The organism is Paenibacillus popilliae ATCC 14706, assembly GCF_000315235.1.
GTDB classification, from domain to species: Bacteria; Bacillota; Bacilli; order Paenibacillales; family Paenibacillaceae; genus Paenibacillus_B; species Paenibacillus_B popilliae.
Genome location: NZ_BALG01000186.1, coordinates 1 through 57,671, shown reverse-complemented (window position 1 = coordinate 57,671; position 57,671 = coordinate 1). Strand labels below are relative to the sequence as shown.

Sequence of the window (57,671 nt, the reverse complement as noted above, 5' to 3'; positions counted from 1 at the left end):
CTGAAGCGCAATGAGAAATAATGCCTACCGGGTGCTGATGGTGTTGGATAGCTTGGCCGTCGGCGGCACGGAAACCCATGTGCTAAGTCTGGTCAAGGGACTGCAAGCATTGGGAGGTAAGCCGGTATTCTGCGGAGCAGGCGGCTTAATGTACAATTCCTTCGCGCAAGCGGCATGCCCGATTCATACCGTCGATCTAACAGCGGGCGCCTTTTTGCTGGATAGCTCGCTGCAGCAGGCGATCCGCACTTTGAAGCAGATTATGCGCTACCGCAAAATCGATGTCGTCCATGTGCATCAAACGCCGTCGGGGATGTATGCGGCCATGGCCGCCCAAGAATTGGGCATACCTGTCGTCTTTACGGTACACGGGGCTTATTATCCCGAGGAACAGCTTATCCGCACGGCCCAAAATAGCGACGCGGTCATCAGTGTAAGCAAGCCTGTGCAGCGCGATTTGCATACGAGGGGCATCACTTCCCTGCTGGTGCCGAACGGGGTTGACCCGGAGGCGTTCTACCCGTTGCCTTCTCATGAACTGCGGAAGTCGCTCCAGATTCCGGATGATGCGAACATTATCGTATATGCAAGCCGGCTGGCCTGGGACAAGGCCATCGTCTGCACCCTGCTGATTCTGGCGGCAGAGCGGCTACGCAGCACGGAACTGCCTAATTTGCATCTGGTCGTGGTCGGCGATGGCATCCAATTTTCCGAAATTAACGAGATGGTCCATACCATCCATCATCATACTGGACAAACCTTTATTCATATGGCCGGGACGCAGACGAAGATTCGTGAATATTACGCCCTTGGGGATATCGTGGTCGGCACCGGCCGGGTTGCCCTCGAAGCGATGGCTTGCGGGAAGCCCGTGCTGGCCATCGGCAACCACGGCTTCTTCGGTCTCGTCGAGCCGTCGGTATACGGACAAGCATGGGACTATTATTTCGGCGACCACGATTCCGAATGCAAGGCGACAGAAGAGGCAGTGACCGAAGCATTGAAAAAAGCATTAGCCGATCGGGACGCGCTCAAGGCAATCGGAGCACAAGGCCGAAGCTGGACATTGAAGCATTTTGATATCCATAAAATCGTTAGACGGATGGGTGAAATCTATACGTCTGTCCAAGCCCGAACCCAATGATGGGAGTGTGAAATTTTCGTGAAAAAAATATTGTATCTAGGATGGGTTGGATTCAATAATCTGGGCGACGAATGGATGCGAGCCATGTTCGAGCAATTGGCGAAGCTTCATTTGAGTCCGGAGGAGTACCAGATCATTCCCTCGGTTCCCGGAGTCGACATCAAGGATATGAGAAAGTATGACACGATCGTCATGGGGGGCGGTTCCCTGTTGGTACCCGGCTATCTCGATATCCTGCATGAAGCCGTGCGGCAAGAAAAGCGTGTACTCATCTGGGGCAGCGGCCATGATCGCTTGAATCCGTTCAGCTTCGGCTCCAATGCTGCTCCTGAAAGCAAAGGGTTTTGCCTGAAAATGAGAGAAGTTGTCGAACATGCAGCCTACTGCGGTGTACGGGGTCCGTGGACCTTCGAGTATATGCGACAAATAGGTGTCGCGATGAATCGGGTGACGCTTAGCGGCGATCCCGCCATGTTATCGTCCCCGCCAACGTCTGATGCGGATGACGAGCAGACTGGGGAACGATGGATCGGCATCAACTGGGGCACATCCTATAACCGGATTTACGGCAAGGATGAAGCGTACGTCGAGAATCAGATCGCTTCCGCAGCCGGCTTCCTCATTCGGGAAGGTTACAAGATCGTTGTGTACCCGGTATGGGGGCCGGACCGGGAGGCATGTAAGCGGCTGTGCAATAAGATCGCCGTTTCCGATCAAGTCGTATATGATCCAGGAGTGCATTCGTATGAAAAATATTTGCAGCGGATAAAACGGTTTGACCTGACCATCAATTTCAAGCTTCACGCCAATATTCTGTCCGCAGCGGCGGATGTTCCTTTTGTCTGCTTGGGGTACCGTTTCAAATCGTTTGATTTCGCCCATTCCATCCGTCTTCCGCGATTGGCCATCTCCACGGACGCGGAGCAGCTCGCCGAACGGATACGCGACACGGCCGCTTATGCGCTGGCCAACAAGATGTCGATTGTCGAGCAGATCGGCAGCCACCGCCAAGCGGTAAAAGCAGCCTTGGAAAGGCCTTTTCTGAAACGTTTATTTTAATAGTCGTTATCTACTACTACTCATCGCGATATTAGGTATCCCTGGGCAAATGCCGTGAGCGAAATAGGGAGGAGCGGATAGACTAATGGTGTGATGAAACATGCGAACAGGAGGTCACCAATGAGTCCAGATGATTTTCACCAGCTCAGCTGGTGCTGTATGAACAAGTATGTCGGAATCCGCACGAAGGATGGTCACGTTCACGACGGCTTCATTGCTCATGTCGATCCGGAAGGCGTCACCCTGGCGATTCCAACTGAACAGATGATGACCGAAATGAGCGGTATGCCGGCGCAGCCTTCCTACTACAGACAATTCGGCTTCTTCCCGGGCTTCTTCCCGAGACGGCGCTTCTTTCAACACCGAATTCCTTTTTTCAGCTTCCAGGATATTTTTCTTCTCCCCTTCTTCATCTAAAACCCGCTTGCAAAGCCGTCCCCATGCAACCAAAGCCGTTAGATGATATCTACGGCTTTTTCCATGCGTTCCCCGAAAAACCAAAATGTTGACAACGAACCTTGGCCTAACTCGTTGATTGCATAAGCCGCTGCAGCCGGAAAGGATTCCTTGTATGGGACCGCCAATGCCGGCGCACAATAAAAACGGTGTACGAATGCCATTATTCGAGTTCCGTTAAGGGGGTGAATCGGCATGAACGGGATGTTTGGATTTCTAAAAAATTGGAATCATCGGAAAACGATTTGGTCTTTATTAGCGATTGGCGTCGGCGCGGCAGCCGTCGGATTGACACAGCAGCGCATGCGTATGGGCAGAAGAAGAAACCTCCCCTTTCATCAGCTTCACAAAAAACTTCGCAGCGGATAATAAAAATAAATAACAGCCAGTTGTTTGCAAGTCTGGCTGTTATTCCATGTAACCGCCGCTCTGCGCCGCATCGGTGCGAAGCGGGTCAAAAGCCTTCGCAATCTACGCTGGCCGAGGAACGGGTCCGCACAACGCATAAGCCCTGCCAAAGTCAAAGACTCGGATACTTGACGACTGGCCATTTCGTCTTGCGGAGAGCCCTCATCAGCTCCGGCGAACCATAGACATTGTCTCTCACCAGATCATGCGGAGTCAGTGCCATCCATTGGTTGAGAGACACGTCGGCGAAGCGGTTGCTCTTGAACATTTCCAGGAACCATAAGCTGTCCGTGCCCGTGTTCTGGATGTAGTGGCCGAATGCGAACGGAACGTATCCGACGTCGCCCGCCCTGTAATTGAACGTCCGTGCGGTGCCGTTGCCGGCGAAGACCGTCATTCGCCCTTGACCGCTAAGATAGTACTGCCATTCATCATTATTCGGATGCCAGTGGAGTTCCCTTATCGCATCGGGCTTAATCTCCACCAGGGCGGCGGCCACCGTCACAGATACGGGAAAATTGGAAGAATCGACGATTCGGACGGAGCCTCCCGGCGTCGTCAGCGGAGGCTGGGCGAGCAGATGGTACACGAAGCTCTGTTCGACGGTACCGTTCGGGTCCGGCACCTGCGACTTCGCGATCGGAACCGGAACCTCATCCTGGAAAATATATAGTTGCTCAGTCGGCACCTGCTGAAATGCGCTGACCGGCACGCCGAAATTGGCCGACAGCACTTCCTTCGGGGTATGCGCGAACCAATCGGAGATCGACAGGGTGTTCATATCGGAGAAATTGCCGTCATCGAAGACAAGCAGGAACTCGCAGCCTTCCTCTAGCCCCTGAATCGAATGAGGAATGCCCGGGGGGAAATACCACAAATCGCCCGGACCGACATCGGCAATAAAATGGCAGCCATTCTGATCGACCGCCGTAATCCTCGCCCGGCCCAATATCATGAAGGCCCATTCGGCCTGCTGATGCCAATGGAGCTCTCTTACCCCTCCCGGCGTAAGACGCATGTTCACGCCGGCCAGCGTCTTCGCGACTGGCAGCTCCCGTACCGTAATCTCGCGGGACCATCCTCCCTGACTCAGTTGCATATGCGCGTCGGAGAACGAGAACTTCAAGTTCGGCACCAGCCCCTCATCCGTAACCGGCGGCACGAACATATCCGGGTTCTCCCGATCACGCATCACGTCGCGCGGGCCATAATCGGTTGCACCGGCGCCGTCGCTTTTCCGAATCGGATGCGGGATGCACTCCGGCTGCGCTTGCTTCGGATTGTGTTGCACCCGTTAACCACCTCCGCCTCACTAGAACCATATGTGGCCGACGTGATGATTATTCCCGACAGACACAGGATAATATACCTGTATTCTCCCAATCTTTTCTCACTTGCCTCATAATCGAGCCAGGTGATCGTAAGCGGCAGCTCGATATGTCCGGCAAGACAATCCCAGAGCGCGTCCCGTTTGCCTGCGAATGTCCCTCCCCTTCCACACTAATAAATAGGTGACTGTATGCGGAAAGAATGTCCAATCAAGGTCAAATAACCTTGCATATGATGCCAATAGATTCGACAGTAATAGGAGAGGAGCTGGAATTCATGACTCATGAATACAAAAAATATGCCGGTGAAGAGTTTTGCTGCCCGAGTAAAGCGATTTTCGATCCGCCGCAATATGTCTTCAACAAAACGTATCATCCGCAAAAAGTCGATGTCATACACCCTATCGAAATCATTAATCAACATTTCTGCGTGCCGGTATTAAAGCATGTATGTACGGTGAAAGAGAAGGATGTATTTTGCTCCGGCACAAGAAAGCGCAGAAGAGCAAGAAAATAATAATGATTTCCATTTCACTCCTTATCATTGACAAACGGATAAAGCAAGTCATATGATAACAAAGTAAATTTTATAAAATCCTCGTTAGGTGAGGCTCCTATACGAACATAGGCCACTGCCCAGAAATATCGAAAGATGCCAATGGGTAGAACAGGAACTGCCGGATTAAGGCTTTTCTTAAGGTGGCTAAGAGCGGACGCTCTTTACGTTGTATAGTGCTAAAACTAGACTAGGGGGAACCAAGACGCTGCAATCTGTATTTCTGCGCGTATTTAACCCTCTAGCTTTTCTGGAGGGTTTTTTATTATCTGTAAAAAAAGGAGGGGATTTGTCCATGGACCGTGGGTCGAGTAGCCATCAGCCGCATAGGCGCCAACATTCTGTACGGAGGAAGAGCCGTCTGCTTGTTTGAGGTTGAGCACAGGACGGTACTTGTCTCAAAGCCAAAACTTTGCTTACGCTGTAAACATCGAACGGCCCCGAACATACGATGTGGATAAACATCGATGGAAGGAGATTGCAACCATGGAGATTCCGATTACCGGCTTTGTACATCATAGCGAAGAAGGGAACGTACATTCCCATAAGTTATATATCACTTCATGGAATGGGAGACCCGTGCATGTTCATGAATTTTCCGGCGTCACGTCCGTGGATGTCGGTCATCGGCATGAATACGCCGGAACGACGGAGCCAGCCCCGAGCGGTGTTCAACATACGCATCAATATCATGCGGCGACCTCATTCGAAGCCGGACATTCGCATCGACTCAGGGGCACGACGGGTCCGGCCATTCCCCTGCCTGGCGGCGGGCATATTCATATGTTCGAAGGGGTCACGACAATGAATGGAAGCACACCTCACGTACATCACTATCAGGGCCGAACGGGGAATGAATTCTCCCGCTAACGCACGACCCGCAGTTCTGCGCATAGAAGTCTTACTGCATCGTTTTAATCCGGATGAACGCTGTACCCGGGATAGAAGGTATAGACACATTCGGGCTCCAATTCCGCCAATAAGGCTTCAATCCGGTCCGCGAGCTTCACGTCGTCTTCGAATTCTATCGTTTTGTCATGGTATCCCCACATCCGCAGGTCGCGAATGCCGATGCGGCGGCATGCTTCCTCCAGCTCTCCCTTGCGAATGCCATATTTGTTGCGAAAGATTTTGTCAAAGCAGCTGAGTCTAGCATACCCAATCCGGTGCCAAGCAATTCAAGGACTGGAAAATCGGCGTCCCGATAATATAGCAGCCCGCGGAAGACACGATATCGATGACGGTCTTGGTCTCCCCTGTATAAGCCGACGGATCTCTCCCATCGCAGAACTGAACCTGATAATCCTTCATATGAAAATACATTATAAGCTTCTATGTTGACTAAGTATGTATCGTTCGTTAGAATAAGCCTATTGCTGTTGACAAGCATTGGCAAGCTGCATCATGCAATGGAATTACGCGATTCCCGACGCGGAAGCCTGTGCGGCGGCACCTGAATACGCTGGAGCGCGATCAAGGGGGGATACAATGAATAATCTGGGCTTCGTCATCGTGGAAATCTGCACTAATAACGGCATCAATTCCGCCGCTCTAGAGGAGTTCGAGGCGGAGATTCCGGATATCGCTGTCCTGCGCATGGAATGTCTGTCGCTGTGCGGCCTGTGTGCCCGCCAGCCTTATGCGCTCGTCAATGGGAAGCGCGTCACGGCCCGCTCCCTCAACGAATGCGTTAACCGTGTGAAGGAGAAAGTAACGGCAGAGCTGGATGAATATGCGGAGGAAGCGATGTACGATGAATAATGAAAAACGGGCAGCATCACTTCGTTACTGCCGATGATGATCGTAAGCCCCAATTCGCGATTCAACGTCCTGGCGATATGTGGCACGAGTCCGATGAAATCGATCAGACCGACAGTCGAAACCGTAAAGCCCGGATCAGCTAGCGGGTTCGTTCAGCATGACGGACTGAAGTAGTGCTCAGTGCTACGATGCTCATCATATGAATAAAATAAGGGCTGACAAAATATATAGAAGCAACTACAGCCAAGTCATGAAATAGCCCTGCTTCATCGGGATGCCATGCTGTTCGGCCCAACGGGCCAGTTCAACCATGCCGCCGTTCTCCTCTCCCTGGAACCGGAAGCAGCAATAGCCCGGTATGGAGGTCTTCCCCTTCAGCCGGATGCCTACAGCGGCTTGGCGATACCCCTTCACCACGATCTCTTCCACTTCATCCGCCGCGATGGACTTCCCCTGCATTGTGATGAAATCCGATTCCGCTCGGATGTCTGCCGTTCGCTTCTTCATTCGCACGCATACTTCCACACATAGCGATCCAATGAGCACCGCCAAGACAGCCATTTGCAGGAAGAACAGCATAGGAACGGTCTGTTTGGACATCAGCGCGACATGCAGCATAGCGGTACTGAACAGGAAGGTTGCCACAAGCACTTCCTTCGTCCTTGTCGGATACATAATTCGATAATGCATAATGATCCGCTCCATTCTGTAAAGTGGTGATATGGATGGCCTCACATTAGTAGCTTTTTCCTTTATAATACCACCAACGTTTCTATTTTTGTCAAATCGTTGTACGGGATGAAGACCCTCATACGGCTCGCAGCAAGATCGTGCAACAGATGGACAATTTCGGACGCTTCCGGTATGGCTGGATCAGCCGGATACCGATTCGGATCAGGCAACGGCGCCGATGTTGATCTCTAATTACTGCGAGCATAAAGAGGCCGCCTTCAGCGTGGTGAAGAACGATGTATCGAAGGAAAACCATCTGAAAGGGACCATTATGCTGGAGGGAAACGACCGATGAGGAAGACGCGGCAAGTGACGATAAGGATGCCGTAACTTGCGCGGAAGCATGGGCGGAGCTGCTGGGCTTCAAGGGATAATCATTGCAAGCGGATAGAAGATCAGGAGGAGATTAAAATCGAGTGAAGAAATCGGCATCATGAGAGAGGCTGGGCGCATTGTGGCCGAATGCCATGCCAAGCTGGCCGAGGCGATTAAGCCAGGCATCCCAACCACTGCGCTTGATCGACTGGTCGAGCAGCACATTCACCGGGCACGGCATCGGCCAGGATTTGTGGGAAGAGCCGGCCATTCCCCATATTGGACGCCCAGGTACGGGTCCGAGATTGAAGTAGGGCATGGTCATCGCGATCGAACCGATGCTGACCTTTGGCGACTATCACGCCTATGTCGAGAGTGACGGATGGACCGCCCGGACGGCGGATCACTCGATCTGCGTCCAGTATGAACACACCGTGGCGATTACCGACAACGGTCCAGAAATATTGACGAAGCTGTAGCCCAAGAGCAGGACGAATCAAGTAGAGCATGAAGTCAAGATCGCTGAAATCGGAAATGCCTGTCCTGTTCTGCCGCTCACCATCGGGAAGGCGCGCCAAGAACAATCGTTCCCCTACTGCCTCCTCGATATATCCTTGCGACAATCGTTCAGGTACCGCAAAAGGTTCGGTACGGACACGCTGATGGCTCAGGCAAGGTGGCGTACTCATCTTGTTCCCGGGAGTACGTGTAAGGGTTCGCAAGCACAGCCAGAAGCCGCTCCATCACGCTGTCGCCTCCCTGCTCCACCGCTGCTTCGATCGCTTCTTCCACCCGGTGGTTGCGCGGAATGACCGCCGGATTGCTGGCCCGCATCAGCTGTTGCGAGGAGGCTTGCGGCTCCACCTGCCTGCCCTGTCTCGCCTGCCACCGCTTATGCCACTGCGCATATTCACCGGTGCCGAACGGGCCCGTCTCCTCCGTGCCACCCAGAGTTAAGGCCCGGAACGTATTCGTATAGTCGGCAGAATGCTTCTGCATCAGCTCAAGAAGCTCTTCAATCAGGGTCTCATCTTCAGCCTCTTCGTTAAAGAGTCCCAGCTTCGCCCGCATTCCCGCAAGCCAATGGCGCTGATACAACCTGGTGAACGCCGCAATCTCATACTCGGCCAGTTCGACAGCTTGCTCCTGATTGTCATGCAGCAGCGGCAATAAGGCCTCAGCCAGTCTCGTGAGATTCCATGCGGCCATATACGGCTGATTGCCATAGGCATAGCGGCCCTGAACGTCAATGGAACTGAACACCATCGCTGGGTCATAGGTGTCCATGAAAGCGCAAGGCCCGTAATCAATGGTCTCGCCGCTAATGGTCATATTATCGGTGTTCATCACCCCGTGAATGAAGCCCACGAGCATCCATTGGGCAATCAGCTTAGCCTGCCGCTTGCCCACTTCCCGCAGCAGGGCCAGATACCGGTTTTCGTTCGCGTCAACTTCCGGGAAATGTCTTTTCCAGGCATAATCAGCCAGTGCTCTCAAATCTTCCACTGTGCCCCATTGGGAAGCATACTCAAACGTGCCAACGCGAAGATGACTGGCAGCTACGCGGGTCAACACCGCGCCAGGCAGCTTGGTCTCGCGGTATACCGGCTCGCCGGTCATCACTACCGCCAAACTCCGGGTGGTCCCAATGCCAAGTCCATGCATGGCTTCGCTGATAATATATTCGCGCAGCATCGGCCCCAGCGCCGCGCGGCCATCACCCCGGCGAGAGTATGGCGTTCTCCCCGAGCCCTTCAATTGAATGTCCAACCTTTCCTCCATGGGCGTAATCTGCTCGCCAAGCAGCAGCGCCCGTCCGTCTCCCAACATCGTAAAATGTCCGAATTGATGCCCCGCATATGCCTGGGCAAGCGGTGTGGCACTCGCGGGAATTCGGTTGCCGGCGAACACCGCCGCCCCTTCATCGCTTTTCAGCGCCTGAACGTTCAGGCCAAGCGATGCCGCGAACTTTTCATTACATAGGATCAGCTTCGGCGACAGCACCGGAGTGGGGTTTTGTCTCGTAAAAAATAACTGTGGAAGTCGGGCATAACTATTATCGAAGTTCCATCCTGCCGTGATTGCTCTACTTTCTGTCATCGTATCTCCTTTTTCCTGTGTCCTCATGAATGTAGCATTTGCTCCTGTTCATTTCTTATGCTTTACTGCACAGGCGGTCCTGACGATAAACTTAACATGGCCAGCAATTGCTGGATAGTATGCATCAGCTTGCCGGGTCGTTCCACAACGCTTACATTGAGCGAAAAAGGGAAGAGCCAATGAACACTATCGATCGACTTTATGTAGAATGGAATCAGATGTGGTTCTGGCGAATCAATAGTTCAACCTATATTGTCACAATTCCTTCTTTGAAATTCCAATAGGTACGTGTCCAACTTTTGACTCAATCTTACAACAGTCTCGTCTGTAAGACACCTTTTTTGGATCGCCGTTTCAATAAGTTCCCGTCGGGTACTTTCAATAATTTCAATTAAACAGCTAGGTTTTTCATTATGATAATTTATAGGTATTAAAGCACCTTTGCATACGTATTTACGATTCATCCTAACACCTCATCCAAAAAATATATGATTTAACTTTATTATAGATGGAGTTGGTAAAAATGAGTGGATTCCCGATTATTATGCAACAACATTATACATAAAACACAAAAAAACGTCATGCTGTGTATAAATTGTATATCTATTTAGTTTCCAGAAGAAACGAACGACCGTTCCCCGGTAGAATACCGTGAAACGGTCGCAGCTTCAGCATATCTTATGATTCATGGCTACTTGACAGGGACGACCAATAATGCTGTCCCCAAACCCATCAGTCAACCTTGCCGTCTTCTTTCATCTCATGATTGGTTTTATATTACCCAAGGGGCTCCACCACCCAAAGTCATAACTACACCAACCGAGAAACATGCTGCAACAGTGTAAAGCGTTTTCCCAGACAACCATTTTTTCACGTTCATCCCTCCCTTCATAAATTTATTAACTCAAACAGATGAAAGCATCATTCCATTTTTGAATGGCTTTTTGAGAGAAACGAGAACTTTGCTTCACTGTTTTCGTTACGAAAGAAAATGTTTCAAAAGCTTTGCTCTGCAAGGAGAGATTCATATACTCCATCGCACTCTTAATGTAGCAGTGGGACGACCAATAATGCTGTCCCCAAACCCATCAGTCAACCTTACCGTCTTCTTTCATCTTACATTAAGTTCTTTATTATCCAAGGGGCCCCACCACCAAGAGGCATAACTACACCAACCGAGAAGCATGCTGCGACAATGTAAAGCGTTTTCCCAGACAACCATTTTTTCATGTTCATCCATCCCTTCATAAATTTATTAACTCAAACAGATGAAAGCATCATTCAATTTTTGAATGGCTTTTTGAGAGAAATGAGAACTTTGCTTCACTGTTTTCGTTACGAAAGAAAATGTTTCAAAAGCTTTGCTCTGCAAGGAGAGATTCATATACTCCATCGCACTCTTAATGTAGCAGTCGAGTGCCTCCTCAATATTTTCCTGAGCCAGTAAGTCACCCTTCAACTTGTAATAAAGTGCTAGTTTCGATCGTTTGTCGGGAGTTGTTCGATGATCTTGAAGGAATGCCTCCATCTCTGGTTCAAATTTCATTAGCAATTTTGCTGAACTATAATTTCGCTTGATAAGATAGAGGTCCATTAGCATTGTGATAGCATAAATGAGATTGTAATTAGATGGATTTGTTAAATACTTCTCTAATTGTTCAATCCCCAAATCAATATTTCCTGTTCTTCCACTTAAACAACCACTCATTAATTTGACGTTATCTTCGATGTATGTAAAAGGAAATTTTCTGTACTCAGCTAGATAAAGATTACTGGATTCGTAGTCATCTAAATAGTAATGTGAATTGCATGCATTGAATATGGCATTCGCTCGATGCTCTCCATGTGGAATATCATGCTCAATAACATATTTACTAAAGCGTATTGATTCATCATACTTCAATAAACTAAATGCATGAACGCCTAGCAAGTAGTAAAGGATTACTCGCTCTTCCCCGTTTAAAAAGTCAACATAGTCAAGCACATTTTTCCCTAGCTGATACGTTTCCTGCAACCTGCTGAAATCATTTCGTACAATCATGTATTTCTGAAATAATCCCTTTGCAATATAAGGTATAATTCCATGAGCGCGAGAGTAGTCTACGATGAGTGTGTATAAAGATAACTGTGTGGAAAGATTATTTACGGAGTCTATCGTTCGATACAACTTCTCAACTGCATCCAAGCTATCTTCATTTGGCGATTCAAGAAACTTGGCGGCTATTTTTCGTATTAGCGATGGATGCTCAAGTGTTGTCAATTCGTTCTGTAAAATAGCGTAAATAACTTCCGATTTATGTCCAATTTCGATGTACTGTTCTACGATGTCATTATGGGGAACGTCTAATACAGCAGCGATGGACAAGATGGATTGAAAATCAGGGCGTTTGATTTCGCTATTTTCAATTCTCGACAGGCTGCCTTTATCAAGGCCAACCGCTTCTTGCAGCTTCGATAGACTCATTTCCTTCTTCTGCCGATAGTACTGTATTAGCTCCCCCAAGCGCTTTGGCTTCGCAGCAACGGTATTCACAGCCTCACCTCCCTTCGGCAATGCAATAATTAACTATTTATAGATTACCATAAAATTCGAGTCTTGCAAACCCCACCCAAAAAAAATTCCAACTTTCGTCAACTGCGGGAATCCCTGAACGGGAAATACGATAGTGTGTCAAACGGAATAGCCCTGCTTCTTCAGCAGGGCATGCGATGAAAGTCATCCACGGCGCGGCAAGATAATGTAATTAGAAAATTAAAGCCCGAGAAACGATAACAAGCAAAATGAACAGAACCAAAATCACACCCGTCGAAGTCCAGAGACCACCGACTCCGCAAGAAGCAACTTCACCCATCCGAGCATCCCCCTTTCCCTAGGTTCATACTCATAGTATTGAAATTGCATTCGTTGTGACTTGGCTATATCCCAGACAAAAATAAATAGGCTCTTTCCAGCAAGTATGCTACACTGGAAGCTAACAGCATGGATATAGACATCTATCGATTCCCTCCGCATTGAGCAGCCTGGGTATGATCCCGAATTCTGGAGCAAAGTCGATATCTATCAGGACTTCCTGCATTGCGAAGTACAGGACGAGCATGTATATCACAACGTGTTCGATGATCTTCGGCTGCTCCGCTGGCATTCCAAAGCGATGGACGTCTTGATCAAGGACGGCTCCAAGGCCGTCGGAATCAAAGGGAACTGCTGCGAATTATGTTTCATCCTGCTGCAATAAGTTATCCATTACTTTATAAGTCTCTTCTAAATGGTGGGTAATGGAAGCCTCGTCTTCGCCACTGAAAAACTTATCATCCCAGTTCCATTGCCTTCCTTTGATACTGTCCCCATGCTCAATCCAATAATTTTTTAAGCGCTTTTTATCAAGTACCTTTATAAATCCTTCCAGGCGAGGCACGCGATGCTTGGTATGACCGAACGTCGTTTCAAAATTGATAAAAAGATAATATAAAAAATAATCAAAGCCTTTTTCGCTTGCTTTTGGATGAAAACAAGTGTTAAAAAGATAGCTATTGATTGACTTATTGATACCTTGCCCATCTTTATCGCCTTGCTTATTGTAATAACCACAAGGTATGCCGCTGTTATTGATCGTGCTCCCCAATTGATAAATCATAAAGTTCAGCAATCTCGATTTCCATTTTTGAAGTGTATGGTATAAATCCCTGGCCGTCATTTGAGAGGTAACATAACCGTAAGATTGGCCACATATCTGTTCTGCATCCAGCCCCATCACTTCATCAAAAATATTGATTTGCTTATCAATAAATCTTTTTTTAAACACCTGGAAAATGTATTGGGAGATTTCACGCATTTCTCCGATAACGATCTCGCTGATACTGCCTTCCGTGGGATTATGTGGCCCGCCGTGCTTAGACAGTGCCCTTGACAAATTAAACATATTCCCGCCCCTATCCGCGCAGCAGCATAAACGGAATAGTAATAAATCGCGCAGCCCAAGAAGCCCTCTTTCTTTTTGAGCCAGGTTCTCCAAGACTCCACCCTGTCGATGCTGATTTTCACCAAAAATCCATTCCGCAATTTGAGCGACATGGTTGTCACTGTTATTCCAATACTGCCCGTGCTCGTCTGACCACCCGATTTTATCCAACAGTTTCGCAATGAAAAAAATAAGCGTAAAGCTTCGAAACCCAACGTCCATTTCGGGGATGTCAAGACTTGAATATTGCGGCAAACAATCCAGGGCATAGGAAATGACTTCTTTCGCTTTTTCTGGTGTATATTCACTGTGCGGTGAATTAATTAGAATTCGCCACATTTTTTCATGGCTGGCTTCTCCGTTTGAGAAGGAAAACTCTTCACGCTGCAACATCTCGGTAATGCTTGTTCGATGTAACATTTCATTTTTCAAATTGACATAATATTTATACTGCTGTGTGTGGGCTGGACGGGATACTTTAATAATAAGATTTAAGTACTGTTCCAGATTCCTGCCTTCGGGACTCCAAATTGATCCATTAAAACAAGCATAAGAAGTTAATTGCTCCTGAGAAATATTCCTCACCGATCCCAATCTTTGCTGGGCATCAAACACTTTATTTACAATAAATCTTTGATTTTCAGTCAGACCTTCCAGATATGCCGTATATTTTGTGGAGTTTTTATAGACATCTTCTTCACGATGCGTGTCATCGTCTGTCGGATAGTCATCATCATATTTGCGAATAAGCGAAAAAAATCCTCGTTTCCCCTGCGCCTCCGTATTGTATATTTTCCTGAAAATATTCGGATAATGGATGTAGATGATTAATAAATGAATCAGATCATACTTATCAAAATCCGAATTCGAGAAATCCAACTGTTCAACCTCAAGCAAGAGTATCGTATTGATGAGTCTTTTCAGTTTTCTGGCATCGCCGATAAAAGGAATGTATAAATCATATTCTTTGGAATGAAAGATATCCTTGAGTCCCTCGCTGGCTTTGGCGACCAATTCAGGATTGCTTAGCAGGTTCCTGGCTAATGATTTATCTGTGTTTTCCGTAAAATATTTTAATAATAATTTATGATCGATGTACAAGCTCGTTTTTATGTTGATAAATTTTTCCAGAAACTCATTAATTTTTTCCGTATCTAATTTTTGATGCTCGAGTGCCGTAAGATTCTCTGTATCATAACAAAGCACATAAGATAAATTGGGAAGAAGAAAGGATTTTTTTATGACAAACAAGATCTCTTTCATATTAGAAAAGGTTAAACGGTCTAAATCATCGACAACAATTACGATTTTTTTATCAATGCTCCGCAGGAACATTCCTAGTCTTTCAAAGGTTTTGTCAATGGAGGCGTTATCGAAAGGCAACCTAAAACGCAATCCCATCATGGAGAATGTGAGCTTCGAAACATGTAATAGCTTGACATACTTCGCCAGTAGGGATTCCAATTCCGGTGCGAAAAAATTCTCTTTCATCACCTTTAATAGGCCATCCGTAAATTTCTCCAACAGGTTGCCGCTGTTCTCAAATCTGAGCGGATCGAGCGTGTACACGATAATTTTATCATTGTAGTGGTTGTCCCAATGTTCTTTGCACAGGTTGACAAAGGTCGATTTCCCTGTTCCCCAGGGCGCATCGATTCCAAACACCAAGCTTTCCGGAGATCCTTGATTGTATACCCTCTCGGCAAATCTCGCGGCCAGCCCGAAAAATTCAAACGCATCATCCTGCCTGCACTGTCCTTCTTTATCGCTGATAAAATTCGAATCTCTAGAAATCGTTGTCATCCGATGTATCTGCCGCTCTCTCACCATCATCGCCGCAAAGAAAACAAGGGGAAGTGAGAGCAGCACGGCCATATGCGACCAAGCCAGCACAGCAACCCAATTACAGAGATAGCCTATTCCAAGCCCGCCAATGAAGAACATGGAGAGCAGGCCAGCAGCGAAAACGATAAGAAGATCATATCTCCCGCTCCGCATGATGAGACGGGTATTTCTCCAGAGCTCTCTTTTTCGCTTCACCAAGCAGGTCGCCAGGATGATAAGGTACAGCGCGCCAATCATCCAGAACCAAGCTCCCTGTTGGTTATGAATGGATTTGCTGTAAAAACGGAAAACAACTCCGATACAGCCAAGTACAAGTTCCGCCAGTAAAACACCAAGTAAGAAAAATCTACAGAGCAGGTAATCATTTATTTTCTCTAATTTTGGCTTATCGTTTGCGTCTAGCATCTTCGCCTCCTCTGCCATCCCTTGATAAGCACGAACGCTAGTTTAGCTCTCTAACTTATGTCTACTATGCAATCAGGTATATTATTCCAATAAAAAGATGTTTCAGAATTAGCAGGGATATCATGGGGGGAGCCTGCCAGAATATTTTGCAAAATATTGTACATCGACAAGCTCCGTGGTATTATATTGAAAAGATAACAAGCATCTCGGCGTAAACTTCATGAACGAGTAGCGTAATCTATGAATCCCGCTCCCTAGAGAGTTGGTATAGGCTGCAAGCCAACGTTCGGCTCATAACTGAAGGTCTTCTCTGAGAAGCGCGGCTGAACTCGAGTAAGCTGCGACGGACTTCCACCGTTATCCGGAATTCATATGGGATATCAGTCACTGATGAGCTGCAGGGTGCGGTAACATAAGAACTTGCTCCGTGAAAATGGGTGGTAACGCGGATCACAATCCGTCCCTTTGCAGGGCGGATTTTTTGCATTTTGGGTAAAGAAGCGTCGAGACCTAGGGGGAAGAAAAGATGAAATCACTACCGGGAAGCCACGTAATTTTTGTGGGACTAATGCTTTTTTCGCTATTTTTTGGTGCAGGAAACTTAATATTTCCTCCGATATTGGGACAGCAGGCGGGAGACAGCTTCGTCGTCGCCATACTCGGCTTCATTCTGACCGGCGTTGGCTTGCCGCTGCTCGCCGTCATCGCGGTTGCCCTGACGGGCCGTGATGTGCAGCATCTCGCGGGCCGGGTGCATCCGAAGTTCGGCATCCTGTTTGCCATTATCGCCTACTTGTCGATCGGCCCTGCGATGGGGATTCCGCGCGTAGCTAATGTGTCCTTCGAGATGGGAATGCGGGTCTTTCTGCCCGATCCGCTGCAGGCAAACGGCTGGGTGCTGTTGGCTTATTCGTTCGTGTTCTTTGTTCTGGTCTATTGGCTCTGCTTGAATCCATCCAAATTGGTGGCCCGTATCGGGAAGATTCTCACGCCCTTACTGCTCCTCTCCATCGCCGCACTCTTCATCTCCGCGATGATGAGTCCGCATGGAGAAGCGCAGCCAGCGATACAGGAATATGCGACTTCCCCCGGCGGCAAAGGATTTATGGAAGGCTATTTGACGCTGGATACGATCGCGGCGCTCGCGTTCGGCATCATCGTCATCCATGCGATCCGGGAACAAGGCGTTCAGGAGAAGCGCACGATCACGAAAGCCACAGTTCAAGCCGCTATCATCGCAGGCGCGGGCTTGGCGCTTGTATATTCTGCGCTTGGATGGCTCGGGGTAACGAGTGTAACTGAGTTCGGCTATGCTCAAAACGGAGGGCAGTTGCTGACGCTCATCGTCCAAAAACGGTTTGGACTGTCCGGATTAATTCTGTTGGCTGTCATCGTTACACTTGCCTGTCTGACGACCTGCATCGGGCTCGTATCCGCATGCAGTCAGTATTTTTCCACCTTATTCCGTCGGCTCAGTTATCATCAATTCGCGTTCCTGACTTGCGCATTGGGATTATTGGTAGCCAATCTAGGATTGAATACTATTCTCTCGGTTTCTGTGCCGGTGCTGCTGGTCATCTACCCTGTAGCTATTGTGCTAATTTTGATGTCTTTGGGCCACCGCCTGTTCGGCGGGCGCTCGTCCGTCTATGCCGGCGCGCTTATCGGCACCGTGCTCATCAGCTTATTTGACGGATTGAAGGAGGCCAACGTCCCGGTGGAACAGGTTACGGCGTGGCTCAGTCACCTTCCTTTGTATGAGCAGGGAATCGGCTGGGTCGTTCCGGCGATAGCCGGCGGGCTTGCAGGAGGGCTTATTGGATGGGGAATCAGAGCGATATGGAATCCCGGACGATCCGTGGCCCAGTCATCGCAATACAAAGACTAAGACCGCAGTATACCAAATACAACAGGGTCCCACAAAGCCCGCGCCATGCAGGCTTTGTGGGACCCTGAAACCTTTCCAGGTTGGACTTAGAGATTATCGTGAACCCATCGGAGTGGATGAAACTCCAACGGCAGATCAGCATTTGAAATTGCGTTAGAAAATCTCCGATTGCTTCACGCGCTTATTCAACACCGCAAAGTCTTTGTCCTGTAAAGGCTCCACTTTCCCTTTCTGATAACCGCTGCCCTTCGTCGAGAAGAAATCATGAGTGCTTGTCTCGGTGCGAATCCCGTTCAGCACGACCGGATTGACTTCCTCGTCTGGGAAATACGGCTCGAAGCCAAGGTTCATAAACGCTTTATTAGCGTTATAGCGAATATACTTCTTCACTTCATGCGTAAGTCCGATCGCATCATACAGATGCTCCGTATACTCCAGTTCGTTCTCATACAGCTCAAGCAGCAGATTTTGCACAAATCGGGCCAGCCTCTGCTGCATGGCTGTGCTCTGCTTGTTGTAGATTTCTTGCGCCAGCAAACCTACAAATACGCCGTGAACACTTTCGTCCCGGATGATCAGCTTGATGATCTCCCCGCTTGCCACCATTTTGCCTTGTCCCGCCAAATACAACGGGTAGAAGAAGCCGGAGTAGAACAAGAAGCTCTCCAGGAATACGGAGGCGACCATGGCCTTGTACAGGCTGACCGGATCATGGTCTTGAATGCCTTTGTACAGACCATCGATGATCGCGGTCTTCTTCTGCAGATGCTTGTTCTCCTTCACCCAGTCGAACGTCTCATCGATCATGGCCGTGCTGGCCACCGTCGTAAAGATCGTGCTATAGCTCTTCGCGTGAATCTCTTCCATCGCGGCCTGGAAGATAAGTATCGCTTTTTTCTGCTTGCCTTCTACGTACTGCGCAATGACTGGCATGCCGACGTTGCCTTGTTCCGTATCGAGCAGCGTGAGGCCGCCAAGCACATGCATGTAGGCGAGCTTCTCGTCTGCGGTCATTTTGGACCACGACTTCAAGTCCTTCGAGATGGGAATCTCCGTATCCAGCCAGAACTGGGACGTATTTTGCGTCCACAGCATTTCCATATAATCCGATTCGGGTCGGTTCCAGTTCACTGCTTCAAAATTTTTCATTGACGATTTCTCCTTCTACATCTGCAACGAATACGGCTTCGACTTATACGACGCAGCTCACGCACTCGTCGATCGTTTTCTTTTTCGTCCGGGTATAGTAGAGCGTCTTAAGTCCCTTCTTCTGTGCATAGATATAGTACTTCGCCAGATCGCGGGTCGTAAGATCATCCTTCACGAACAAGACGGTCGAAATGGCTTGGTCCACGTGGACCTGCACATCGGCAACCAGGTCGATTAGTTTGAACATATCCATATCGTAAGCTTCTTTGTAATAGAAGTAGTTCTCATCGCTAATGTACGGCATCGGATAGATCGTCTTCGAATCGCCGTATTCGCGCTCTTCGATGCGCTGCGTAATCGGGGCGATGGACGCCGTCGAGGACTGCAGGTATGAAATCGAACCGGTAGGCGCAATCGCCAGACGGTACGCATGGTACAAGCCATGCTTCATCACCTGCTCCTTCAAGCGTACCCAATCTTCGAGGGTCGGAATCATGTGTCCCTCGAATAGCTGCTTCACTTGCTCCGTCTGTGGATGATAGTCCGTATTCAGGTAACGGTCGAAGTACACGCCGCTGGCGTATTCGCTCTGATCGAAATCTTTGAACGTCACGCCGCGCTCCTGCGCGATCAGCACGGAACGCTCCAGGGAATAGAAATTCAACATCATGAAGAACGTGCGAACGAAGTCTCTCGCCTCCTTCGATTCATAGGCAACCTTGTTCTTCGCCAAAAAGCCGTGCAGGTTCATCGCACCCAAGCCGACGGAGTGGAGCTCGCGGTTCGCCTTGGCCACCGAAGGCACAGTGCTGATATTGCTGCGGTCGCTCACTTCGGTCAATGCATCCATCGCGCGGTGAACCGTGTCGCGCATCCGCTTGTTTTTCATCACATTCACAATATTCAACGACCCGAGGTTGCAGGAAATATCGCGACGAATCTCGTCCTCTATGCCGTAGTCGTTAATCGTGGACACTTCGCTAAGCTGAGCAATCTCGCTGCACAGGTTCGAGAACTTGACACGTCCGATCTGCTTGAGCGCGTGGTATTCGTTCGTATTGTCGACGAACATGATATAAGGGTAGCCCGATTCCATCTGAATCTGTGCAATCTTCAAAATCAGGTCGCGCGCGACAATCTTCTTCTTCCGGACATTCGGATTGTCGACAAGCTCGTCGTACATCTCGCTGATGTCCATGTCGTCCAGATGCTTGCCGTACTCCTTGTAAACGGTATACGGGTAGAACAAGTACATATCCTTGTCCTGCTCCACCAGCTCGAAAAATTTATTCGGCGCGACCACGCCAAGCGACAATGTCTTCATCCGGATTTTCTCGTCGCTGTTGATCTTCTTCGTATCGAGAAATTCATGAATGTCGGAATGGAATACATTCAAGTACACGACGCCGCTGCCATCGCGCTGCCCCAATTGGTTCGCGTAGGAGAACGCATCCTCGAACAGCTTCATGACCGGCAGAACGCCGCTTGCTTTGCCGTCCAGCCCTTTGATCTGCTCGCCGGCGCCGCGGATTTTGCTCAGATTCAGGCTGACGCCGCCGCCGATCTTGCTCAGCTGCAGCGCCGAATTGATCGAGAATCCGATCGAGTTCATCGAATCGTCCACTTCGAGCAGGAAGCAGCTGACAAGCTCCCCTCTCCGCTTCTTCCCGGCATTCAGGAAAGTCGGCGTTGCCGGCTGATACTCTTGGGAAATCAACAATTCGGCATACTCGAACGCCTTGTCGATATCCCCGCTCGCCAGGAACAGGGAGAAGACGGCAAGCCGATCTTCGTAACGTTCCAGGAACTTCGTATCGTCATTGGTCTTCATGGCATAATTGTTATAGAACTTGAACGCGCTCATGAACGACGGGAAGCGGAACTTCTTCGCATACAAATATTCGTAGAGCCGCTTGACATCCTTGAACTCATATTTATCGAACAGTTCTTTTTCATAGTAGTCGTTCTCTGTCAGATAATGAATCTTTTCCTCGAGATTATGGAAGAATACGGTATTCTGGTTGACATAGTCGATGAAATAGCTTTTCGCCGCTTCGCGATCTTTGTCAAACTGAAATTTGCCGTCCTTCTGGACCATAATTTCGTTATTAAGCTGTATCCATTTTGGTATCAAAGCAATGGACCTCCCGCGTAAATTGTTCTACTTCCTTCTTCGTGCCACTGAGCTCGAACTTCATCAGCACGGGCACGGAAAATAATCGAGAAATATGATCGGCCGCCAGTCCGTATCGGACACCCCAGTTCATGTTGCCGCTGGAAGCGACGCCTTGCAGCAAGCAGCCATGCTCCTTGAGGAATTGCATCGTAGATTGAGGCACTTGTCCAAACCCTGTCGTATACGTGATCAAAATAAAGGGTTCAGTCAGCTTCGTTTCTGCCGATATGCGAACACATTTCATATCCAGCTTCTCGACAAAACGCTTCACGTTGCCAGTCTTCGAGTCGTAAGCAATAAGCACGCGATCCCTCCGTCACAATGAAATCTTCAAATTAGAGTCGTCTGGAGTCACCAATGAACACATCTCAAAGAAAAGGGACAGTACCGACTGGTGCCATGAACCAACCCCATTACAATATCTAGTGTATGTATTTATTTCGCCATACTATATATAGTCCGTTATTGAATAATAACCAATTTTAAGAAAAATGGCAAGCCCATTTTGTCCTCTACCGGCAACAATGAAATGTGTCGGCCTGTGACAAAAAACATATCTATCGTACCACAACAACGACCATGATTGGTATTCAATTTTTTTGAAATCATGCGCGATATTCTTTATCGCCAACAGACCGCCTTATACCCGTTCATATTTAATCAGATTAATTATATTTCATCGACTCGCTGTGCCATGCCGGCTGTAAGGTACATAATTTGAAATAAAATGACAACACTATCCATTAGGATTGATTGGGTAGACGTAATTGACATGGAGGGCAGACCATGAATCCATTAATGACTCGCATTATCTTATTGTTGCTGATCATTTCTTTCCTTCCCGTTCACAATACAGTCGTATATGCTGCGCGTACGCCGCAATCCACCGTTGTCATTCGTGTACGAGCCACTCCTTCTGCCACGTTCGAACAGAAGATCGTTCTGAATCCGAAGGATGCTGTTCAACTCTTGCAAGCAAGCAAGGAGGAAGAAGCTTCATACCCGGCTGCGCTTACTGATATTTATTTGCTGATCTCACGGAACGCTCAGGTGAGAACCTTCCGCATGGAGAAGCTTGGGGTCTTCTGGAGCGAAACGGAGCTAAAACGGCTTGTCCTGTCTCCCAAAGCATCGACACAATTGCAAAAATATTGTGCAGACCTAAAGGAACGCCACTATGGAATACGTATCCCTTGGAGTGAAGCGAAGCAATTGCTCCCGCGAAAGAGCACATTTTCCATTATCGATTTGGAAAAAGGGCTTTCGTTTCGCGTCCAACGGCGAGCGGGAAGCAAACATGCCGACGTGCAGCCGCTGACACAAGCCGACACCAAGATAATGAAGCAAATTTATAATAACCAATGGAGCTGGAAACGTAAAGCGATTTTAGTCGTTACGGATAAACATAAATTTGCAGCTTCTATGAACGGTATGCCGCATGGAGGAGATGGTATCCCAGGTAATGGATTTTCAGGTCACTTTTGCGTTCATTTCCTGGACAGCAGCACACACCGCTCCGCCAATCCGGATATATTTCACCAGCTGATGGTTTATACGGCCTCTGGACAACGTGAGACCTTTTTCAATTTGGCGTCTCCCGCCATGCTTTCGGAAATTTTCATTGGAGCTTTGTCCGTTCGGGATGATGATCTCTTGAGAAGCGTCTCGATTGGGCTAAATCCTGAAGCTGTAAACTCCTTTTTGAAAGAGCTGGAAAGGGGAACAACTTTTCGTCTAACGAACAAAAACAAACGGAATTATAGCACGCGAAGTACCGAACAGGACATTGTCCAGAGCCTGACGGCAGAAGTGACTCAAACCGTATCATGGCGGCGAAAAAATCAACCCGAAAAGAGTACGGCTTTTCAATTTGAATGTACGCGGGATTCTTTACATTCCCCCTGGAAAATAACCAATGTAAGGAGTGTGCTTTATAAGAATATGGACATGACGACGGGATCCTCAATGTCCGCAGATGATTGACTGCTATAAATTTTCCTATTATAATGAATGACGTTCAGTCATTTTGAGCGGGAGGTACTTTATATGGACAAAAGAGAAAAGATCGTTCATGCGTCCATCGAAGTTTTTAAAGAGAAAGGGATTGAAAAAGCCAAAATATCAGACATTGTCCAAAAGGCCGAGATTGCTCAGGGAACGTTTTATTTGTATTTCCCCTCTAAATTATCGGTAATGCCTGTCATTGCGGAGCAAATTGTTTTACAATTTATGAAGAAAATTGAAGCCACGGTTTCATTGGAAGATCCGTTAACAGAACAACTAAGTCAATTGGTGGATGCTATCTTTCAGGTAACGGGTGAATTTCGTGACGTTTCCGTTCTTGTCTATGCAGGCCTTTCCACAACAGAGCATATGAGTGAATGGGAAAAAATATATACTCCGCTTTACGACTTGGTAGCTTCTCTGTTCGACACGAACAAAAAGCGCCGCCTCGTTCGTGAAAACCTGGATCCGGCTCGCACAGCCAAATTAGTGCTTGGGCTGATTGAATCTGCCGCGGAGCAAGTCTTTTTATATGATGCGTATGATTCACAAAATGAAACCAATCAAAGAGCTGAATTACTGACATTGTTAGAGCATGCTTTGCGCCCGTAAAGGATGTCTTCTTTTCTACAATAATGACTGAATGTCATTCATATGGAGGTGGATAAGATGAACAAATATTGGATGTATGTGGTTGCCACGTGTTTATTAGAGATGGTCTGGGTTTTTGGATTTAGAACGGCAGATTCACTATGGTCTTGGATACTGCTCGTAGGTGTCATTATCGTTGATTTTTATTGTCTGTCCAAAGCCTGTGAGGGGCTGCCTACCGGAACCGTCTATGCCGTCTTTGCCGGAGTAGGTTCAATTGGAACCGTATTGATGGATTACTTCTTTTTTAATGGAGAGTTAAGCGGGTTAAAATTGCTCTTCATTGGAATGCTTGTCGCCGGAGTGGTTGGTTTGAAGCTGGCTGATAATAAAGGGGAAGAAAGGAGTCTTCAATAATGGGGTGGTTATTTGTTATTTTAGCTTCGATAAGTGAAATCACTGGCGTTGTGGGATTAAAGCTGTTTAGCCAGAAAAAGAATATCCGCAATGGCGCATTATTTGTGGGCGGGTTTGCGCTCTCCTTCGCTCTGTTGTATCAGGCATTCGGCTACTTGCAATTGAGTATCGCTTATGCAGTATGGATTGGCATCGGAACAGCAGGTGCCGTGTTGATGAATATGATCTTTTTCGAAGAGTCCACAAGCGCGGCCCGTCTTGTCAGCTTGGCCCTGATTATTGTTGGCGTTATGGGATTAAAGCTGGTGTCATAAATAGGATTTTCCCGTCCGGGAAGCTAAGGCTGGCGAGACGTTCTCGACAGCCTTGTTCGTCTACGCCATCCACGCAGCAGATGAGCTATGCAAACGCTAATTATCGCATTTCGTACTCTTCGTTGATCATAACCACAACTCAGATCAGGTGTCCGACACACTTTCTGCTCTTCCGATAACGTAAAACCACTCATTTTAAAATATAGCGGAATCGTTTCATCCAATCGTTCATCAAGTAGTAGCTTTACAATGGTTATAAACGCTTCCATATCATTCTCTTCAATACGCTTTCTTAATTCTCGTAGATCTCCCTGCTTCTCCTCCATCTGATTATCAACTTGTTTCAAGTATTCATTCATGAGTCCTAACAAGTGGTTGGCAATTGTATTGCCTGCATACCTTTTCGGTTTAAATATTGCATCCAAATAAACCTTTTATTTCATTTCCTTCTCTATCTGTTATCCAAAATGTATTATCGCTCGTTCGAATCTCACGAGAAGCTACGCTTACAATTCGCACTAATTGTAGTGCTTCTATCCACCATATTGATGACCCGCTCCTCGTAAGAAACGGGTATACGGACAAGAAACTTCTAATCAATAATGTGCTCTCTTCGATACTCGTTTTTTTCATTTTCAAAAATGGAGTTAGTTTATCGTTTATTTCTCCCTTTAGGACCGGTTTCCGGAAGCACCGCGGTAGAGATAATCGCAAATACGGTCAAAAAGCTGAAGTATAACAGGGCGTCTCGAAGTCCGATGTACGCTGCCAGCCAACCGATGACAAGCGTCGAGACGGCTCCCCCGAACATGCCCACGCTCAGGATAAGCCCTTGCGCTGCACCCGCGCGCTCTGGAGTCATTCCGCCCAGTTCCATGAGACTCGTAAACATGGCTGGCAACCAGCCATCTAAAGCAAGTCCGATGAGGATTACGGAAACATACAACATCATTCCATCGGATAAAGTAACCGAGCCTATGCATCCAACCAGAAGCAAAGTCAGCAGCGGCCACATAAATATTTTCCGTCTTCCCAGTGCAGCCATCAAGATCCCGACGATCAGACCGGCAACAACCGAGGCCAGTGAGATCAGACTTGTGATTGTTCCCGATTTGGCAGCGCTCATTCCCAGATCCGTCTGGAAGTAGGTAGGCAAAAAAGTCTGCAAACTCTGGGTAGACAACATAAAGGATAAATAAGCAATGACCAGCAAAATAACTTCTTTTCTCTTTATTACCGATTTCAGCAAGCTTTCTGTTTGATATGATCGTTTCTCTTGACCTCTTGGCGCCATGTCCATTCTCGCTTTTACGTTGTTCCTTGCAAATAATATCCAGAGAACCGTGGTAATCAGCATGGCCACTCCAAACCATTCGAGCGTGAGCTTCCAATTTTGCCCGACCAGATTGTAAATTGGAATAGCTACTGCCAGGGCTATGAACGCTCCTGCAAGTGAGAGGACGGAGTTCAAGGAATTGATTAGAGGCCGCTCCTTAGGCGGATACCAATCCATGGTAACCGCGACCGATGTTCCCGCCGCAATTCCCATTCCAATCCCGATTAAAATGCGACTCATTAATAATACAATATAGCTTGACGTAAACAGGGGCACCAGACCACCTAAGGTATAAAAGAGCATGGCAACCGTGCGAGTGTGCTTGATGCCGATTCTACCCATGAGAGGACCTCCTATAGATCCGGTCAAACCAGCTCCAAGCAGAACAATCGTAACCATGACTCCCGCTTCAGCTGTCGTAATATTCAAATCAGTCATCATCATTGGAATAAATACAGTGGGACCTACAAAAACAATGGTTGGAACAAGGGCGGTTAAAGCCGATAGAATCAGCATCACCCAGCGGTATGTTGAATAGTTAATAGAGCAGAACAGCATTGTTCACCTCTTTAACATAAAATTAGTATACTTCATTATTTCTTGGTAAATCGACCTGTTCCGCTGCATAAAGCCCTTCTCCATTCAAGAATGGCAAAATCAGAATTTTAACTTGCTCGATTTTTTGGTCACTACCCGGACGCAGTGCAGCGAATGCTTTCCCCACACCCCCAAATCCGGCGTAGGCGGTAATGATTTCAGCAGGGTCAAACTTGCCTTCCTTCAAATCATTGAAGGTTTCGCTTAAAGCAACATAGGATGTTTCACCATAACCGGGGCCCGTAATAAACTCCAACGTTATATTTTTATTGATGAGAACTGCAGGTCTGATCAGATTGTCCTCCATGGACGCACCTACAACCAGAAATTTGGTGTAATGCGGAACGGAATCAACCATGTTGTAAATCAGATTTTTGACTCCAGACGCCTCAAACACGTACATTCGTTGCTGATCAGATGCTACCTGCTGATATACTTCTACTGGGTTTTCTTCCACGGGATTTACAACCACGTGAGCTCCATATTTAACGGCGGTTTCCCGTCGTTTAGCCGATGGGTCGGACACAACGATGGGATAGATGCCCCGGGATGCCAGCGCAATTACGGCTCCCAAGCCTACCGTACCTGCACCCGTGACAAGCGCTCCCCCCTGTGTCGTGATGTCGGCTCTAATCACGCTGTTGTATCCGGCTGCAAGAGGCTCGGTAACCGCAGCATGGCACGGATTTATTCCATCAGGGATTTTGAAGTGGCCTCCGTTACCGACAAGTACTCGCTCTGCTAGTCCCCCCGGGTAGTCATTGGAATAACCGACGGTATACAAAATTCCATTATCGCCAATCACCCACGGCAGTACGACGATGAGATCTCCAGGTGCATAATCTGTGACATTCTCCCCCACCTCCACAACCTTGGCTGTAAACTCATGCCCTAATACCAGATCCTTGTCGGGATCGAATATTTGGCCGGTACTGCCAGCTTTGCGTACGCTATCCAGGAAATCCTCCGTATGTTCTACAGCAGAAAGATCGCTTCCACATATCCCAACCGCCAATGGTTCGACTACCATTTGATCTTGATTGGGATGCAAATCTGAAATTTCCATTACCTTGAATTCACCATGACGATAGACAACGGCTTTAATCGGGCAACACATCCTTTTACGATATAATATTAGATTTATAGATCATCCTGTGAATCGTACAGCGTCATATGATATACCCGCGCATAAGCTAAATAAGGAAAGAGATTGCTCTCTCTCCAATAAATACTACCATACTTCCGTAATCATGCGGGACGACTTTGAAAAAAGATTTTCCCCCATCGTACATCATGACGTTACGGAACTTCTGATATCTTCTTCGATCCAGGCAAGATACCCATCCAGGAACGTTTCCACTTTGGGAATAAACCCTTGTCCGATATGATAGTCCGGATCCAACGTTGTCATATACATATTTCCTTGGTGGGATTGCCGATCGACGCAAATAATCGCTTCTCCCAGTTCATTCACGAGGACAGGCTCCACTCCTGTCCCCGCTTCCAACCGAAACACACCATGATAGTGCCACTTCGCATCATGGACCGAAATGTTTTGAAATAATGGATGTTGGGCATCAACCGGATACAATGGCAAATCTGCGCCTGGATTCACCCACCAGTAGAAATTCGTCGGGTAAAACTTCCATCTGACGGGAGAGAGCCACGGCTTCTCGATCTCCCCGAAGCTGATGATGTGTCCTCCCTGCTCCAGGTATTGACAGAACTGCTCCGCATGCTCGCACAGTAGTTCTTGATTCAAGCGAGTAGGTACAATGACGTAATCATATTGCCGCAGTTCGGTTCGACGCAAATCCAATATGTATATTTTATCCGTGAACCGCTGACTGTACTTTCCGTCCTTGCTCGTAAAAAAATAATGCTGGTAGCTGATACCGCCGTATAATATGGCTGTCTTCATCGTGTAAACTCCTTTTATTAGGTAGTTAAAAAGTCCGCTTACAATGAGACTCTCTATCGATCCAAGCCAGCAGTTGTAGCCCTAATCTTCGCGCGGTCGTCGTATCGGACAATCCGTATCCCAGCAGATCGGTTCCGGCGCCTGCCAGAATCGTGCCTCTGGTCGTGTGACGATCAATATAGACAACGGTCTGACCCGCATTATCCTTAAGTGCGATCTCCGCATGGGCAGGAGCCTCGAAATAGCCCCGTGAGAAAAAACCTTTGACCCCGCGCCGATAATTCAAATCATACTCTGTGACACCGTGAAAGAGCGGATGCTCATCATGGGCAAGTATGGTCCGCTCATGGATGTCGAGCGAACTACGAATCCACAAGCGATCGCCGGGCAGCCACGGCAAAAAATTTTGGGCAAAAGACACGACAACACGTTCCTGTTCCAGAAACATCGCGATCCAATCTCGACGCTGATATAAAAATTCCTCGTCAATCGTATTGGGCACAATCACCGCGCCGTAGGATGCCAGTTTATCTATCGTCATTTCGTATAAGTACACGCGCTCTAAGCGGTTTTCGTACAATTCATGCCGATACACACGTGAGGGACTGTCCGAATAGGAATCTACATAAGCGATTTTTATCGGCTCCGTCATCTTGCGGTCCATACCTTCCCTAAGCATTGTCATCATAACAAGCCTCTATAAATGATCGCGTATAGGCGTTAGCGGGATGCAGCATGATGTCCTCTGTCGCTCCGCTCTCAAGCAGCATGCCGTTGTTCATGACAGCGACAACATCGGCGAAGCCGTAAATCGTTTCAAGCCGGTGGGTAATAAATAGGATGGACATGTTACGATCCTGCTTCACCTCCGCCAGCAAGCTAATAATGTCCCGTTCCGTCATCGGATCAAGGGCCGATGTGATTTCATCGGCAATGAGCAATTCAGGTTCCAGCGCCAACGCACGCGCGATGGCGATACGCTGCTTCTGTCCGCCTGAGCATTCAGCGGGCCGTCGCTCTAATAGCTCGTGAGGCAGGTGAACTCGTTCCATCAGTTCGTTGGCTTTTCGTTGCGCCGCCAAGCGCGTCCATTGGTTCAACAGAAGCGGCTCGGCAATGATGTCTTTGATCTTCCAGTACGGATTGAGCGAGCGCTCCGGGTTTTGAAATACGATTTGCACGTTCGCCTGCGACTTTAGGGGAACACCCTTCCACAATATACGCCCCTCCGTCGGCTGCTGCAAACCGGCAATGAGCTCGGCCAGCGTTGATTTTCCGGATCCGCTTTCCCCTACGAGCGCAAATACTTCACGCGCGGAGATGGAGAAAGATACATTCTGTACCGCAAAGGGCAGGGACAAACCAAAACGCTTTGAAATATGCTGTAGCTCTAGCAGCATCACATGCACTCCTTCTATTATTAATCTCGCCTGGTCGATGAGATAAGCGCCTGCAGCTCGCGGCTATAGCTCGTTGCAGGCTCAGGCAGCCACTTCTTCACAGGCGCATGCTCCAGCAATCGACCCTCCTTGATCATTATCACGTCATCCGCTACACGCAGTGCTGCCTGCACATCATGGGTGATTAGAAGCAGGGTCATCCCATATTGTCTTACTTTATCGACGAGCAAGTGCAAGATTTCCCGCTTGACGATGGGGTCAAGCGCACCTGTCGGTTCATCCGCAATCAGCAGGGCTGGCTTGTTGATAAGCGCCAACGCAATCATTGCGCGGCCAAGCATGCCTCCGCTTAATTCATGCGGATAGCTGTCCAGCAGCCGCTCTGGAAGCTGAACTTCCCGCAACGCCTGCGCAGCGACAAGCCGTTGCTCGGCGGCAGTAACCTGTGATGCGCCCGTCCTCTGCATCGCCTCCATGAATTGCTGCCCAACGGTCAATAGCGGATGAAAGCCAAGTCGCGGATCCTGCGCAACGAATGCAGCGTCGACCCAACGATTCATCCTCTCACCAACAGTGCCGCCACTGCGAATATACACCGAGCCGCTCATCGCATCATCCGGCAGCAACCCGTATATCGCTCGCGCCAGCGTCGTTTTACCTGAGCCTGATTCGCCAAGAATCGCCGTAATGCTTCCTGCTGCAACGGCAAAAGACATCGGATGCAATATCGCACGTTCCTTGTGAATTACGCTTACATCGTGAACCTCAATCACGTGTTCATCCGTTGCAGAGGCAGCTTCACGGGAAGCAGGGAGCAACTTCACCTTGTTGCTGGGGCTGAGGGAACGAAGCCAACGGCTCCCCTGTTGATCTTCGCCTTCACTTACCAAGGCCAGTCCAATCGCAACCAGCAGGAGCGCCAGCATGGGCGGAACAATCGTCCATTGCCAGGCCGTTGTCATCCATGTCTCGTTGTGATGGAAAGCCTGCTCCAGCATTTTTCCCCACGTCGGTTGGTTCGGATCGCCCAGTCCAAGGAAGGACAAGCTCGCCTCCATCGTCACGGCCTGACGGAACGACACAATGAACTTCGTCCGCAATAACGGAACGAGAAAGGGCAGCAGGTGTTTTCGCAAGATATAGAATGGTCGTCCATGAAACAACTGGGACGCTTTCACGAATTCACGCTCGCGCAGCGACAACACGGAGGATCGGATAAGCCTCATATATCCAGGCCAGCTAAGCAACCCAAGCGTAATCATCAACTGCCAGACACCGCCTGTTGTAAAGGCGGCTACCAGAAGCACCAGCAGCAAAGAAGGCAGCACCAGCAGTACGTTCGCCAATCCGTTAATCAGCGGATCAAGACTTCTGACATACCCTGCCACAAGTCCCAGCACCCCGCTTAGCACGGTACTCAGAATCGCAACACCCACCCCGATAAGCAGGGTCGCACGCGCCCCATAACTTAACTGACTGAATACATCCTGCCCTAGCGCATTCGTGCCAAGCCAAGTCGAGCTTGATGGAGCGAGCAATCTGTCATGATCAAAAGCAAAGGGATCTGCATTCGCAAGCAGAGGCCCTACAAGAGCCAGGACGACAAAACAAATGAGGATCGCGCTGCCTGCTGTTTTTGTTTGATTCATCACGCTCCCCCTTGCTTTCCGGTTTGAATCCGAGGGTCAAGCAGCGGGTATACCCGATCTGCGGTCATGTTCAGCAGCAATACAAATATCGTCATCAGCACAAAAAGTCCATGCAGCAGCGGGTAATCCCGCGTCAAGATCGCTTCCTGCAACAAATGGCCAATGCCTGGGTACGAAAATACCGTCTCGACAAGTACCGAACCTGCCAGCAGCCCGCCAAGGCGGACAACAATCATTGTCATAACCGGAAGAATGGCGTAGCGCAGAACATGTCTAACCAACAGCGCGCTTCTGCTCACGCCTTTGGCTAATGCAAATTCAATAAACGGCCCGCGAAGCACCTGAATCGCTTCATTGCGCATGAGTAAATAAATACCGGCCATATTCGCCACCGTCAAGGTCACGATAGGAAGAACAGCATGCCAAGACACGTCAAGCACATGATCCCACCAACCGGTAGCTGCATAAAAAGGCGTTTTAGCACCGCCAAGCGGAAACAAGTCCCACTCTACGGAAAGCCCGAGAACGAACAACATCCCTGTCAAAAATTCCGGGATCGTACTGACACTAATCATTGCAATAAACCAGCCGCGGTCCTGATCCCCCGTATGCCGCCATGCAGATACCAATCCTGCGGCGATGCCGATGATGATGGATAGTACAGTGGCAGCGCCGACGATAAGCAGTGTCCACGGAAGTCGACTCATAATCACATCATAGACCGGCATTTTATAGGTAAACGAGTGACCAAAATCGAAGGTGATTATCCCCTTCAAATAGTTCACAAGCTGCATCCCTGCCGATTCATCGAGACGGTAATAGGCCATCATCGCTGCTTTTTGCGTATCCGAAATAAAAACGGGGCCGTCTTCTCCACCCTCTAAAAAATCGATAGGCCCCCCCGGCAACAGCCGAGGGAGAACAAAATTCAAAAGCAGTACAAATCCCAGCACAACCCAATAGGTGATCGTATCCTTACTTCTGCTTCGCATTGATAAATGCCGCCTTGTTGTCCCATAGCGGGATTCCGTCTGCTATACCGCCATACGTATTGAACCAACGATCGAACTCCGCCTCCTTATACAAGAAATAAAATGGACGATGATACAAGACAAGCGTCGGCAATTCCTCTGACAAAATCATTTGCATCTCGCCTACAATCTGCTTGCGCTTTGCCGTATCCAGCTCTTGTAGCTGCTCATGGGCTAACTGCTGGAATTGCGGATGCTCAAATGAACTGCCTCTTGCTGCATACGAATTGCTTGCTTTCCCCAAAAACCACAGTCGCAGGAAATCCGGATCGCCGCTTAACCCGATATGCCCTGTCAATGCCATGTCGTACTTGTTCTCCCCCATGGCGGAGGTAAATGTCGCTCCATCCACCTGTTGAAGGTTCAACTCAATCCCAACCTTTTTCAGCATCTCCTTCATCATTTGCGCTTCTTTAGATGTAGAGGAGACGATTAAGCTAAGCTTCAGATCTTGGCGTACACCGTTGCCGTCTTTGCGGTAACCGAGCTCGTCCAGCATTTGTTCTGCTTTAGCCGTTTTATACGCATAGGTCTTCACCTTATCGTTGTACCAAGGCGAATCCGGCGGTATAATCCCGCCGCTGCCCGGAATCGGTGTCCCGCCCACCGCTTTGCTGGCCATTTCTATACGATCAAGCGCATATGCCAATGCTTGGCGCAAGCGTTTATCTTTTAATTGCGGATGACCAAGGTTGAATACGATGCGTACCGCACTGCCTGTCGGTTCGCTCTTCATCATCTGGAAGCCTTCCTTCTGAAGCTGCTCCGCTTCCTGATAGGTTAACGTCGATGCCGCATTGATTTCATTTTTTTGCAGGGACAGCACTTTATTCTTCACATCCATGTAAGCAATATCCTTTACTTGAACGCTTCCCTTGAAATAACGCTCATTGGCGCTGAACCAATATTGCCCCGTCGTCTCATCATACTGCTTCAGCGTGAACGGCCCCGTGCCGACCAAGGCTGACGGGTCGCGATAAGCGATCGGATCGCTTACTTTTTCCCACACATGCTTCGGAATAATCGGCATGATGCCTACCAGATCCGTTAAGAACGGAGCATACTTGTTGTTCAACTGAAACTGAACCGTTCCGTCCTCCGTGCTGGTCACGGATTTGATTTGGCTCATGTCGCCGGTCCAGGGAAACGGGTGTGTCTGGAAGTATTCAAATGTAAACACGACATCGTCTGCGGACAAGGCCGTTCCGTCATGCCATTTCACATCCCGCTCCAACGTGAACGTATAGCGCAATCCATCTTCAGACACCTTCCACGAACTTGCGAGCCATGGAATGACCCCAGTGCCGTCTTTCCAGGTTAGCGTGTCGAACAAGAAGCTATTCCGCAAGTAACCGCCCGGGCCCAACGGCTTGAAAGCAAACGGCGATGGATAACCACTGTCCTGCCAACCGATTCGAATGGCAGGCTGCTGCTCTGCCGAAGAGATGTGTGCTGCCTCTGCGCCTTCTGTTGATGAAGAGGTATTCACTGAATGACATCCACCTAGCAACAGGAATGCTGTTGCCAATAAGACGAAAAATGATGCTGTGCGAAAACGCATGAACATAACACTCCTTTTCTCAATCTAGCTGTAACGTACAAATGTAAGATATATGAATTGATAATGAAAATCAATAACGTATTGGGAGATGTTCGTATGAAATCATCGAGATATAGCTCGGTTGGTTTCGCTTTCATACTATTAATTAATCAATGAATTAAAAAAAAAGATAGGAACTACGCCTTAATTGATATTGATTCTCATTTTCATTTATAGTATACTCATTACGATTCTCATTCCCCTTAGGAGGCTCCACTCGTGAAGGCTCTAGATAAAATGGAAACTTTTCTGGCGTTGGCTGAATACGGGTCTTTTTCCGAAACGGCAAAGCGGCTCTTCTGCTCTCAACCGACGGTGACGAATCATATTCAACAGTTGGAAGAGAAGTTCGAGGCGACCCTGTTCATTCGTGCGGGGAAATCCGTTCGTATGACGGATCAGGGGGAAATTTTGCAGGAATACGCGAAGAAAATGATCGATCTGTTAGAGGAAGCTTCGCTGTGCATCAAAAACGCGGGGCTATCGAATCCCGTCCTCTCGCTGTATGCAAGCAACTACATGGGGACATACATCCTGCCAGATATGTTGGCACAGTATTATCATCGCTTGCCACAACAGCGCTTTGAACTCCATACGCATTGTTATACGGATCTGATCGACCTTCTTATGGAGGAAAAAATCAATATGGCCTTCCTGCCGATTTATGAGGAAGACAAGTATGTTCAGAATCAATTTGACTCCTTTACGCTGTTCCAAGATGAGTTTGTGCTCGTGCTTCCGCCGGATCACGATTGGACGGAGCGCAAAATGCTCTACGCTCGCGACATCGCTCGTACAGCGCTGCTGCTCCCGCAAAATAGCTACCTGCAGGATTGCATATTATCTCCCATTCGTTCTTTGGGGATTAAGCCGGATACGATTCACATGAGCAGCTTTGAAGTGATCAAGGAGTCAATTAAGGCTGGACTTGGTGCAGCCTTTATCCCTTACTATGCCGTGCGTGGATTGCTGGATAAAGGCGAGCTCGTAACAAAACCCGTGTTCGGATTGCGAATCGAACGCCATAACGGATTCGTGCGGCGAAAGTGCACTCCGCTTACTCGCATCGAGACCGATTTTTGGGAGTACGTTCAGGGCATATTCCGTTCTCTTAGAAGATAGCAAGCTGCGCGCAAGCCGAGAGAGATGGCGCGTCCTCCGCCATTCATCTGGCCCTGCTACGGTCTGCTCCGGCACCGCCGTCATGTTAGCGCAATGGATTCGCGCTTGCGGTAGGCGGTGGGAGACATGCCCATCCGGGCCTGGAAGACGCGCACGAAGGTCGGATACGACTTGAAGCCGGCCTCATAAGCGACGTCGGTAATCTTCATATCGGTACCGACCAGCAGATTGCAAGCATGGGCAGTCCGGTTCCGCTCCAGGAAGGAATAATAATTTTCGCCGACAGCCTGCTTGAAGGCCGCGCTGATATACGGCACGCTGTAACGGAAGCGTTCGGCCAGCATTTCCAAGGTGATGTCTTCCTTGAAATTTTGATATACATAGTGAATCACTTCCCACATCCCCCGGCGATGCATGCCCGAATAGCCCTCCAGACGGTGCTCTATCCGCTCCAGACGGTAGCGCTCGAACAGGACGAAGAGCTGGGTCAGCTTCGCCAGGAACATGGTGCGGCTCCACAGCTTCTTCTCCCGGATCTCGTCATACATTTGATGCAGCAGCGGGAGCATCTCGCCCGCAGTGGCGGCGTCCAGCGTGTAGGTCGAATGGTCATCGTCCTCCGCATCCTTCAGCAGACGGTGCAAGGTTAGGAACGAATCTCCCGCCCCGAAAAATGCCTTCAGCCCAATCGCCCCGACATAAAGAACGAGCTCCTCCCCAGGCGGAATGTCTATTTCGTGCACCTGATGGGGAAACAGTAAAGTGAAGGTGCCAGGAGCCAACTCCTTCTTGACGCCATTGATCCGCTCCGTCCCCTTCCCCTGGATCGCATACGTATACTCAATAAAATGATGGACATGGGCCGGCACGGTGCCCTTCAGCCGATGTATTTTCAATGTGAACGGAAATTCGCCATGAATCTCCTCGTCGCCATGCAGATTATCCGGGAACATCCCGATCCCTCTTTTCACCTGAATGTATGCCAAGATCGCATTACGTTCATTTTATCATTAAATATGAGAGATGTAATAAAATATTGAGAGGTGATTGATAACCTTTCGCTCTACAATCATGATGAGAGCCTTATTCAAAACAACATTCATTCCGAAGGAGCGAACATACATGAGCTTACTCAAGCATGTCCATCCGCTGCAAGGCACGGATTCCGTCTACCCGTATTCGAACGGGAATACGCTGCCGCTCATCTCGATGCCTTGGGGCATGAACGCCTGGAGCCCGCAAACCAATGAAAACGCAGGGGGCTGGTACTTCAGCCCGCATCATAACCGGCTGGAAGGGATCCGGCTTACCCACCAGCCCAGTCCTTGGATCGGCGACTATGGCCATATGACGATGATGCCGCAGACCGGTCCGCTTAACGTATGGGCGGCGGAGCGCTCTTCCTCGTTCCGCCGCCAGGACATGGTCGTGAAGCCGGACTATTTCAAGGTTCGCCTGCTCCGCTACGCGACGACATGGGAGCTGGCTCCGACCGCGCGCTGCGCCAGCATCCGCCTGACGTTCGACCGCCGGGACGGCGCGCGCTTTATCCTGTCGACGTTCCCTGGTGAAGCGTCGATGACGATCGATCCGGACAAGCGAACGCTGAGCGGCTATACGACGGCCAAGGCCGGAGGCACGGCGGACAATTACCGGATGCACTTCGTCATGACATTTGATTGTCCCGTTCTGGCCGATGCCAGCGGCTTGTCAGATCAGGAATGCAAGCCGATCGGCAGCCTGTCCGTGACGGGCGAGCGCATCGGCGCGTATGTCGGGCTCGATGTTCCTGAGCACGGAATTGTTCATGTCCGCGTCAGTACCTCGTTCATCAGCAAGGAACAGGCCTGTATCAACTTGGAGCGCGAGATCGGCGGCCGCTCCTTCGACGAAGTCAAAAACCTGGCGACCGAGGCATGGGAGAACCAGCTTCGCGTCATTGAAGTCGAGAGCGAAGACACGGAACGTCTCGACACGTTCTACACCTGCTTGTACCGGACCAGCCTGTATCCGCATGCGATCCATGAATATGACGCGAACGAAAAGCAGATTCATTACAGCCCGTATAACGGCAAGATCGAAGAAGGGCCGCTCTACGCGGATATCGGCTTCTGGGATACGTACCGCACCTCGTTCCCGCTCTACAACCTGCTCTTTCCTTCATTCGTCAACGAGATGATGCAGGGCTGGGTCAATGCCTACAAGGAAGCCGGCTGGATGCCGAAGTGGGCGTCTCCCGGCGAGCGGAGCATGATGCCGGGCACGCTCATCGACGTCTCCTTCGCCGATGCCATCGTCAAGGGCAATACCGGCTTCGACGTTGAGACCGCGTTCGAGGGGTTGCTTAAGCATGCGATGACCGTATCCAGCGACAGCCGCTGCGGACGCAAAGGCATGGGCGAATATTTGAAATACAACTATATGCCTGCCGACATCCATACGCACGAGAGCGTGTGCAATACGCTCGATTACGTCTACGGCGACTTCTGCATCGCCCAGATCGCGAAGCATCTTGGCCGCGAGGAGGAATACGCACAACTTATGGAACGCGCGAAGAACTATGCGCACCTATTCGATCCGTCCGTTGGCTTTATGCGCGGCAAGCTTCAGGACGGCAGCTGGCTGGAGCCGTTCGATCCGACGATGTGGGGCGGACCGTATACCGAGGGCGGCGCCTACCAGAGCAGTTGGGCCGTCCAGCACGATCTGCGCGGTCTGGCCGACCTAATGGGCGGACGCGAAGCGTGCAAGCGCAACCTTGATGCACTGTTCGCGGCGAAGCCGGAGTTCAAGGTCGGCTCGTACGGCTTCGAGATTCACGAGATGTCGGAGCTGGCGGCAATTGATTTCGGCCAATTCGCCATCAGCAATCAGCCTAGCTTCCACTTCCCGTACATCTATGCCGCGCTCGGCTACCCGTCCTTGACGCAGCATTGGGTTCGCAGGACGATGGATGAGCTGTTCAGCGCCCGTCCGGACGGACTTCCGGGCGACGAGGACAACGGCAGCTTATCCGGCTGGTACGTCTTCGGCGCGATCGGCTTCTATCCGCTCAGCCCGGGAGTACCGGAATATGTGCTTGGCACGCCGTTATTCAAGCGGATGACATTGCACCTCGAAGATGGCACGCCGCTCGTCATCGAGGCCGGGAACAACTCGGACGAGAACAACTACGTGGCCGGTGTCCGGCTGAACGGAGCCCCGGTTGAGAAGCTGTATGTGACGCACGACCAGGTCAAGGACGGCGGCACGCTCTCCTTCGACATGACCGATACGCCTGGCGAAGACAATTACGACGAGGCGGAGCTTCCGTATTCCATGTCGAAGCAAGCCTGATCCGAGCGCACAGAAGGGTAACAGAGGAGCCTACCCGCAAAATAGGACCCAGACCAAGACGCAGGCCGGGGCCGGAAGCTCTTCTTCCGCTCCGGCTCCCGGGCCGACGGTTTGCGCTTGCCCCCATTCGATGGCATACTGTAAACGTATAAGAAATTTTCATAGCAAGAGGTAGGAGGAGTAACATGAGACGAAGTAACAGACAGCCCACAGGCTTGATCGTCATGGCCCTGCTCATGATTTCCATGTTGGTCATCGCGGGCTGTGGCAGCAAAGCGGGCGACGCGAGCGGCGCAGACAGCACGAAGCATCCGCTTGTCACGATTGAGATGGAGAGCGGTAAGAAAATGGAAGTGGAGCTGTATCCGGACACCGCTCCGAACACCGTCAACAACTTCATCTCGTTAGTCAACAAAGGCTTTTATGATGGGCTTATCTTCCATCGGGTGATTCCCGGCTTTATGATCCAGGGCGGCGATCCGCAAGGAACCGGAGTAGGTGGACCGGGTTATTGCATCAAGGGCGAATTCTCAGCGAACGGTGTGACCAACGATCTGAAGCATGCGGAAGGGGTTATCTCGATGGCCCGTTCCACGGATCCCGATTCGGCCGGCTCTCAATTCTTTATTATGGATGCGGATGCGCCTCATCTGGACGGACAATATGCCGCATTCGGCAAAGTAACTTCCGGCATCGAGATGGTGCATGAGATTGCCAACGTGAAGCGAGATGCGAACGACCGTCCGGCAGAGGATCAGAAGATTAAGAAAATCACGGTAGATACGTTCGGCGTCGAGTATAAGGAGCCGGAGACGATCAAGGAACCGGACAGTAAATAAGCAGGCTACAGAACCCCCTCTGGAACCATCCACTGGGGGTTCGATCTGTTGCCCGCCCTTCTATCACAGGCAAGGAGCCCCCCTCTCGCAGCAATTGGAAAGTGCATTGTAAATTGTGTTTCACTCTTAAGCCATATGCCCCTTCCTTTTCATAAAATACAGAATAGAATAGGACAAGTTCTCTCTTTCGTTAGAATTGTGGTAACTTCTATTCCATCTGGTTACAGGGCAAAAATGACCGGCTTGACGCAGACCGGCTTCGAGACCTCGACGGTCTTCCCGGTAAATGTCAGCTTGCCGGTCGCCTTGTCTACGCGGAACAGTACCAGATTGTTCGTATCCCGGTTCGCCGCAATAAGATAACGTCCGCCCGGTGTTAGCGCGAAATGACGCGGATGCTGTCCTTCTACAGACACATGCTCCACCGGCGTCAATGTGCCTGCCACCACGTCGATTGCATAGACGGCGATGCTGTCATGGCCGCGGTTCGAGCTGTACAGATAGGCTCCGTCCTCCGATATCGCAATCTCCGCACACGTATTCTCCCCGGTGAAGCTGGGAGGAAGCGTCGGCACTGTCGCAATCGGCTGCAGCGCTCCTTGCTCCGCATGATAATGATAAGACGCAATCGAAGAGTCCAGCTCATTGATGACAAAAGCGAGCTTCCCGTTCGGATGGAACGCCATATGACGCGGACCCGCTCCCGGTTGGGCGGCTGTCTCGCCATGGAACTGCAGCTTGCCGCGCTCCTTGTCGATCGTATAGGCCCGAATCCGATCGATGCCCAGATCCGACACGAACAAATAACGCTCGTCCGGGCTGAAGAAAGCGGAGTGCGGATGCGGCTTCTCCTGCCGCTCGGCATTCGGCCCATGTCCTTCATGCTGCTGAACGTCCAGTTGTGCGCCGATGCGGCCGTCCGCCGTTAGCGCAACGAGCGCTATCCGTCCGCCATGATAGCTTGCCACCACAATATGATTGCTGCCGGAATCGCGCTGAATATGGCAGGTCGGCGCATCGACCGTGAAGGAGCGGTTCAATCGTTCCAACTTGCCTGCCGCCGGATCGATGGCGAAAGCGGCCGCTTCCCCTGTCTTGCCTCCGTCCCCGTTCGTTCCTTCCGCGATCGAATAGAACCGGCGGCCTTCCGCGTCCAGATTCACGAAGGTTGGATTGCGAAGGCCGGATACTTCATCTGTTAATATCAGCGATTCATTATGTTCATCGAACTCATACACATAGACCCCGCTGCCGGAGCCGTCTGCATAGGAACCGACAAATACGAGCATACGTTCTGCCATGTTGTCTTCCTCCTCGTCACAGCCTGAGACTTACCATGGTTCTAATGTACACTTATCCGCAGCGGCAAATCAATAGCGGAAAGCAAGTTCCATCCATATTGCAGGGATCCAAGCTAGCGCGTCGGAGAATCGTATTCGGAGAATGAATGCGTCGATTCCCGCTAAACCAATGGGCTGTTCATGCATATACATATACTACAATTCCCCTCTCCCAAAAAAAGTTTCCTTAATGAAAATAATTGTTGGCAACTCAATACTTTTGTCCTATACTAATAATAACAAGAGAGAGCGGGGGGAGGGGGGCCGTGAGCAATACGGTTGTCGCTCTGCTCGTGAGATTCGGTCATTAGGAGGAGGATTATAGATGTCAACGACAGAGAGAGCTTTGGCAGAAGCGGATACGGGCAGCCGGCTGCGTCTCTCCCGTATCGAAGTGGAGGGAGTGCTGCGCAGGCGGCTTCTCGATCTTGGATTTGTGCCCGGCAATACGGTGGAGGTGCTGCAGCACAGCCCGCTCGGGGATCCGGTCGCGTTCCGCGTGAACAATACGACTATCGCGCTTCGCAGAGAAGAGAGCACGCGCATATACGGGGAAATAATTGGAGGTGAGGATGAATGAGCGAATATCGAATTGCCCTGGCCGGTAACCCGAATACAGGCAAGAGCACTTTGTTCAATACGTTGACAGGGATGCGTCAGCATACCGGGAACTGGGCAGGCAAGACCGTCATGATGGCGGAAGGAGAATTCGAGCATCAGGGCACATCGTTCTGCATCATCGATCTTCCGGGCACCTATTCCCTCTATTCCAATTCGGCAGATGAGGAAGTCGCCCGGGACTATATTGTTTTTGACAACCCGGACGTAACGGTTGTCGTGCTGGACGCGACCTCGCTGGAGCGGAACTTGAATCTGGCCCTGCAGGTGATGGAGATGACGAACCGTGTCGTCCTCTGCATCAACCTGATTGACGAAGCGAAGCGCCTGGGCGTCCGCATCGATATCGATGCGATCTCCCGCAAGCTGAATGTGCCTGTCGTCGCCATCTCGGCGCGCAACCGGATTGGCATTCCCCAACTGCTCGACAAGATCGAGCAGGTCGCCTCGGGCAAGCTTGTACCTCAGCCGCTACAAATTCAATACAACGATCATATCGAACGCAAGATTGCCGAACTGGAGCCAGCGATACGCGATCTGCTTGGCGACCGCTATCCGGCCCGCTGGTTCGCATTGCGGCTGCTTGATCATGACGAAAATCTGCTTCAGACGATGAAGAAACGGATGAAGGAAGACCAGACGATGACAGTGAAGGAGACGGTACAATATGGCTACACCGCTTGCCACTAATTCCCCCGACTCACTCGATTCGCTCTTGGGGATAGCCAAGGACCTGACGAACGGCAGCGAGCTCCGGGACGATATCGTCGGGGATATTTATAAGACGACGCACAGCATTTGCCGCGAAGCGGTCCGCTACGAAGATAAGAAGAAGCTGGAGAGCACGTACCGGCTGGACAAAATCGTCACCTCTCCGATTTGGGGATTCCCGATTATGCTGGCGATACTTGGCACGGTCTTCTGGATTACGATTGCGGGAGCGAACGTGCCTTCCGCCCTGCTCTTTGACTTGTTCAACACGATAGAAGGCTATTTGACCGCAGGCTTCGAAGCGCTTCATGCGCCGGCGTGGCTGCATGGCGTACTCATTCTCGGTTTCTTCCGCGGCACGGCCTGGGTCACCAGCGTCATGCTGCCGCCGATGGCCATCTTTTTTCCGGTATTCGCCCTGCTAGAGAACTTCGGCTATTTGCCGCGCGTCGCCTTCAACATGGATCGCCTGTTCAAGAAATCGGGCGGGCATGGCAAGCAAGCGCTGACGATGTCAATGGGCTTCGGCTGCAATGCGGCTGCCATTCTGTCAACCCGCATTATTGAATCGCCGCGTGAGCGGATGCTTGCCATCTTGACGAACAGCTTCGTGCCCTGCAACGGACGCTGGCCTACCCTGATTCTGCTGTCCTCCCTTTTCATGGTATCGGCGGGACTCGGAGCCGGAATGCAGACGCTCGTTACGGCCTCGGTCGTCATGGGCATGGTCATGATCGGTATCGTCGTTACGTTCTCCGTCTCGTGGGTCTTGTCCAAGACCGCCCTGCGCGGGGTGCCGACCCACTATACGCTGGAGCTTCCTCCGTACCGGAAGCCGCAGTTCGCGAAGACGGTTCTGCTCGCATCGCGAGACAAGTCGCTCAATGTGTTGACACGTGCCATTATCGTGGCCGCGCCTGCCGGAATCATTACCTGGATCTTGGGCAATATTTTTGTCGGCGGGGACAGTGTGCTTCATCATATGGCCGGCTTTTTCGAGCCGTTCGCCCATGCGATCGGACTGGACGGCTTCATCCTGATGGCCTTCATTCTTGGCCTTCCTGCGAATGAGATCGTGCTTCCGATTCTGCTGATGGGATACTTGTCCACCGGCGCGTTGGTCGATGCGGATGGCATGGACAACATCAAGGACATCTTCCTGAACCATGGCTGGACCTGGCTAACGGCACTCAATATGATGCTGTTCTCCTTGCTCCATTATCCATGCGGCACGACATTGTTCAATATTTACAAAGAGACGAAGAGCGTGAAATGGACGGTCCTCTCCGCTCTCATCCCCCTTGCCATCGCGATTGCCGTCACCTTTTCAACGGCTCAACTGGCACGAGCGTTCGGCTGGGTCTAACAAGAGAACATGCCTGTTGGCAGCACGAGCGGGTACTGGCGGCTCGTGCTGTCAACGTGTCCGTAGCCTATCCTTCGCCGTCATGCGGGGAATCGCTGGCCGGAGCGCTGCCGCCGGCATTCCTCTGCACTATCGCCCTGCCGGCTATGCCGCGCAGCCGTTCGAGCGCCATATTGATCGCAATCGCATCATCAAGGTAACCGATCGGAAATATATAATCCGGGATAATATCGACAGTTAGGATGAAATAAAGCAGAGCGCTGCCGAACACCGCTTTTTCTTCCCACGACACCTTCGGGTTGCAAAAGCAAGTATACATGTTGCGCAACTGCTCAATGAACGGGCCTTCTCCGCTCACCTTGCTCACTTTTTCCTCGAAATCCTGATGAATCAGCCGCGTGCCTTCCTCCGTGCGGGCATACCGCTCGCATTTCATCAGTTCCTGCCGCACCCGTTCGGTGCTGAACTCCGGCTCATATAGCTTCGAATGCCCGAGCACTTGCTGAATCTCATCAACGGAGTCATGCATATCCGTCCTCCCGTTCGGCTCTGACCCGACAGAGTAGCCCGCCGCACGGTACAGCCGCTCGGCCGGTATGGCGAGAACGGACGCGATGCGTTGAATGTATTCCGGCTTGACCGCCTGCTTCCCGCTAGCCATCCGGGAGATGGTCGCCGTATCAATTCCCGTCTGCTCGCTTAATTTGCGCATGGACAGGGAGCGCTCCTTGAGCAACGATTTTAACTGCTGGCCGAATTGCAATACGTTATCCGTCTGATTCATCCTGTCCCCTCCTCTCTATGGCAAGAGCATTGGTGCTATAAAAGTACAACACGATTTTGATGATTTCTTAACAATAGATGATCTCTTAACAATATATGTAGGGGACACGCACAATTCCTCAATAAATCCGTAATCTGTACCCGATCAATTTCTGCATTGCAGGCGTGCCTTCTCGAATATTCGGGTTGGGGCTTCCCTTTTCCTTCCAGACAACTCGCGGCAAGCCGGCTTGTGCTCGGATGCATGGGTTTGGGCGGAGGCTGGAATGATGAGCCGATAACGGAACAGCATCTCGCAGCGGCGCACGCTGCGGTCGAAGCTGCCCTGGAGACGGGCATCCATATGTTCGACCATGCTGACATTTATGCGAGAGGCAAGGCGGAACAAGTATTCGGCCAAGTGCTGAAGGAGCGGCCAGAATGGAGAGAGCGCATCGTGCTGCAATCCAAGTGCGGCATCCGCTTCGCGGACAATGGCATTCCGGGACGCTATGATTTTTCGACAGAGCCTATTTTGCGCAGCGTCGACGGAAGCTTGAAGCGGCTCGGCGTCGAATATCTCGACATTTTACTTTTCCACCGTCCCGATCCGTTGATGGAGCCGGAAGAGGTCGCGGAAGCGATATCGGCATTGAAGTCTGCGGGGAAAGTACGGGCCTTCGGCGTCTCGAACATGAGCGCCGGCCAGATTCGGCTGCTCCAGGCATACAGCAAGGAGCCGTTCATCGTCAACGGGAAGCGATTATCCTCGCCTGGCTAATGCGCCACCCGGCCGGAATCCAACCGGTTATCGGCACGGCCAATCCGGAGCGAATCCGCGCATGCGGCGAAGCGGAGAACATCACGCTGACACGGGAAGAATGGTATTCCCTCTACGTTAGCTCAAGAGGCAGAGCGCTGCCGTAATATACGCCACGCATCATCCCAATCGGTCGGAAGTGAAGTAGGCTGGCGGACCATGGATTTCTTTGGCCTGTCCTATCACATGGAGTGCCAATTCCTGCTTGCCGGTAATGGAGGCATCCCCCGAATCAACGCCAGCACATTCGGTTTACCCAATTCTGGTTTTATTCCATCTCCGACATAGATCTAAATACCTAGGATCGATGTCATTTTTTTCTATCTACCAGACATAATTAGCAACTTTTCGACATTATTCAACACGGAATGGAATGAAATATAGGGAATAGTCCCCTTACCCACCCTGCGAAATCCATGTAATCTTATTAATGTATCGACATCATATGACAAACATCATATGATAAACATTATGTATTCCAATACCGCCCGCAAGAAAGGAGGCTGAGCTAGAATTTTCCTGCATCAAGGATAAACCCGACAATAGTAAAGGAGGCTTACGTTTGAGACTATATTCATTCCGCAAGTTCATATTTTTAATCCTTAGCGCCTTGCTGCTTGCCAGCATGGTGTTGCCGGGAGTATCGGACGCAACCGAAAAAATGGACGGTGCCGCATCCAAAACGGCGCATCAACGGCAGAGCCAAGTCAAGGATCAGCTCGCAACCAAGCTGCAACTCCCTCGCATCTCTGAACAGAACCGATCTGGCGCTACACCGCAAAACTTTGTCCCGCCTGCTGATAGCAGCGATACGATGACCGTGATTGTAGAACTGCAACAGGAACCGGTGAACGTCGCAGAAGCTCAGGCCGCGAGTACACAATCCTTGTTCGCCGACGATGTCGACAGCGATATCCGGCAGGAGCATCACCAATTCCGCAGCGCCCTGAAGCCGCTGCAAGCCTCGATCCGTTACGAGTTCAGTCATGTATTCAATGGATTTTCGGTCCGCATTCCTGCCAACAAGGTTGATGATTTGCTAACGATTCCTGGTGTCAAGGCCGTCTATCCGAACACGGAAATCCAAGCGGCTTCGAACGGGACGAGCGCTGATGGCGACAGCGCCTGGGTGCATAAAAGCGCGTACCCTATCGGAGCGAATGACTTATGGGATAGGGGCTATGAAGGAGCAGGCATCAAGGTCGGGGTGCTTGACACTGGTGTCGATTACCATCACCCGAGCCTGAAGGGCGCCTTGAAAGGCGGGTACGATTTCGTCGATAATGACGATGATCCGATGGAGACGCGACCAGACAAGACGAAGCCCATCGTCGACGGAAAAGCGTATCATACCACCCATGGCACGCATGTCGCGGGAACGATTCTCGGCAGAGGAAATGGCGATCGTCCTGGCGACAGCGGCAAGATCCGTGGAATCGCGCCGCAGGCAGACCTGTATGCTTATCGCGTACTCGGGCCATATGGGGAAGGTAATACGGAAAGGACTTTACGCGCCATTGAGCATGCCGTTTATCAAGATCAGGTAGATGTTCTCAATCTGTCGATCATCGATAATGGCAACTTCCAGTACACAGCGGAATCGGTTGCGCTGGACAATGCGACCAAAGCCGGTGTCGTCGTGGTCGTCGCTGCAGGCAATGCCGGACCGGAGCCGCGCACGCTGTCAACTCTGGGAGGGACCCATGCGGCTATTTCCGTTGCTGCCTCTTCTCCTCCAGTCCTGACCCCGGTGTTTCACGCCGAAGGACTGTCTCAGAAGTTTTTTTCCCGTCACGCTACTTCATCTCCGGTCCTGGCCGTAGATAAGCCGCTTAAAGCGGTCTATGCTGGATTCGGAAAGCCGGATGATTATAAAAACAAAGACGTGGAAGGGAAGCTCGTGGTCGTCTCCCGCGGTGAGATCAGCTTCGGGGACAAATCAAGAAACGCCAAACATGCCGGAGCCGCAGCGCTTATCATTTTCGACAACGAAGCTGGCGATCTGACCCCCGAACTTGGCAAGGGAAACGTCGATGAATTCGTTCCTACTTATGGCATTTCGCAAGCCGCCGGTATTGTCTTGAAAAATTATATTACACCCGGTTGGTTGAAAAAGATTACACCCGGTTGGTTGAAAATGATTACATCGGATGGGGAGAAAACGGTTGTCCGCACCGATGTCGAGGAGCAAGGGCAAGGGATTTGGTCCAACAGCGCACGCGGTCCTGCGTTGCCCGACTATACGATGAAACCCGACATTGCCGCACCGGGCGTTGCCATCATGTCATCCGTGCCAGCCTGGGACGGCAATTACGAACACGCGTATGAAAGCTTCAATGGTACGAGCATGGCTTCGGCGCATATCGCTGGCGCTGCAGCATTGCTGGTGGAGTATTCCCGCAAGAACAACCTTGATCTGACGCCAGATGAAATCAAGACGCTGATGATGAGTCATGCCGTAGCTCTAAAAGATCCCACGGGGAAACGGTATCAGCCGACGGAACAAGGTGCAGGCCGGGTTGATTTGAAGCGCTGCGTAGAAGCTCGGGCGATCGCCTTGGTACAAGAGACAGCGAGTATCACGCGAAAAGATAATCCCGACGCACCGTTCGAATATGAGACGGGCAGCCTCTCGTTTGGAGTTATTTCTCCGGCAAATACGTTTAAGAAAACGGTACGGAAGAAAACGGTACGGCTGAAGGGCCTTTCCAATACTTGTCAGCCCTATTCGGTCTCCATCGATTGGCCTAAAAACGGCGGGAAATTAACGTCGAGTGCGGCAACCGTTAGCCCAGGGCAGACGTTCGACGTGAACTTACAAATCCCGGATCGCTTAAGAGGGAAATACGAAGGTTATGTCATTTTGAAAGGCGACAGTGGCCACGAGATCAGGCTTCCTGTTAGCGCGTTTATCGGCGAGGAATTTGAAGTGGATGCACTCAAGATTAATGTCTGCCCCGATATATTTGCGCCGCACGGTCATCCCGATCATCGTAAGACAAAGTTAAGCATCCAGGTCAATAAAAAAATCACCGCTTTCAAACTAATTGTCCTAAATCCCTATGGTGACAAAATCGGGGATGCTTACGTAAATCCAAGGGAACAGAACCCGGGCATCTTGTCTATCGATTGGGATGGAAGTCTGGTTGGAAACCCTTCCTTCCCACTTACAGACGGTACATATTATCTGGTGCCCGTTGTAAATGGCGAACGTTTGGGTTATCTGCGCACTCCTTTCCTAATCAACAATACGCCTCCTATCGTCAGTGTTGATCAGCCGGAGATTCGGGTAGAACGGCCGCAGGAACACAAAGGAAAAATTACAGGGACTGTCTACGACTCTTCTTTTGACTTTCAGAATTTTCTAAATAAGGATTTCCTTGATCAGAAATATTCGATTCAGGATACCGTTAAGATGAAAGCCGTTAACAAAGATACGCAGGAAGAATATAAGGTCCATATTAGCGCAGACGGTGTCTTCACCATCGACATCCCTTATCTGAAGGACGGACGCAATGAAATCGATATTTATGCATGGGATTCCGTCAAGAACGGATATGAAACCCCGTCCCGGACGATTTCATTCGACTTCGATCCAGATGCTGTCTATGCGCATGTGAGGACAGAGAGCAAACAAGCGCATACAGGCGAAGAGTTCAAAATAGATATCGGCTTCTCTGTTACTGAAGCGGTATACTCGGCGTCATACCGATTGGTTTATGATGCTTCCTTACTGGATGTGTGCGTTGAGCCTAGCGTTCCCTTTGCAACCTATACACAGCAGCAGCATCCTGATGTGAAGTTTGATTTTGCTTCCCAAGCCATCGAGCTTGACGACCAGTTGAAGGCCCTCGAGGTAACAATCAGCATGCCGCCAACTGCGGCGTATTCGGGAGATGGCATATTGGGTACCATCGTATTCTCCAGCAAGGATACCGAAGCCAACAATTTCTGGTTCTGGCTGGATGATTTGAAGCTGGAAAGCATGGAACCTGTAAAACTTGCGTACGGATCACCGGATTGGATTAAGATCGTGGACGTACCAATATCACCGTATCTTGAGCCATATCTCGAACCAAATCCGGAACCTGGCCTAAGTTCAGGCAGATCGTCTTCCAGCCGTTCCTACTCCATTCCGTCGCAGCCAGCCGGGAAGCCATTGAAATGGAGTACTACGGTAACCGGGAAGGATGACAAGAAGCAAGGTCTGCTGCTCGTATCGTCAGCCGCGATCAGTTCGCAGTTGAACGACATGGAGCAGCTGAAGTGAAGCTTGAAATTGCGGATATGATTTGGAACGACGTCAATCTGGCGGATATCCGGCTCGCCCGTTGACTTTATCGCTGAAGACCGCTGACGCACCGGCGCTCGGCTTCGCCGACCAGGCGAAGACTTTACTACCTATGAGATGACCGTTAGGTTCAAAAAAAAGGTCGAGTTAGGGGTTCATTTGTTCCCGTACTCGGCCTTTTGACTTCATTCCAGTCCACTCCGCATCTTTTTCTAATGAGGGCCATGCACGAACCTCCGGGCCTTTTCTCAGCAGAATGTCAAATCCCGTCACCCGATGTGCTTAAGGTGTATAGCTTATTCACCAGTGCCCTCATCTTGAAAGCGAATCCAGGACTAAAAAATCTATATATTTTCTCGACTCTGTTTAATTCCATTTCCTATATAGACCTAAAGACCTTGTTACTCTGTCATATTTTTCAGTTTAATAGACATAATTATTAATTTTTCAATATTATATGATAAAAAATGCGTTGGGAATATAGTGATTAATGCCCTTACGCTCCATACGAATTAAATGTAAGCTTGATTCATATTTCGATATAATATGACAAATATCATTTTATTCCATTCCGCTGCAAGAAAGGAGGCTGAGGCCGACATTTGCCACATCAAAGATAAACCTGACAATCATACAAAGGAGGCTTACGTTTGAGACTGCATTCATTCCGCAATTTCATAGCTTTGATCCTTAGCGCCTTGCTGCTTGCCGGCATGGTGTTTCCGGGAGTATCGAGCGCGACCATACATATGGACGGATCCGCATCCGAGACGGCGTATCAACTACAGAGCCAAGTCAAAGATCAGTTCGCGGGTCAGCCCGCAACTAAGCTGCAACTCCCCTGCTACTCTGAGCTGAACCGACCTGACGCCACAGCGCAAAACTTTGTCCCACCTGCTGATAGCAACGAGATGATTACCGTGATCGTAGAACTGCAACAGGAACCGGTGAAAGTCGTAGAAGCTCAGGCCGCGAACACATCCTCTGTGTTCGCCGACGATGTCGACAGCGATATTCGACAAGAACATCAACAATTCCGCAGCGCCCTGAAGCCGTTGCAAGCCTCGATCCGTTACGAGTTCAGCTATGTATTCAATGGATTTTCGATCCGCATCCCTGCCAACAAGGTTGATGATTTGGTAACGCTCCCTGGTGTTAAGGCCGTCTATCCGAACACAGAAATCGAAGTGGCTTCGCACGAGCCGAGCGCTTATATCGACAGCGATTGGTATCAAAGCGCGTACCCTATCGGAGCGAATGAATTATGGGGTAGGGGCTATGAGGGAGCAGGCATCAAGGTCGGGGTGCTGGACTCTGGCGTCGATTACCATCATCCGAGCTTGAAGGGCGCCTTTAAAGGCGGGTACGATTTCGTCGATAACGACGATGATCCGATGGAGACGCGACCAGACAAGACGAAGCCCAAAATCAATGGAAAAGAGTATCATACCACCCATGGCACGCATGTCGCAGGAATCATTGTTGGCAGAGGAAATAACGAACAGCCTGGCAACAGCGGCAAAGTCCGTGGAGTCGCGCCGCAGGCCGACCTGTATGCTTATCGCGTGCTCGGGCCATATGGGAGCGGAAATGAGGAAAAAACTTTACGCGCCATTGAGCATGCCGTCTATAAAGATAAGGTAGATGTTCTTAATCTGTCGCTCGGTGGCCAGGAAAACTTCCAGTACACCGCGCAATCGGTTGCGCTGGACAATGCGACCAAAGCCGGTGTTGTCGTGGTCGTCGCTGCGGGCAATTCTGGGCCAGATTCGGGCACGCTAGAAACTCCGGCAGGTACCCATGCGGCCATTTCCGTTGCCGCCTCTTATCCTCCGGGCCTGACCCGGGTGTTTGACATCGAGGGACTGAATCAGTTGATTTTCCCGCGTCACGCCACTTCATCTCCGGTTCTGGCCGTAGATCATCCGCTTGAAGCGGTCGATGCCGGATTCGGAACGCCAGATGATTATTATAACAAAGACGTGAAAGGGAAACTCGTGGTCGTCTCTCGCGGCAACATCGACTTCGGGAACAAATCAAGAAACGCGAAACAGGCCGGAGCCGCAGCGCTCATCATTTTCAACAATGAAGCTGGCGATCTGGGCATCGACCTTGGCGATGGGAACATCGATGAATTTGTTCCTACTTATGGTATTTCGCGAGCCGACGGCCTTATCTTGAAAAATTATTTTATATACAATTCAGGGAAAAAGGTTGTCCTCACCGATGTCGAGATGCAAGATATGCTTGCTTCCTTCAGTTCTCGCGGGCCTGCGCTGCCGGACTTTACGATCAAGCCGGACATTGCCGCACCGGGCGTGGCCATCATATCATCCGTGCCGGCCTGGGACGGCAATTACGAACACGCATACAAAAGCAAAGAAGGCACGAGCTTTGCTGCACCGCATATCGCCGGCGCTGCGGCATTGCTGTTGGAGTATTCCAGCAAGAACAACCTTGATCTGACTCCGGATGAAATCAAGGCGCTGATAATGAATCATGCCGTAGATCTGAAGGATCGAATGGGGAACCTGTATAAGCTGACGGAACAAGGTGCAGGCCGGGTTGATTTGAAGCGCAGCGTAGAAGCTCCAGCGATCGCCTTGGTGCAAGAGACAGTGAGCGTTACGCTAAAAGATCATCCGGGCGCACCGTTTGAATATGAAACAGGCAGCCTCTCGTTCGGGGCCATTTCTCCGAATAATAATACGTTCCATAAAACGGTGCGGTTAAAAGGGATTTCCGATATTAGTCAGCAATATTCAGTCTCCTTCGATTGGCCTGCTGACGGTGGAATCGTAACGTCGAGTGCGGCAACCATTAGCCCAGGGCAGACGTTCGACGTGTACTTGCACATCCCATCTCACGTAACAGGGAATTTCGAAGGCCATGTCATTTTGCAAGGCGACGGTGGCCACGAGATCAGGCTCCCTGTAAGCGCATATGTCGGCAAGGAATTTGAAGTGCCCGTATTTGAGTGGCTTGGGGTCAGCACCGATATTTTGGCGCCGAACGGGCATCCCAACCATAATAAGACAACGTTAAGCATCAAGCTCAATAAAAAAATCAACGATTTCAAACTAACTGTCCTGAATCTCAATGGTGAAGAAATCGGGGATGCTTACGTAAATCCGAGGGAACAGAACCCGGGCATATTGTCTATCGATTGGAACGGAAGACTAGATGGGAACCCTTCCACCCCACTAGTTGACGGTTTATATTACCTGGTGCCCGTTGTAAATGGCGAACGTTTGGATCATCTGTACACTCATTTCCTGATCGACAATGCGCCTCCTGAAGTCCAAGTTGTTGAGCCAGAGATTCGAGTAGATGATCCACGGGAACGCAAAGGAAAAATTACAGGGACTGTCTACGACTTAGTTTGGGATTACCATAATTCTATGCCAAGGGATTCCATAAATCAGAAATATTCGATTCAGACTTCCATTAATATGAAAGCCGTCAACAAAGATACGAAGGTAAACTATAAGGTTAATATGAACGAAAACGGTACCTTCACCATCGACATCCCTTATCTGAAGGACGGACGCAATGAAATCGATATTTATGCATGGGATTCCGTCAAGAACGGATATGAGACCCCGTCCCGGACGATTTCATTTGACTTTGATCCAGATGCAGTTTATGTGAATGCGAGGACAGAGAGCAAACAAGCGTATACAGGAGAAGAAGTCAAAGTAGATATCGGCTTCTCTGTTACTGAAGCGGTATACTCGGGGACATACGTATTGCTTTATGATTCTTCAATGGTGGATGTACTACGCGTTGAGCCTAGCGTTACCTTTGTAACCTATACACAGCAGCATCCTGAGGTGAAGCTTGATTTTACTTCCGAGACCATCAAGCTCGACGGGATTCCCGAAGGGTGGGAGGCCCTCGTGGCAACAACCAGCATGCCGCCCTCTGCGGCGTATTCGGGAGATGGCATATTGGGTACCGTCGTATTCTCCGGCAAGAATACCGGAATCTACGAATTCAAGTTGGGTGGATTGGAGTTGGAAAGCAAGGAACCTGTAAAATTTGTGCTCGGGTCGGATTGGATAGAGTTCGTGAACGCACCGGAACCGCCGGAGCCGAAACCAGAGCCAGAACCAGAACCAAAACCGGAGCCGGAACCAAGCTTAGGCGGATCGTCTTCCAGCCGTTCCTACTCCACTCCGTTGCAGCCAGCCGGGAAGTCATTGACAGCGGGTACCTATACGGTAACCGAGAAGGACAGCCAGAAGCAAGGTCTGCTGCTCGTATCATCAGCGGCGATCCGTTCGCAGTTGAACGACAAGGAAGCGGCTGAAGTGAAGCTTGATATCGCAGATATCGACTGGAATGACATCCATCTGGCGGATATCCGGCTCGCCCGCTCGTTGGCAGAAGAGCTTGCTGCTTCGGGCAAAGCGCCGCTGCTGTCCGGGACGGACTTCGAAGTGCTCATCCCTGCCGAGTCGCTCGTTGACTTTATCGGGAAAAATGGGGATCTGACGGTGCGCCTGGCGCTGGCGCCGCTGCCAGAAGACAGCCAAGCGTCCCCACGTAGACAGGTCGCCCCGGAACTGACCGTCCAAGGTGAGAAGGAGACCGTCACCAAGCCGATCCGAGTCGGTCTGAAATGGAGCTCCTCCGCCGTGAAGGATGGCCGAAAAGTAGGCGTCTACGCCAAGGATGCGAAGGAAGCATGGACGTACTACGCGCCCGGCGTCCGCTGGGATAAGGATGGCATCCGCTTCACTACAGTGTCGCTCGGATCCTATACGGCCCAGGAATTATCCAGGACGTTCGATGATATTCGCATGCACTGGTCCAAAGATAAGATAGAGTTCCTAGCCGCTCACCAGTTAGTCGAAGGCAAGGGCCGCCAGAATACGTTTAAGCCGAACGATCAGGTAACCCAAGCGGAATTCGCCTCGCAGCTCGATCGTCTTACCGGTTCCGGCAAGACATGGAAGGATCGGATTGCCGAGCCGGGAGCGCGCGAACCGCTGACGCGCGAGAAGATGGTCGTCATGCTCGTGCAGGCGCTGCAACTGAAGGCCGCTGACGCTCCGGCGCTCGGCTTCGCCGACCAGGCGAAGATCGGAGCAGATGCCCGCGCCGCCGTCGCGGTTGCCGTGAGCCGCGGCTATATGAAAGGCATGGGCGGCAATACGTTCTCTCCCAAGGGAACATCAACTCGTGCCCAAGCAGCCACGGTGCTTGCCCGCGCACTGCTCGATCTCCAATCGGAATCGTAATACCGGCCTGATACAACCATGACACAACCGCTGTCCCTTAGGGACAGCGGTTGTTGCTGCTTGGGTCGGACAGACGAGGATGGCATACGAGACAATCCATTACACATAGGATGACAATAGAACGGATTCTAACTCGTCATCCAGCATCTACAAAGGAGGGTGCATATGCACAGTCATCAGGCCCAGGCCGCTCCGCCGGGTTCACTCTTGTTCGAGCACCGCTTCTGGCTGCAAATATTAGGAGACCATTCCCGCTTCATCTTGGACGCCTTGTCGCCGCGGGAAGAGAAGGACATTCGTCAGGCGGATCAATTGATCCGGCGCTTCGATCAACTCCTGGACAGAGCCCGCCAAGCCTCCACCGAGTCCCACGCCCTTACCATCGCTGCGGATGCGCATGCCGCAACGAAGGAATTGAAAAATTTCAAGCTTGATCTGCTGCGCAGATTGCTGCTCGGCCAGGTTACCGTGCTTCTCCCGCCGACCTTTTTCAACCATATGCTCAATGAACTGCAAGAGTATGTCTATATTCTCGATGCCATTCAGGCCGGCATTCCAGTGCCGTTGTTCGATGCGCTTCATTATGACCTGGTGTGGCTATCGGACGCTTCCGGCCATGCATCGGCAATCGCGTCCAATCTGGATGCAATAGAGAGGCGGCTGATCGAGAAGAGTCGCGAGTTCGAGAAGCATTTCGATGATTATTACAAAAAAGCAGTCGAAATGGTCGGCTACTTGCGAACCCAGCTTCGCCGCTTCCCTGCGATGGAACGGTTCCACCGCGATGTGAACCTGGAAATTAAGCTATTCACGAAATTCCTGCTGGAACTGGAGGAAATGGAGCTAAGCGCGGAGACGCTTGATGTCATCAGTTCGCTGATTCCGGATCATATGGCGCGGGAGGAATGCTACTATCTAATCAAATTAGCCCTGACTGGCGCCGTCCCTTCGCCGGAATGCGATCCAGCCACGCCGCGGGTTCAAGGAATCGAGTAGGAGGAGGCACCTAGCCCCCGACCTCCTCCACCACACGTACGTACCGTTCGGTATACGGCGTGTTCTCCCGATCGATCCCCACTCTAAAGCTACGCCCAGTACTGCCTTCACCGTTCGGCACTTGGATCCTAAAGATAGCGCCCATACCGGGCATACTAAGCCCCCCCAGTTCCTGGAACTGGGGGGGCTTGCAGTGCGTAAGACGCCTATTATTCGGACAACTTCGTCTCCGCACCGCGTGTGGCTTGACTCTGCGCAGCGCCCTCTAGATCGGCTCCAAACTCGGCGCCTTGGCCCTCGACGTCCGGCATTCTGTTCAGCTTCGTCGACTGCACTTGAGCCTTCGTCGCTTGGTCGCGGGTATGTTCTTGGTTGTTCATTCGGCAACTCTCCATTTCGCATATATTCATGTACATCCTTATTATGCGAAAAGGAGCGCCGCTTTATTCATAGATGTTCCGTTATTCTCATGTTCATGCATCCGCGTCGGCTTACGGCAGGGGTGCAGACCATTCCCCTATACTGACTTATTTCAGTTCCCGGCTAATGTAGAAGGTGACTCGCTCCCCCAACTTAATCGCTGCGCCTGGTTCCGGCTCCTGCTTAAATACCTGGCCAGGCGGCTGCTCCTCGCTGTTCTCCTTGAAATACTGCCATCGAAGCCCGGCCGCCTTCACTTGCTCCTCCGCCTGCTCCAGCGTCAGACCAATGAGGCTTGGAACCTGCACTTCTCCTTCGCCTGTCTGTGCCACTTCAGCTGGAGGCCCCGGATCTATCGGCGTTCCCGTGTCTGGCGTCCCTGTTCCCGGCGTGGTCGTCCCTGGATCTGCCGGTCCGGGATGGGTCGGAACCGTACCGGGATCAGTTATGCCCGGCTGCTGCGATTCTTGGCCGACACTGGTGCCGCTGTCGGTATGCGAGCCCGAGGAGCCCCCGTTCGAGCCGGCAGACGCATCCGGCTCAACAACAGAACCGCTATCGCCGCCATCCGGAACGACAGCGCCATGCTCGGTCTGGTCGCCGCTGCCGTCTGGCTGTTCCTCCGCCACGTCCGAGTCGCCTCCTTGCGTCGTTACCGGTTCGGTCACCGCAGCCGTCTCATTGACTTTGGAGAGCGAATTGGCCCAAATGACGGCTCCACCCAGGACAGCGAAAAAGACGCACACGCAGGCAACGATAAGCAGCAGCTTGCTTCCGTTGAAGGAAGCGGCCTCCATGCGTTCGTACTCACCATGATCCTCTTCTTCGGCCAGGTCCTCGTCCAGATCCTCGTCCTCTTCTACACCATCCGGTTCGGATTCTGCGAGAGGACGCCGGGGCGGCCATTCCTCAAGCGGAGTAGCGGCCGTGTAAACGGGCGCTGCCACATCGCGGCTTGCCTGAATTGGCACATCTGGCAGCTCTATAATCTCCCGCAGACCGACCATGAAAGTGAATAGAGACGCGTCTTTCGCGTGCACCTTCTTCATCAGCTTCAGAACCGAATCTCTTTGCACCGAATTCAATTCCTTCAACGCGCCATATAAGCGAGTCTCGACAACATCGAACTGCGAAGGGACATGCGGGTCAAGCGTGCACAACTGATAGAGCAGCCGGTACAAGGCGGTGGTGCCATGCTCCCCTTCCTCCGCCTGGGTCCAATAGTTCATCATCATCAGTTGATTGTCCGCTGTCACCCACACATTATCAATCGTGACCGGGAATCGGCTGACGCCTTCCTCCAGCGCTTCCTGAATGCTGGTCCCCAGCTCGTAAATCATGGACAGCACCTTAGTCGAGCTCAAGGCGTGCCGTTGCACATACTTCACTAAAGGCATGCCGCTGTACGCCATAAAAACAACGTAGAAGTCTTGTCCGGCCATACCCGCATTCAGCATTTGGAAAAACCGGTTATTGGAAAAATGCGATACATTTCCGAATGCGGTGCGGTATTCCTCTGCGCGGCCCGAATTCGTATTTTCGACAACATAAATAAATACGTCGCGTTGCAAGGACATATCGACGGCTTCAAAGAGAATGCCGCCGCCCAAGTGAAAAATGACGGAATTCAACTGATAACGTTCTGCTATGTAAGTGCTCATAC

The 57,671-nt window shown here is 50.5% G+C and carries 46 protein-coding genes, 6 pseudogenes and 1 riboswitch (1 of these 53 running past the window's edge); of the genes and pseudogenes, 25 read left to right on the top strand and 27 right to left on the bottom strand.

The window, feature by feature from the left end; translation table 11 throughout:
• From PPOP_RS12915 to PPOP_RS22045, 5 genes are all read left to right on the top strand, one after another.
• A protein-coding gene (locus PPOP_RS12915; protein WP_042228751.1) for a glycosyltransferase family 2 protein crosses the window boundary here: on the top strand, window positions 1–21 show its 3' end. 702 nt of this gene lie to the left of the window's left edge; 21 of the gene's 723 nt are visible here — the last part of the coding sequence; its start codon lies beyond the left edge, outside the window; its stop codon occupies window positions 19–21.
• On the top strand, window positions 11–1,144 hold the full coding sequence (locus PPOP_RS12910) for a glycosyltransferase family 4 protein (protein WP_006286922.1): 1,134 nt from the start codon (window positions 11–13) through the stop codon (window positions 1,142–1,144). Before PPOP_RS12915 ends, PPOP_RS12910 begins: the two co-directional genes overlap by 11 nt.
• Window positions 1,145–1,162: 18 nt before the next feature.
• Window positions 1,163–2,203: a polysaccharide pyruvyl transferase family protein gene (locus PPOP_RS12905; protein WP_006286921.1), complete on the top strand. Its 1,041-nt coding sequence runs from the start codon at window positions 1,163–1,165 to the stop codon at window positions 2,201–2,203.
• Window positions 2,204–2,323: 120 nt separating this feature from the next.
• The gene (locus tag PPOP_RS12900; RefSeq protein ID WP_006286920.1) at window positions 2,324–2,620 is read left to right on the top strand and encodes an LSm family protein; all 297 of its coding nucleotides are present in this window, start codon (window positions 2,324–2,326) and stop codon (window positions 2,618–2,620) included.
• 234 nt (window positions 2,621–2,854) lie between these two features.
• Window positions 2,855–3,028: a DUF3918 family protein gene (locus PPOP_RS22045; protein WP_148277934.1), complete on the top strand. Its 174-nt coding sequence runs from the start codon at window positions 2,855–2,857 to the stop codon at window positions 3,026–3,028.
• A 151-nt stretch (window positions 3,029–3,179) separates the two neighbouring features.
• On the opposite strand, the gene PPOP_RS12895 is transcribed toward PPOP_RS22045, so the two are convergent.
• Both PPOP_RS12895 and PPOP_RS25980 read right to left on the bottom strand, forming a co-directional pair.
• Complete coding sequence (locus tag PPOP_RS12895) at window positions 3,180–4,358, bottom strand: oxalate decarboxylase family bicupin (protein ID WP_006286919.1); 1,179 nt, start codon at window positions 4,356–4,358, stop codon at window positions 3,180–3,182.
• A pseudogene (locus tag PPOP_RS25980) lies at window positions 4,259–4,525 on the bottom strand (barstar family protein); the annotation flags it as partial. The pseudogene PPOP_RS25980 and the gene PPOP_RS12895, both read right to left, overlap by 100 nt.
• Before the next feature lie 147 nt (window positions 4,526–4,672).
• Between PPOP_RS25980 and PPOP_RS12890 the strand changes: the two are divergent.
• Both PPOP_RS12890 and PPOP_RS12885 read left to right on the top strand, forming a co-directional pair.
• Window positions 4,673–4,912 carry a hypothetical protein gene (locus tag PPOP_RS12890; RefSeq protein WP_006286918.1) on the top strand — a complete coding sequence of 80 codons (240 nt, stop codon included), beginning with the start codon at window positions 4,673–4,675 and terminating at the stop codon, window positions 4,910–4,912.
• 73 nt (window positions 4,913–4,985) lie between these two features.
• Window positions 4,986–5,155, top strand: a riboswitch (M-box (ykoK) riboswitch).
• A gap of 282 nt (window positions 5,156–5,437) precedes the next feature.
• Complete coding sequence (locus PPOP_RS12885; RefSeq protein ID WP_006286917.1) at window positions 5,438–5,821, top strand: YmaF family protein; 384 nt, start codon at window positions 5,438–5,440, stop codon at window positions 5,819–5,821.
• A gap of 47 nt (window positions 5,822–5,868) precedes the next feature.
• Here the strand turns inward: PPOP_RS12885 and PPOP_RS20675 are convergent.
• Both PPOP_RS20675 and PPOP_RS20670 read right to left on the bottom strand, forming a co-directional pair.
• A pseudogene (locus PPOP_RS20675) lies at window positions 5,869–6,060 on the bottom strand (PIG-L family deacetylase); the annotation flags it as partial.
• A 76-nt stretch (window positions 6,061–6,136) separates the two neighbouring features.
• A pseudogene (locus tag PPOP_RS20670) lies at window positions 6,137–6,262 on the bottom strand (NADH-dependent FMN reductase); the annotation flags it as partial.
• A gap of 93 nt (window positions 6,263–6,355) precedes the next feature.
• Between PPOP_RS20670 and PPOP_RS12880 the strand changes: the two are divergent.
• Complete coding sequence (locus PPOP_RS12880; RefSeq protein ID WP_234399820.1) at window positions 6,356–6,712, top strand: YuzB family protein; 357 nt, start codon at window positions 6,356–6,358, stop codon at window positions 6,710–6,712.
• Between the two features lie 237 nt (window positions 6,713–6,949).
• Here PPOP_RS12880 and PPOP_RS12875 read toward each other — a convergent pair whose 3' ends face one another.
• Window positions 6,950–7,402 (bottom strand): hypothetical protein, encoded by a 453-nt coding sequence (locus PPOP_RS12875; RefSeq protein ID WP_006286914.1) that lies wholly within the window; start codon window positions 7,400–7,402, stop codon window positions 6,950–6,952.
• 475 nt (window positions 7,403–7,877) lie between these two features.
• Here PPOP_RS12875 and PPOP_RS25975 point away from each other — a divergent pair.
• Window positions 7,878–7,940 (top strand): annotated as a pseudogene (locus PPOP_RS25975) (hypothetical protein); the annotation flags it as partial.
• A 43-nt stretch (window positions 7,941–7,983) separates the two neighbouring features.
• A pseudogene (locus tag PPOP_RS20665) lies at window positions 7,984–8,238 on the top strand (M24 family metallopeptidase); the annotation flags it as partial.
• 148 nt (window positions 8,239–8,386) lie between these two features.
• Here PPOP_RS20665 and PPOP_RS12865 read toward each other — a convergent pair.
• The 5 genes from PPOP_RS12865 to PPOP_RS12855 all read right to left on the bottom strand — a co-directional run bounded on the left by PPOP_RS12865 (window position 8,387) and on the right by PPOP_RS12855 (window position 16,068).
• Window positions 8,387–9,859 (bottom strand): protein adenylyltransferase SelO, encoded by a 1,473-nt coding sequence (locus PPOP_RS12865; protein WP_006286912.1) that lies wholly within the window; start codon window positions 9,857–9,859, stop codon window positions 8,387–8,389.
• Window positions 9,860–10,101: 242 nt separating this feature from the next.
• A complete protein-coding gene (locus tag PPOP_RS20660; RefSeq protein ID WP_006286911.1) occupies window positions 10,102–10,323 on the bottom strand; it encodes an aspartyl-phosphate phosphatase Spo0E family protein in 222 nt (73 codons plus the stop codon).
• A 791-nt stretch (window positions 10,324–11,114) separates the two neighbouring features.
• Complete coding sequence (locus PPOP_RS12860) at window positions 11,115–12,392, bottom strand: helix-turn-helix domain-containing protein (RefSeq protein WP_006286910.1); 1,278 nt, start codon at window positions 12,390–12,392, stop codon at window positions 11,115–11,117.
• Between the two features lie 211 nt (window positions 12,393–12,603).
• Window positions 12,604–12,711, bottom strand: coding sequence for a sporulation protein YjcZ (locus tag PPOP_RS24320; RefSeq protein ID WP_234399819.1), 108 nt, complete (start codon window positions 12,709–12,711; stop codon window positions 12,604–12,606).
• Between the two features lie 360 nt (window positions 12,712–13,071).
• A complete protein-coding gene (locus PPOP_RS12855) occupies window positions 13,072–16,068 on the bottom strand; it encodes a P-loop NTPase fold protein (RefSeq protein ID WP_042228746.1) in 2,997 nt (998 codons plus the stop codon).
• A gap of 526 nt (window positions 16,069–16,594) precedes the next feature.
• Between PPOP_RS12855 and brnQ the strand changes: the two genes are divergently transcribed.
• Window positions 16,595–17,956: a branched-chain amino acid transport system II carrier protein gene (gene brnQ, locus PPOP_RS12850; RefSeq protein ID WP_042228744.1), complete on the top strand. Its 1,362-nt coding sequence runs from the start codon at window positions 16,595–16,597 to the stop codon at window positions 17,954–17,956.
• A gap of 153 nt (window positions 17,957–18,109) precedes the next feature.
• Here the strand turns inward: brnQ and nrdF are convergent, their stop codons facing one another.
• Genes nrdF through nrdI form a run of 3 tightly spaced genes read right to left on the bottom strand, consistent with a single transcriptional unit; the run spans window position 18,110 to window position 21,585 of the window.
• Window positions 18,110–19,105, bottom strand: coding sequence for a class 1b ribonucleoside-diphosphate reductase subunit beta (gene nrdF / locus PPOP_RS12845; RefSeq protein ID WP_006286904.1), 996 nt, complete (start codon window positions 19,103–19,105; stop codon window positions 18,110–18,112).
• Between the two features lie 43 nt (window positions 19,106–19,148).
• Window positions 19,149–21,203 (bottom strand): class 1b ribonucleoside-diphosphate reductase subunit alpha, encoded by a 2,055-nt coding sequence (gene nrdE / locus PPOP_RS12840; RefSeq protein ID WP_234399824.1) that lies wholly within the window; start codon window positions 21,201–21,203, stop codon window positions 19,149–19,151.
• Between the two features lie 10 nt (window positions 21,204–21,213).
• The gene (nrdI, locus tag PPOP_RS12835; protein WP_006286902.1) at window positions 21,214–21,585 is read right to left on the bottom strand and encodes a class Ib ribonucleoside-diphosphate reductase assembly flavoprotein NrdI; all 372 of its coding nucleotides are present in this window, start codon (window positions 21,583–21,585) and stop codon (window positions 21,214–21,216) included.
• A gap of 482 nt (window positions 21,586–22,067) precedes the next feature.
• Here nrdI and PPOP_RS12830 point away from each other — a divergent pair, with 482 nt between their 5' ends.
• From PPOP_RS12830 to PPOP_RS12815, 4 genes are all read left to right on the top strand, one after another.
• Entirely contained in the window at window positions 22,068–23,264 is a 1,197-nt protein-coding gene (locus PPOP_RS12830) for a hypothetical protein (protein WP_042228741.1), read from the top strand.
• A gap of 63 nt (window positions 23,265–23,327) precedes the next feature.
• Window positions 23,328–23,897, top strand: coding sequence for a TetR/AcrR family transcriptional regulator (locus PPOP_RS12825; protein WP_006286901.1), 570 nt, complete (start codon window positions 23,328–23,330; stop codon window positions 23,895–23,897).
• A 57-nt stretch (window positions 23,898–23,954) separates the two neighbouring features.
• Window positions 23,955–24,293 (top strand): DMT family transporter, encoded by a 339-nt coding sequence (locus tag PPOP_RS12820; RefSeq protein ID WP_006286900.1) that lies wholly within the window; start codon window positions 23,955–23,957, stop codon window positions 24,291–24,293.
• On the top strand, window positions 24,293–24,607 hold the full coding sequence (locus PPOP_RS12815; protein WP_006286899.1) for a DMT family transporter: 315 nt from the start codon (window positions 24,293–24,295) through the stop codon (window positions 24,605–24,607). The genes PPOP_RS12820 and PPOP_RS12815 overlap by 1 nt, the downstream gene beginning before the upstream one ends.
• Before the next feature lie 652 nt (window positions 24,608–25,259).
• Here PPOP_RS12815 and PPOP_RS12805 read toward each other — a convergent pair.
• From PPOP_RS12805 to PPOP_RS12770, 8 genes are all read right to left on the bottom strand, one after another.
• A complete protein-coding gene (locus tag PPOP_RS12805; protein WP_006286897.1) occupies window positions 25,260–26,501 on the bottom strand; it encodes an MFS transporter in 1,242 nt (413 codons plus the stop codon).
• A gap of 22 nt (window positions 26,502–26,523) precedes the next feature.
• Window positions 26,524–27,606 (bottom strand): zinc-binding dehydrogenase, encoded by a 1,083-nt coding sequence (locus tag PPOP_RS12800; RefSeq protein WP_006286896.1) that lies wholly within the window; start codon window positions 27,604–27,606, stop codon window positions 26,524–26,526.
• Between the two features lie 225 nt (window positions 27,607–27,831).
• Window positions 27,832–28,461, bottom strand: a complete 630-nt coding sequence (locus PPOP_RS12795; protein ID WP_006286895.1) for a hypothetical protein — start codon at window positions 28,459–28,461, stop codon at window positions 27,832–27,834.
• 25 nt (window positions 28,462–28,486) lie between these two features.
• Window positions 28,487–29,149 carry an aspartate/tyrosine/aromatic aminotransferase gene (locus PPOP_RS12790; protein WP_234399817.1) on the bottom strand — a complete coding sequence of 221 codons (663 nt, stop codon included), beginning with the start codon at window positions 29,147–29,149 and terminating at the stop codon, window positions 28,487–28,489.
• Window positions 29,133–29,861: an ABC transporter ATP-binding protein gene (locus PPOP_RS12785; protein ID WP_006286893.1), complete on the bottom strand. Its 729-nt coding sequence runs from the start codon at window positions 29,859–29,861 to the stop codon at window positions 29,133–29,135. The genes PPOP_RS12790 and PPOP_RS12785 overlap by 17 nt, the downstream gene beginning before the upstream one ends.
• 20 nt (window positions 29,862–29,881) lie before the next feature.
• The gene (locus tag PPOP_RS12780) at window positions 29,882–31,510 is read right to left on the bottom strand and encodes an ATP-binding cassette domain-containing protein (protein ID WP_006286892.1); all 1,629 of its coding nucleotides are present in this window, start codon (window positions 31,508–31,510) and stop codon (window positions 29,882–29,884) included.
• On the bottom strand, window positions 31,510–32,502 hold the full coding sequence (locus tag PPOP_RS12775) for an ABC transporter permease (protein ID WP_006286891.1): 993 nt from the start codon (window positions 32,500–32,502) through the stop codon (window positions 31,510–31,512). Before PPOP_RS12775 ends, PPOP_RS12780 begins: the two co-directional genes overlap by 1 nt.
• Window positions 32,486–34,030 carry an ABC transporter substrate-binding protein gene (locus PPOP_RS12770; protein WP_006286890.1) on the bottom strand — a complete coding sequence of 515 codons (1,545 nt, stop codon included), beginning with the start codon at window positions 34,028–34,030 and terminating at the stop codon, window positions 32,486–32,488. The genes PPOP_RS12775 and PPOP_RS12770 overlap by 17 nt, the downstream gene beginning before the upstream one ends.
• A gap of 330 nt (window positions 34,031–34,360) precedes the next feature.
• Between PPOP_RS12770 and PPOP_RS12765 the strand changes: the two genes are divergently transcribed.
• Entirely contained in the window at window positions 34,361–35,263 is a 903-nt protein-coding gene (locus tag PPOP_RS12765; RefSeq protein WP_006286889.1) for a LysR family transcriptional regulator, read from the top strand.
• An 80-nt stretch (window positions 35,264–35,343) separates the two neighbouring features.
• Here PPOP_RS12765 and PPOP_RS12760 read toward each other — a convergent pair whose 3' ends face one another.
• Window positions 35,344–36,216, bottom strand: coding sequence for an AraC family transcriptional regulator (locus tag PPOP_RS12760; RefSeq protein WP_006286888.1), 873 nt, complete (start codon window positions 36,214–36,216; stop codon window positions 35,344–35,346).
• 169 nt (window positions 36,217–36,385) lie between these two features.
• Between PPOP_RS12760 and PPOP_RS12755 the strand changes: the two genes are divergently transcribed.
• Both PPOP_RS12755 and PPOP_RS12750 read left to right on the top strand, forming a co-directional pair.
• Window positions 36,386–38,599, top strand: coding sequence for a GH92 family glycosyl hydrolase (locus tag PPOP_RS12755; protein ID WP_006286887.1), 2,214 nt, complete (start codon window positions 36,386–36,388; stop codon window positions 38,597–38,599).
• 185 nt (window positions 38,600–38,784) lie between these two features.
• Window positions 38,785–39,438, top strand: a complete 654-nt coding sequence (locus PPOP_RS12750) for a peptidylprolyl isomerase (RefSeq protein ID WP_006286886.1) — start codon at window positions 38,785–38,787, stop codon at window positions 39,436–39,438.
• Window positions 39,439–39,659: 221 nt separating this feature from the next.
• On the opposite strand, the gene PPOP_RS12745 is transcribed toward PPOP_RS12750, so the two are convergent.
• Window positions 39,660–40,739 (bottom strand): lactonase family protein, encoded by a 1,080-nt coding sequence (locus PPOP_RS12745; RefSeq protein ID WP_006286885.1) that lies wholly within the window; start codon window positions 40,737–40,739, stop codon window positions 39,660–39,662.
• 364 nt (window positions 40,740–41,103) lie between these two features.
• Between PPOP_RS12745 and PPOP_RS12740 the strand changes: the two genes are divergently transcribed.
• The 3 genes from PPOP_RS12740 to PPOP_RS12730 are packed head-to-tail and all read left to right on the top strand — an operon-like array spanning window position 41,104 to window position 43,473.
• Window positions 41,104–41,358, top strand: a complete 255-nt coding sequence (locus PPOP_RS12740; protein ID WP_006286884.1) for a FeoA family protein — start codon at window positions 41,104–41,106, stop codon at window positions 41,356–41,358.
• A complete protein-coding gene (locus PPOP_RS12735; RefSeq protein WP_006286883.1) occupies window positions 41,355–42,086 on the top strand; it encodes a FeoB small GTPase domain-containing protein in 732 nt (243 codons plus the stop codon). Before PPOP_RS12740 ends, PPOP_RS12735 begins: the two co-directional genes overlap by 4 nt.
• Window positions 42,064–43,473 carry a nucleoside recognition domain-containing protein gene (locus tag PPOP_RS12730; RefSeq protein WP_006286882.1) on the top strand — a complete coding sequence of 470 codons (1,410 nt, stop codon included), beginning with the start codon at window positions 42,064–42,066 and terminating at the stop codon, window positions 43,471–43,473. The genes PPOP_RS12735 and PPOP_RS12730 overlap by 23 nt, the downstream gene beginning before the upstream one ends.
• A 67-nt stretch (window positions 43,474–43,540) precedes the next feature.
• Here PPOP_RS12730 and PPOP_RS12725 read toward each other — a convergent pair whose 3' ends face one another.
• Complete coding sequence (locus tag PPOP_RS12725; protein WP_006286881.1) at window positions 43,541–44,257, bottom strand: DUF1232 domain-containing protein; 717 nt, start codon at window positions 44,255–44,257, stop codon at window positions 43,541–43,543.
• 243 nt (window positions 44,258–44,500) lie between these two features.
• Here PPOP_RS12725 and PPOP_RS12720 point away from each other — a divergent pair.
• The 4 genes and pseudogenes from PPOP_RS12720 to PPOP_RS12705 all read left to right on the top strand — a co-directional run bounded on the left by PPOP_RS12720 (window position 44,501) and on the right by PPOP_RS12705 (window position 55,588).
• Window positions 44,501–45,162, top strand: a pseudogene (locus PPOP_RS12720) (aldo/keto reductase).
• A gap of 455 nt (window positions 45,163–45,617) precedes the next feature.
• On the top strand, window positions 45,618–49,325 hold the full coding sequence (locus PPOP_RS12715) for a S8 family serine peptidase (RefSeq protein ID WP_006286879.1): 3,708 nt from the start codon (window positions 45,618–45,620) through the stop codon (window positions 49,323–49,325).
• 671 nt (window positions 49,326–49,996) lie between these two features.
• Window positions 49,997–54,592 (top strand): S8 family serine peptidase, encoded by a 4,596-nt coding sequence (locus PPOP_RS12710; protein WP_006286878.1) that lies wholly within the window; start codon window positions 49,997–49,999, stop codon window positions 54,590–54,592.
• 165 nt (window positions 54,593–54,757) lie between these two features.
• Entirely contained in the window at window positions 54,758–55,588 is an 831-nt protein-coding gene (locus PPOP_RS12705) for a DUF2935 domain-containing protein (protein WP_006286877.1), read from the top strand.
• Between the two features lie 10 nt (window positions 55,589–55,598).
• Here PPOP_RS12705 and PPOP_RS22800 read toward each other — a convergent pair whose 3' ends face one another.
• The 3 genes from PPOP_RS22800 to PPOP_RS12700 form a co-directional block, all read right to left on the bottom strand.
• The gene (locus tag PPOP_RS22800; protein ID WP_006286876.1) at window positions 55,599–55,742 is read right to left on the bottom strand and encodes a hypothetical protein; all 144 of its coding nucleotides are present in this window, start codon (window positions 55,740–55,742) and stop codon (window positions 55,599–55,601) included.
• Between the two features lie 55 nt (window positions 55,743–55,797).
• Complete coding sequence (locus tag PPOP_RS23430; RefSeq protein WP_006286875.1) at window positions 55,798–55,968, bottom strand: hypothetical protein; 171 nt, start codon at window positions 55,966–55,968, stop codon at window positions 55,798–55,800.
• Window positions 55,969–56,115: 147 nt separating this feature from the next.
• Window positions 56,116–57,671, bottom strand: a 1,556-nt coding sequence (locus PPOP_RS12700; RefSeq protein WP_006286874.1) for a PASTA domain-containing protein, incomplete at its 5' end; no start/stop codon positions are given.

What these genes read in the sequence shown, in the direction of transcription:
- PPOP_RS12910 (WP_006286922.1), top strand. Translation starts at nt 11, where the DNA reads ATGAGAAATAATGCCTACCGGGTGCTGATGGTGTTGGATAGCTTGGCC.
- PPOP_RS12900 (WP_006286920.1), top strand. Translation starts at nt 2,324, where the DNA reads ATGAGTCCAGATGATTTTCACCAGCTCAGCTGGTGCTGTATGAACAAG.
- PPOP_RS22045 (WP_148277934.1), top strand. Translation starts at nt 2,855, where the DNA reads ATGAACGGGATGTTTGGATTTCTAAAAAATTGGAATCATCGGAAAACG.
- PPOP_RS12890 (WP_006286918.1), top strand. Translation starts at nt 4,673, where the DNA reads ATGACTCATGAATACAAAAAATATGCCGGTGAAGAGTTTTGCTGCCCG.
- PPOP_RS12885 (WP_006286917.1), top strand. Translation starts at nt 5,438, where the DNA reads ATGGAGATTCCGATTACCGGCTTTGTACATCATAGCGAAGAAGGGAAC.
- PPOP_RS12880 (WP_234399820.1), top strand. Translation starts at nt 6,356, where the DNA reads ATGCAATGGAATTACGCGATTCCCGACGCGGAAGCCTGTGCGGCGGCA.
- PPOP_RS12875 (WP_006286914.1), bottom strand. Translation starts at nt 7,402, where the DNA reads ATGCATTATCGAATTATGTATCCGACAAGGACGAAGGAAGTGCTTGTG.
- PPOP_RS12865 (WP_006286912.1), bottom strand. Translation starts at nt 9,859, where the DNA reads ATGACAGAAAGTAGAGCAATCACGGCAGGATGGAACTTCGATAATAGT.
- PPOP_RS20660 (WP_006286911.1), bottom strand. Translation starts at nt 10,323, where the DNA reads ATGAATCGTAAATACGTATGCAAAGGTGCTTTAATACCTATAAATTAT.
- PPOP_RS24320 (WP_234399819.1), bottom strand. Translation starts at nt 12,711, where the DNA reads ATGGGTGAAGTTGCTTCTTGCGGAGTCGGTGGTCTCTGGACTTCGACG.
- PPOP_RS12855 (WP_042228746.1), bottom strand. Translation starts at nt 16,068, where the DNA reads ATGCTAGACGCAAACGATAAGCCAAAATTAGAGAAAATAAATGATTAC.
- brnQ (WP_042228744.1), top strand. Translation starts at nt 16,595, where the DNA reads ATGAAATCACTACCGGGAAGCCACGTAATTTTTGTGGGACTAATGCTT.
- nrdF (WP_006286904.1), bottom strand. Translation starts at nt 19,105, where the DNA reads ATGAAAAATTTTGAAGCAGTGAACTGGAACCGACCCGAATCGGATTAT.
- nrdE (WP_234399824.1), bottom strand. Translation starts at nt 21,203, where the DNA reads ATGGTCCAGAAGGACGGCAAATTTCAGTTTGACAAAGATCGCGAAGCG.
- PPOP_RS12830 (WP_042228741.1), top strand. Translation starts at nt 22,068, where the DNA reads ATGAATCCATTAATGACTCGCATTATCTTATTGTTGCTGATCATTTCT.
- PPOP_RS12825 (WP_006286901.1), top strand. Translation starts at nt 23,328, where the DNA reads ATGGACAAAAGAGAAAAGATCGTTCATGCGTCCATCGAAGTTTTTAAA.
- PPOP_RS12820 (WP_006286900.1), top strand. Translation starts at nt 23,955, where the DNA reads ATGAACAAATATTGGATGTATGTGGTTGCCACGTGTTTATTAGAGATG.
- PPOP_RS12815 (WP_006286899.1), top strand. Translation starts at nt 24,293, where the DNA reads ATGGGGTGGTTATTTGTTATTTTAGCTTCGATAAGTGAAATCACTGGC.
- PPOP_RS12805 (WP_006286897.1), bottom strand. Translation starts at nt 26,501, where the DNA reads ATGCTGTTCTGCTCTATTAACTATTCAACATACCGCTGGGTGATGCTG.
- PPOP_RS12800 (WP_006286896.1), bottom strand. Translation starts at nt 27,606, where the DNA reads ATGGAAATTTCAGATTTGCATCCCAATCAAGATCAAATGGTAGTCGAA.
- PPOP_RS12795 (WP_006286895.1), bottom strand. Translation starts at nt 28,461, where the DNA reads ATGAAGACAGCCATATTATACGGCGGTATCAGCTACCAGCATTATTTT.
- PPOP_RS12790 (WP_234399817.1), bottom strand. Translation starts at nt 29,149, where the DNA reads ATGATGACAATGCTTAGGGAAGGTATGGACCGCAAGATGACGGAGCCG.
- PPOP_RS12785 (WP_006286893.1), bottom strand. Translation starts at nt 29,861, where the DNA reads ATGCTGCTAGAGCTACAGCATATTTCAAAGCGTTTTGGTTTGTCCCTG.
- PPOP_RS12780 (WP_006286892.1), bottom strand. Translation starts at nt 31,510, where the DNA reads ATGAATCAAACAAAAACAGCAGGCAGCGCGATCCTCATTTGTTTTGTC.
- PPOP_RS12775 (WP_006286891.1), bottom strand. Translation starts at nt 32,502, where the DNA reads ATGCGAAGCAGAAGTAAGGATACGATCACCTATTGGGTTGTGCTGGGA.
- PPOP_RS12760 (WP_006286888.1), bottom strand. Translation starts at nt 36,216, where the DNA reads ATGTTCCCGGATAATCTGCATGGCGACGAGGAGATTCATGGCGAATTT.
- PPOP_RS12755 (WP_006286887.1), top strand. Translation starts at nt 36,386, where the DNA reads ATGAGCTTACTCAAGCATGTCCATCCGCTGCAAGGCACGGATTCCGTC.
- PPOP_RS12750 (WP_006286886.1), top strand. Translation starts at nt 38,785, where the DNA reads ATGAGACGAAGTAACAGACAGCCCACAGGCTTGATCGTCATGGCCCTG.
- PPOP_RS12745 (WP_006286885.1), bottom strand. Translation starts at nt 40,739, where the DNA reads ATGGCAGAACGTATGCTCGTATTTGTCGGTTCCTATGCAGACGGCTCC.
- PPOP_RS12740 (WP_006286884.1), top strand. Translation starts at nt 41,104, where the DNA reads ATGTCAACGACAGAGAGAGCTTTGGCAGAAGCGGATACGGGCAGCCGG.
- PPOP_RS12735 (WP_006286883.1), top strand. Translation starts at nt 41,355, where the DNA reads ATGAGCGAATATCGAATTGCCCTGGCCGGTAACCCGAATACAGGCAAG.
- PPOP_RS12730 (WP_006286882.1), top strand. Translation starts at nt 42,064, where the DNA reads ATGGCTACACCGCTTGCCACTAATTCCCCCGACTCACTCGATTCGCTC.
- PPOP_RS12725 (WP_006286881.1), bottom strand. Translation starts at nt 44,257, where the DNA reads ATGAATCAGACGGATAACGTATTGCAATTCGGCCAGCAGTTAAAATCG.
- PPOP_RS12705 (WP_006286877.1), top strand. Translation starts at nt 54,758, where the DNA reads ATGCACAGTCATCAGGCCCAGGCCGCTCCGCCGGGTTCACTCTTGTTC.
- PPOP_RS22800 (WP_006286876.1), bottom strand. Translation starts at nt 55,742, where the DNA reads ATGCCCGGTATGGGCGCTATCTTTAGGATCCAAGTGCCGAACGGTGAA.
- PPOP_RS23430 (WP_006286875.1), bottom strand. Translation starts at nt 55,968, where the DNA reads ATGAACAACCAAGAACATACCCGCGACCAAGCGACGAAGGCTCAAGTG.